Below are 57,671 nucleotides of genomic sequence, written 5' to 3'. Positions count from 1 at the left end.
ACCGGAGCGGTTCGCCAGGGTTGCGAGGCATGATCGAACGATCGGGACACTGTCTGCGTAGCGAATGCCGACCAGTCCTTGTGCCCGTATCCCCGGGCAAGCGCCGACGTCATCTTCGATCGCACAGCATCGGCCGCCGGCAGTTCCAGGCCCTTGCGACGGGCCGCCTCGATGGCCAGGTTTATATCCTTGAGGCCAAGAGACAGTTTGAAACCCGGTTCAAAACGGTTGTTGACGATGTTCTGCCCGTACCGCTGATAACTGGGGCAGGCGAACAGGGTCTGGGTCATGAGGTCGACGAAAACCTGCGGACTCAGTCCGTGGTGTTGAACGAGTTCGGTTGCTTCGCCCAGCGACTGGATGGCTTGAGTGATCATCATGTTGCCCGCGATTTTCGCGATACAGGCCTGTTCAGGTCGAGCGCCCAGGTACCAGGTCTTTTTGCCGAGCAGGTCAAAGATCGGTTGGACCGTCGAGATGGCTTCCCGCGATCCGGCCGCCAGGATATTCAACTCGCCGTTTGCCGCCACGGCAGGCACGCCGAAAACCGGCGCCGCGATCAGTCCGATGCCGATTTCATCGTGCACGCTTTGCAACTCCACCATGAGCGAAGGCGACAAGGTCGACATCACGACATGAACGCAAGCCTTGCCTGCATTTTCCAGAGCTGCGCTGGCCAGCAGCACTTCCCTGACGGCGGCATCATCGGCAAGCATGCTGATGACGACCTCTTGCTGAAATGCCGAGGCGGGAGATTCGAGAATGCTTGCTCCTTCGAGATCCTTGATCGCCGCGTGACTACGGTTCCATGCCGATACGCGGTGGCCTGCCTGGATGAGCAGAGCAATGATCGCTCTGCCCATGCTTCCCACACCGATAAAGCCAATATTCATTTTCCAGTCCCCGGATGGTGTTTCGACGAACGTGTTTGCGGACAAGTATGTCGGGCGCGGGATTGCTACGGCAGTGCCATTGCTGCACTCTCTGCGTTCATTTTTGTACGGGGTAGCGCATGGACTGGAGTGATGTGCGGGTCTTTCTCGCGATTGCCCGCAGCGGGTCGTTGGGCGCTGCCGCCAAGCTGTTGGGAGTAAGCCATCCGACCGTGGGGCGACGCTTGCAGGTGCTTGAGCAGTCCAGCGGCCAGCCCATTTTTCTTCGCACCGCCCAAGGTCTGGTACTGACCGACAGCGGAGAAAAGCTACTCAGCCTGGCGCAGGAGATGGAGCGAAGTGCGTTGGCAATCGAAAGGCGCCTTGCGGGGGACAGCGCACAGCCCGAAGGTGTGTTGCGCATTTCTTCCGCCGACTGGTTCGCCTGTTATGTGTTGGCCCCGGTACTGAATGAACTGGGGCGACGTTACCCGCTGATCGTGCCTGAGGTCATCGCGGGGCATCGGTTGTTTGACCTTGCTCGTCGCGACGCCGATATCGCGTTCCGAATCGTTCCTTTCACCGAGCCGGATATCGTTCACCGCAAGCTGACTACCCTGAACTATGGGTTGTATGCGGCCGTCGGATCTCCCGACCCTGAGCCGCAGGGCGATGGGCTTGGTTTGATCACCATGAGCATCGCCCAGTCTCATTATCCAGATGTGCAGTGGCTGCAGCAGCGTTACCCTCTGGCTCGTACCGTATTCACCAGCAGCAGCCGTACAGTCCAGGCACAGATGTGCGCGCAAGGGCAGGGTGTCGCCGTATTGCCCCGCGTCCTGGGCGACCAGTTAACGGCGCTGCGGCTGATTGATCCGCATGAGCCGCCACCGGGTCGCGATATATGGATGGGGTACCACCAGGACATGCGGCAGATGGACAGCCTCCGTGCCCTTGCAGACCTTGCCTCCCTGATGATCGGCTCGCAGGGAGGCGGTTGATTCACTCTGCTGGGCGCATGGCTGCCGTTTGCAGGCCCGCAGCCGGTTGGCGGGCCAGGCCAAGGCTGAGTGCCGCACCTGCCGCCAGGCATACCGCGATGCACAGTATGGAGACGGTGAAGGCGTGGGTGATGGCCGCCGCGTCCGTATCCGTGCCCAGAAGGGTGTAGAAAATCCCGCCGATGATCGCCACGCTCAATGACGTGCTGATTTGCAGGGTGGAGCTGGTAATGCCCGCAATCATGCCGGAATACGCGGGTGCCACGCGTCCTGTGATCATCCGCATCAATGTTGGAAGGGCCAGTCCTTGTCCGAAACCGATCACAAAAAGAATGACGGCAAGGGGCAGTGCAGTGGGACTGACGGTCATCGGCGTCCGCACCACGAGCCAGGCCAGGAGCACGAACCCCAACACTTCAAGCCCCATTCCGACGGGATTCACGTAAGCACCCAGAAAACGCCTGAAACGATTGGTGGAGAGTGGTCCCAGCAAAAATCCCGCGCCGAAAGGAAGAAAGACGAGACCAGCATCGAGTGGGCTCATATGCAGTGCTCCCTGTAGATAAATGGAAAACAGCAGGAAAAACACGCCGATCGCATAGAAGGTCAGGGCCACGAGCAACGCACGGCCCAGGCCAGGCGTGCGCAGTGCGGCAGGATTGAGCAACGGTGCGCCTTGCGCTTGATGCAGACGGGTTTCGTAGCGCCAGAACAGCCAGGCCAGCAGCGGCACCGCCGCAAGCGAGAGCCAGGCCCACAAAGGCCAGCCCGCTTCGCGCCCTTCGATCAATGGAACGATCAGAGCCCCAAGCGTCACCATGGACAGTGCCGTTCCGCCCAGGTCCAGCTTGCTTGTATGTGGCGCGCGGGTTTCCTTGACCACGGCAATGGCGACCAGAATGATCAGCACCGCGATCGGCAAATTGACCAGAAATATCGCCCGCCACCCCAAGCCCATCAGGTTGAGCGATATCAGGATCCCGCCAAGTGCCTGGCCGACTACCGAAGCCAGGCCAAAGACCGCGCCATAGAGACTCAGCGCCAAGGGTTTTTCCGATTCGGGGAATATAGCCTGCACTGAAGCGAGTGCCTGGGGCGCCATTACGGCCGCTGTTACGCCTTGCAGCGAACGTCCGGCGATCAACACCCAGGGTGAGTCGGCGACGCCGCAGACCAGTGAGGCGACTGCAAAGCCAACCAGGCCAACGAAAAACATCCGCATGCGGCCGTAGATGTCACCAAGCCGTCCACCAGTGATCAGTGTCACGGCATAAAGCGCCGCGTAAGAGGAAATGACCAACTGTTCGGCGGAGGAGGCCGTGCCCAGCGATTCCTGAATCGAGGGCAGTGCCACGTTCACGATAAAAAAATCCAGGGGCGGTAAAAACGCACCGACCAGCAAGATGGCGAACATCAACCAGCGCCGCGGTTCTGCGAGCGCTACTTTTTCCCGAGGCATAGGATCTCCTGTCTGGAACCGTTCGGTTGCAGAGTATTGAATGTCTGAATGTTCGAGCTTCAGTCGAAAAGACGGCCCATGCGCTGAACCAATGAGTGGCAATCTAAACGATTCAACCTTTGCCGACGCCTCACATAATTGAACGACCAATGTTCATTTATGGCAGTGCCAACCAGCACCTGACTCCCCACAAAATGCCCGCACTGTGGTTTCAGTCGATCCACACAACCAGGACCGAGGAGTCAGCTATGTCAGGTAAATTCGCTAATCGGATTGCAGTCGTCACCGGCGCATCCACCGGGATCGGCTTTGCGATTGCGCAGGGTTTGATTGCCGAGGGGGCCAAGCGTGTTTACATCACGGGGCGTTCTGCTGCCACGCTGGAGGCGGCGGTCGCCAAGCTCGGTGATAAAGCGGTTGCGGTAATTTGCGATGTCGCGAGCCAGGCTGATCTCGATAAGCTCAAGGCGACGATTGATGCTCACGACGATCAGTTGGACTCGGTGTTCGCCAACGCGGGTATCTGTGAAAGGAACCCGGTGGGGGAGACCACCGAGGCTGCTTATTTCAACATGTTCGACATTAATGTGAAGGGCGTCTTTTTTACTGTCCAGACGCTGATGCCCTTGTTGAAAAATGGCGCTTCGATCGTGCTGACGGCTTCTATCTGCTCCAGCAATGGGATGGAAGGATTGAGCCTCTATAACGCATCCAAGGCAGCGGTGCGATCTTTTGCAAGGACCTGGGCCAACGAACTCAAAGGTCGCAAGATTCGAACGAATGTCCTGAGCCCAGGCTTCACCCGCACCCCGCTGATGGATAACGGCTTGAAGATGAGTGAAAGCGACATAGCGGCGCTGCGCCAACATGTCGAGCAGATCACGCCGCTGGGGTATATGGCTCAGCCCGAAGAGATCGCCTCATCGGCGCTGTTCCTTGCATCCGCCGATGCGAAATATGTCAACGGTGTGGAACTGATGGTCGACGGCGGCCTGTCGCAGATCTGAACACCCGCTTGACCGTAGCGCAGCCCTCGCCGTGGGTTGCTTTTTTCGCTGTTGCGAAGCCTCAGACAGGAAGTGTCATCATGAACATTGAAGAGCTGACCACTCGACTGGAAGCCTTGGAAAGTCGCGCCGCTATCGAGTCGCTGATCAGCGCCTATGCCAACGCATTCGATCGCATCGACGTGTCGCTCCTGGGCCGAATCTGGCACGAAGAATCGACACTGGACTTACCGGGTTTCGGCAAGGCCGGAAATAGGAACGAAATCCTGGCGATGGCTCAAGACAGTTGGCGCCAGATGCCACATATGCACCACTGGATGGCCAACCCGGTGATCGAAATCGAGGGTGACAGTGCCTTGGGTACGGTGGCAGCGGATTGCCTGTTCCTGGACATTGAAAAAGGTCCAGTTCAAGTCAGCGGGCTGTACCACGATAAGTTTGAACGTCGGCAGGGGAAATGGGCATTTCTGTCACGCCGTTTTGAACTCCATTTCCTGACGCCGTTGAAAGACTGGATACCCTTGGCGGGCGATGAAAAGTACGCCGTGGATGAACATCGGAGCCTGGACTTGCTCCCGACAGGTTGACGTGCTTGCGGGATCTGCGTGAGAGCGCGAACGACAAGTGCTGCCTGTCCTAGTTGTTCAAGTTCCAGGAAACGATAGTGAAAAACGGATAATCCCGGGCTCTGGCCGTTCGACAGGCATGTGGCCTCCATCGGACGCACCTCGAAAAGACCCGGAAAACGACCCTGAAGGGAGCCACGAGGTTCCTGGATCCCAGAAACGACAAAGCCCTGAATAATCAGGGCTTTGTCGCAAGAAGATGGCGGAGGCGATGGGATTCGAACTCATGGACCTGTTACAGTCGACGGTTTTCAAGACCGTTGCCTTAAACCACTCGGCCACACCTCCGTATTGCATTGCGGGCGCCATGATACCCGAATGAAACACACTGTCAAACTCTCCACGTAGCTTGTTACAGAGCGTCTGTTATGATCCTTGCCACTGAATGTTTCAAAACCGGAGGAGTGTCGCCATGCGCGAACAGGATTACGCAGTGAACAACAGCGTGCAGGCCGAGCAGCTAGAGGTTAGCCGTGTCCTGCGCAACACTTATGGCCTGCTGGCACTGACGCTGGCTTTCAGCGGTGTGATGGCCTTTGTCGCCCAACAGATGCGTGTCGGCTACCCGAACATCTTCGTGGTGCTGATCGGCTTCTACGGCCTTTTCTTCCTTACCAACAAGCTTCGCGATTCGGCCTGGGGCCTGGTGTCGGCGTTCGCGCTGACCGGTTTCATGGGCTTCCTGCTCGGCCCGATCCTCAACCGTTACCTGGGAATGCAGGGAGGCGCCGAGGTGGTCAGTTCGGCATTCGCCATGACCGCACTGGTGTTCGGTGGCCTTTCGGCCTACGTGCTGATCTCCCGCAAGGACATGAGTTTCCTGAGCGGTTTCATCACCGCTGGTTTCTTCGTGTTGCTGGGCGCGGTAGTGGCCAGCTTCTTCTTCCAGATCAGCGGCCTGCAGCTGGCGATCAGCGCCGGTTTCGTGCTGTTCTCGTCGGTCTGCATCCTGTACCAGACCAGCGCCATCATTCACGGCGGCGAGCGCAACTACATCATGGCTACCATCAGCCTGTATGTCTCGATCTACAACCTGTTTGTCAGCCTGCTGCAGCTGTTCGGCCTGATGGGCCGCGACGACTGATCACTTCGTGACAACGAAAGCCCGCCTCCTGGCGGGCTTTTTTTCGTCCACGAAATTCCGATCATCCTCAGTTCATCGGTGGCAAGCGTCGCTTGACCGGCGTCTTCTTGACGATGGCGGTACTGGTTTCGGCCAATACGTTGAGCTTGTCCAGCACGGTATCCAACTGCTCCATGGAGCGTACGTGGAGCCGGGCGATGAAACAGTCATCGCCGGTGACCTTGTCGCATTCGGTAAATTCGGCGATGGCCTGGATCTGCCGTTCCACCTCCTGCAGTTGTCCCGGTAACGGGCGGATACGCACGATGGCCTGGAGTTGATAGCCGAAGCACCGTGGATCCACCTCGACGGTGTAACCCTTGAGTACGCCGCGCTCTTCGAGCCTGCGCAGGCGCTCGGCCACGCTGGGTGAAGAAAGGCCACTCAGGTTTGCCAGCGCCTTGAGGGAAAGGCGGGAGTCTTCCATCAAGGCGCTGATGAGGATCTGGTCGATGTCGTCGGTCATTTGGGCTCCGTTAGGCGAATAGTCGATCTTGCCTTGATAAAAAAGGTAGAAACCCAGTTTAGCCTTTTTCCAGCTATGGAGAACGCGGCGGCCGGCTCGGCATACTGTGCCTCACTTGCTGAAGGAGCCTGAAGATGGACAAGACCTTACGTCGCGGTTCGCTGGAAATGACCGCTGCCATGCTGATTTCCGGAACCATAGGTTGGTTCGTGCTGGTATCGGGCCAGCCGGTATTGGACGTGGTGTTCTGGCGCTGTGTATTCGGCGCTGCCACCTTGCTGCTGATCTGCGCCGGCCTTGGTTTCCTGCGCCGGGATATCCTGACCCGGACGACCTTCCTGCTGGCGGTGCTCAGTGGCGTGGCAATCGTCGGCAACTGGGTGTTGCTGTTCGCTTCCTACTCCCGTGCATCGATCGCTATCGGCACGGCGGTGTACAACGTCCAACCGTTCATGCTGGTAGGGCTGGCGGCGCTGTTTTTGGGGGAAAAGATCACCGCGCAGAAGCTGTTCTGGTTGTTGGTGTCGTTTCTCGGGATGCTGGCCATCGTCAGTGCCCACGGTGAACAGGAGCAGGGGGGCGCAAACTACCTGGCGGGCATCGCGCTGGCCCTCGGGGCGGCGTTGCTGTATGCCATTGCCGCGCTGATCATCAAGCGCCTGACCGGTACGCCACCGCACCTGATCGCGCTGATCCAGGTCAGTACCGGTGTCCTGCTGCTGGCGCCCTGGGCGAACTTCTCGGCGTTGCCGCAACAAGCCCAGGCGTGGGCCAGCCTGCTGACCCTCGGCATGGTCCACACCGGCCTGATGTACGTATTGCTGTATAGCGCCATCCAACGGTTGCCCACCGCGATCACCGGGGCACTATCGTTCATCTATCCGATCGCGGCGATCTTCGTCGACTGGTTCGCCTTCGGCCATCGCCTCGAACCGCTGCAATGGCTGGGGGTGGCGGCGATCCTGCTGGCGGCCGCCGGCATGCAGCAGGGCTGGGGCATCAAGGCCCGTCGCCCAGCCCTGTCATGAGACGCCGTGGCGCGAGTCAGAAGATGTAGTCGGTGGTGAGGAAGTTCGAATCCCGCTCCCGGATGATGTCGCTGATCAGCGCTTTGTTGCTGTCCTGGAATTTGGTCGCCACCAGGGTTCTGATCGAAAAGGTACGCAGGGCATCGTGGACGGACAAGGTGCCCTCGGCCGAGTTTTTCCGGCCATTGAAAGGGAAGGTGTCCGGGCCGCGCTGGCATTGCGCGTTGATGTTGATGCGCCCGACCTGGTTGGCGAAGGTATCCACCAGCTTGCCGACTTCGGCTGGGTTGGTGCCGAAAATGCTCAATTGCTGGCCGAAATCGGATTCCAGGACGTAGTCGACCACGGTGTTCAAGTCCCGATAGGGCACGATGGGGACAACCGGACCGAACTGTTCCTCATGGTAGATCCGCATCGCGGTGTTCACCGGATAGAGCACTGCCGGGTAGAAGAATGAACTGCGGGATTCTCCGCCATGGGCATTCACCACCGCGGCGCCTTTGGCAACAGCATCGGCCACGAGCGAATGCAGGTAATCGACCTTGCCCGCCTCGGGCAGCGGAGTCAGTGCCACGCCGTCTTCCCAGGGCATGCCCGGTTTCAGGGCGGCGAGCCTGGCGTTGAATTTTTCGATGAAGGCCGGCGCGACGTCTTCGTGGACGAACAGGATCTTCAATGCCGTGCAGCGCTGGCCGTTGAACGACAGCGAGCCGGTCAACGCTTCGCTGACGGCGTTGTCCAGGTCGACGTCCGGCAGCACCAGCCCGGGATTTTTCGCATCCAGGCCCAGGGCGGCACGCAGGCGGTGCGGGCGCGGATGGAGTTTCTTCAAGTCGCTGGCCGCCTTGTTGGTTCCGATGAAGGCGAAGATGTCGATCTTGCCGCTGGCCATCAACGCACTGACGGTTTCCCGGCCGCTGCCGTAGATCACATTGATCACGCCTGCCGGGAAGCTGTCGCGGAAGGCTTCCAGCAGCGGTCGCACCAGCAGTACACCGAGCTTGGCCGGTTTGAATACCACGGTATTGCCCATGATCAGGGCGGGAATCAAGGTCGTGAAGGTTTCGTTCAATGGGTAGTTGTACGGACCCATGCACAAAGCCACGCCCAGTGGGACGCGACGGATCTGGCCGAGGGTGTCCTGTTCCAGTTCGAAACGGCTGGAGCGGCGGTCCAGTTCCTTGAGGGCGTTGATGGTGTCGACGATATAGTCGCAGGTGCGATCGAATTCCTTCTGGGAGTCCTTGAGGTTCTTGCCGATTTCCCACATCAGCAGTTTCACCACCGCTTCGCGTTGCTCGCGCATGCGTGCAAGGAAGCTTTCCACATGGCGGATCCGTTCGGCAACGCGCATTGTCGGCCATTGGCCCTGGCCGCGATCATAGGCACGGACGGCCGCGTCCAGGGCAGTGAGGGCGGTTTCGGCATCCAGCAACGGAGTGCTGCCCAGTACCACCTGCTCGTCCCCTTGTTCACCCGCCAGGTACACCGGGCTGCGTACCACGGCCAGCGGCCCCTGCCAGGTTTTCAGGACACCATCGACCAGATATTCGCGCTGTTCGATCCGCCCATCGAGACGGTAGGCCTGGGGAATGTCCGCGGCACTGGGAAACAGGTCGGCGAGAAGGTTGGCTGTGGTCATGTCGTTACTCCCTCAATGAAATGAGCCATGAGCTGATGGCAAGTCGTCAATACAGGGTTATACGCCTTAATGGAGGGAGTTTTTAAGGGGGGCAGGGTTCAATTGCAGTGCAGGCGGGGGCTGGCGGTGTGGTTCGGCCACCGGCCCCGGCACGTCGCGCTACCAGCGCATGCGCACACCCAGGCTGGCGATGATGCCATCGAGGTCGTTGTCATCGACGTCACTGCTGTAGTCGGCGCTGACATACAGGCTCACCACGGGCGTGACCCGTGCCACCAGGCCGAGGCCCACTTCGACGGTGGACGATTTGCGGCTGCTGCTGATCTTGTCCACCTTGTCCAGGCTCAGGGTGTCCGCGTTCTGGACGGTGTGCCACAGGTTGGTTCGCACGTAGGGCTCCATGCCCAGGCCGTTGACTTGATAATGACCCTTGAGGCGCGCACCGACGCGACCGCTCCAGGTGCTCAACTCATTGCCGGTACCGTCGCCGGAATTGGGCGCGTCGAGGGTGATGCGTCGATTGATCAACTGCGCCTGGGGTTCGACCACCCAGTTTTCACTGATGCCGATGGGAAAGCCACCTTCGACCGACAACGTGACGGCGTTGCCTTCGGCGGCCTGGCGTTGGCCTTGCTCGTTGCGGCTGTAACCGCTGACCCGGCCGCCGCTGGCACTCAGGTCCACGTGCCAGCCGGCAGGGCCGGTCAGGCTCCAGTAGGCACCCAGGTTCGTCCCTTGCAGGTTCAAGGTGTCCTTGCCCTGTCCGGCCAGGGCGGGTGTCACCAGGGTACCCGTGACGTTGCCTATGACCTGGTGCTGTTCGCTGATCAGCCCCATGCGCTGGGTATGGCCGTTGTCGTTACGCAGCGTGAACAGCGCCGGACTCTTGCTGGAGACCGGGTCGGTGCCGATGAGCGTGGGGGACGGGTTGCCGGATTGTGTTCGGTCATACCAGGCTTGCGCTGATTGCTCGACAGGCCAGGCCAGGACTTCCATGGAGGAGCATAGCAACAGCGACGTCGATACGGTGTGGAAGGTGATGGCGATCTCTTGTGGACGGTGGGAAGTTTTCATGGGGGTCTGCCTTGCAATCGCATGCATTTCTCGCTTGGCGTCTCTCCTACCCCGAATGAGGGGCGACCGAATGGATTGAGGCAAGCCTCGGGCGGCCCGCTGTGGCGGGTTTCAGAGGCCTGCCCCTGACTGTATTTCCGGGGGTAGTACGTTGTAGTCAAGAAGACCGATGCCAGCGCGTCAAGAAACCGAGCGATAAATGGCACTCTGAAATCAGGGTTGATAACTCTCTGATTTTTTTGATGATCGGAGTCGTCTTGCAGGCGTCAAAAAAACTTCCTCGAAGGCGCTGGATGACCCTACCAACTGACCCGCAGCCCCAGGTTCCCCGCCACGCTGCGTTGCTGGTTGCTATCGAGGTTATTGCTGTAATCCGCGCTGGCATAGACGCTGACGGAGGGCGCCAGGCTCACGATGACGCCGACGCCCAGGTCGCCGGTGGATGCGCGCTGCCGGGTCTCGATCCGTTCGGCGTTGTCGAAGGTGACCGAGTCGGTACCGGAAAAGGTGTGCCACAGGTTGGCCCGCAGGTACGGCTCCACAGGCAGGCCGCCGACTTGATAGCGCCCCTTGAGGCGAGCCCCGAGACGGCCCGTCCAGGCGCTGTCCGAGTCGAACTCGACCCTGGAAACCCCGTCATCCTGGGTGTCCAGCGACACTTTCTGGTGGATGAGCTGGACCTGGGGTTCGAATACCCAGTCGCCCGCCACGGCGAAGGGATAACCGGCCTCTGCGGACAGGGTCAGTGCATGCCCGCGATTGTCGATCTTCAGGCCTCTTTCGGAGCGGTTGTCGCCGTTCAGGCGCGTGCCCATCACGACTGCGTCGACATAGCCACCGGTGGGATCGGTAAGCGTCCAATAGAGTCCATAGCTGTCACCGTCCAGCTCGATCTTGCCGGCGCGTCGCCCCTCGAAGCCCAGGTTGAAGCCATCGACGTTGCCGTTCAGTTCGGTATGCCCGACAAAAAAACCGATGCGCTGGGTCTGGCCACCGGACAACGGTGCGGCGTACAGGTCGTTGCCCACCTGGAAGCCTTTGATCGATCCATCGAACCGGGGGCTCACCGTACCGGCCCACGTCTGGTCCAGGTCCTTGCCATAGACCCGGCCCCAACCCGCGCCGAACGCCCCGGTTTCGGTGAGCAGGCGCTGGTCGCCCTGGCGGTCATGGAACGTGCCCAGGGCCATCAGGGTCAGCTGCGCCGCGGCCGGAGGCAAGACCGACCAGGTGGGTACTTCAGGGCGGTACAAAGGAATGGGCGCGGCGCCGGGCGCCGGCACCGGCAAGACAGGCAGGCCGGGGCTGGGCGCCGGTACCGGTCCCGCTATCACAGTGGAGCGCAAGTACCAGCTGTTCCCGTCGCCGGTCACGCCTCCCTTGAACAAGCGATAGTCGAACGCACCGGCCGATACCGAGTTCGCCAGGGAAAACGCGCCACTGTCGCTGACGGCCCCGCCCTGGGCCTGCACCAGTTCGATGCCGTTTTGGGTGGTCAAGGCGCCTGCGCCTCCCAGGTTTGTCACGGCGATGGAGGTACTGCCGGTGAGTGTCCCGCCATCGACCACCAGTTTGTCGCTGGATGAGCCGTCCGCACCCACCTTCGTCTGCAGGCGCAATTGTCCGTTATTGCCCACATAGTTGCCTTGGACGGTCAGCGTGTCGCTGGTGCGGGTATTGCCCTGGGTGAGATCCACCGTCCCGGCGTTGTTGAGTGTCACCCGTTGGCCGGCGGTAAAGGGCGCGATGCTGCCCTGGGAGGAAGTCAGCACGCTGCTGGCATCGATGTCGAGTTTCCCCAGGCCCGTGGCGCTGTCGCCCAATACCAGGGCGTCCTCCAGGTCCAGGCGCGAGCCCTGGGTGAGGTCGACATCTTCCCAGTTGAGGTAGCGCGCGCCGGTGGCGGAGGTCGTGTTCTCGAACGTCAGCACGTCCAGGCCCAGGCCGCCGTCCAGGTTAGGTGTGACCGCGAGCCCTGTTTCATCCAGCCGCCGCAACAGCGCCGTGTCACTGCCATCGCCCATCAGGATGGCCGAGTGAATGAGCCCGCCGCTCCACTCCAGTTGGTCATCGCCGGCACTGGCCCTGACCTGGCCAATGATTTCGCCGCCGCTCACGGTAATGCTGTCGTTGCCGCCGCTGACGCTGACATTGCCACCGATGCGTCCCGCGGACAGGATGATGGTGTCCTGGCCGAAGCCCGTCACCAGGTTGCCAATGATCTGCCCACCCGACATGTCGAAAAGGTTGTCGTCGAGTTTCATGTCGACCCGGCCGATGGTGCCACCGCTCATGCGGGCGATGTCCCCGTCCTCGAATGCATCGACGATGGTGCCCCCGGTCATGGCAAACGTATCGAGGCCGTCGCCCTGGGACAGGGACAGGATGCGCCCGCCGGTCATGAGGAAATCGTCGATTCCCGAGCCTTGGCCCACATCGCCGTCGATCACGCCATTGGCATGGATCTCGACGCGATCTTCACCATCGTCGAACGTGACGTCGCCCTGGATGAGGCCGCTGCCATTGGCAGGCATCGTCAGGCTGTTATTGCCGGTAAGGTCAGTCAGTCCGGGGCTGGTGCCGCTGTCGCAGACATAGTTGTCATTGCCTGCCGTGGGTGTCAGCGTGCAGGCGGCCAGGGCACTGGGGACAGGGAACAGGAAGGGAACCGAAATCCATAGAACGTAGAACAGCCGATTGAATCCATGATCGCGCAGGCTCATGTGCTATCCCTCTGCATCGGCATTCCTGGAATGCCGGTTTCAGCATCGGCTGCACGACAGCTGGCACATGGGCCTGGCAACGCTCGCTGTATGGGATGGCACCCTAGCAACGAATACTCGTCGTCGCTACTGTCAGAACTTACAGGTCGTGAGCCCGCGAATTCCAATGAACAGGGGCACTACAGATGCACTTCCACTGAAAGGGGCAAGTGATCGCTCAGATGCGTCCAGGGCTTGTTGCCCAGGATCTGTGGGGCATGGCTGGTGGCGTTGCGCAGGTAGATGCGGTCCAGGCGCAGCAGAGGGAAGCGGGCGGGATAGGTCCTTGCCGGCCGGCCATGGTGGTGTTCGAAGGCTTCGTGCAGGTACCGGCGGCGGGCGAGGGCGGTATTACCACGTAGCTGCCAGTCGTTGAAGTCCCCCGCGATAATCACCGGGGCGTCCTCGGGCAGCGATTCGAGCAGTTGGCAGAGCAGCTTGAGCTGGAGCTGGCGGTGGCTTTCCAGCAGGCTCAGGTGCACACAGATCCCGTGGACCTCGGCATGGCCCGGCACGTCCAGAACGCAATGCAGCAAGCCGCGCCGCTCCGGACCGGTAATGGAGACATCGAGGTTACGGAACTGGCGGATCGGGTACTTCGACAGCAGCGCATTGCCGTGATGACCATCCGGATACACCGCGTTGCGGCCGTAGGCGAAGTCGTTCCACATGCTGTCGGCCAGGAATTCGTACTGGGAGGTCTGGGGCCAGTTATCGTAGCGCGAGGCATGACGGTCATGTTCGCCCAGCACCTCCTGCAGGAATACCAGGTCGGCGCCGGTGCTGCGTACCGCTTCACGCAGCTCAGGCAGGATGAAGCGACGGTTGAGGGCGGTGAAACCCTTGTGGGTATTGACGGTGAGAACCCGCAGCCGATGGACCGCCACGGGGGTGTCCAACGGCACCGATTCGACAGCCCGCCAGTCGGGATCTCGAGTCACGTTCACTCCTGAATCAGAGGTATCTGTTCATGCGACTGACAGGCGCTGTCGCAGTTCCGGATTTTTCCTGACGAGCGTGGGAGTGTTCCTGTTGCCGCACCGCCTGGCACCGGCCCGCGGGGCGTGACCGTTTCGGCATGCAGGCGCTTCAACCCGCAGCCGATTCAGATGAAGACGATTTCGTACGGCAAACCCATGCGATCCAGGATGACCCGGGGCACCAGGGGGGCGATGCCGCTGGCGGGCTCGCGATTGAGCTGGCTGGCATAGGCATGCATGGCGTGGCGCTTGCGGGCAGTGGTCCACACGTCCAGCCTTAGCTTGCGCGCCCGGTGCCAGGGAATCCTGCCATGTTCGCGGGCCGGCCAGTGCCAGGCCCATACGGGCAGCTCGTTGAAGGTTGCACCGATGCTTTCGGCCGCCACGGCTCCGGCGCGGCCGACCGTGTCGTGGTCGCTGTCGCCGTCCTTGCGCCAGGTGCTGAACACCACGTCGCCGGGGCGCAGGTAATGCCCAATGAAGGCGGTCAGTTGGGCCTCATGGTCGGCTAGGGTCTTTTCCGTGAAGCCCCCGCGTACCCACTGCAAAGCCTGGATCGATACGCCCAGGCGATGCAGGGCGTCCACGCTCTCCTGAGGGTGGGGGCGGTAGATGCGCAGGCGTTCGTCGGTCCACAGTGGTGACCCGGGGTGGCTGAGCTCCCCGTCGGTGACCGAGATCAGCAGCATGGGCATGTCCAGGTTGCTCAGCAACTGGAGCAGCCCGCCGCAGGCGCCGATCTCGTCGCCGGGGTGTGGGGCGAGGATGACGGCGCGGGCGCCTTCGGGAACCAGTGTCTGGGTACTGATGATGGGAATGTCGGCCAGTTGGGAAGCACTGTTCCAGATCTGCGGGTGCTGCCGGCCTTGCAAGCGAGAGGCAAGTTTCATGAGGGGACATCCTTGTTGTGTTCAATCTTTCAGCCATGCATCGCGCTCACTGCGCGATGATGCCGCCGGCTTCGTACGAAAGGTGCCTGCGCGACTTTCGTACAAACCCTGATGGCCTGGCTGCGATTCGCGGTACTCCGAATCCTGGAATCGACCGCATGGGAAGTATTGACCATGACGGCCAATTCGTCGCGTCACTTGTGTATCTGAACTGCAATTTTTCGTTCGAACTGAGCTGCGTGAGCCCGGAGCACCGCGTCCTTGCGGTGCCTGGCCCTGTGTAACCTTTCTTATCGCCGGCGTTATTGCTCCTCTTCCCGCTGCAGCTCGAACAACAGTAGGGAGCGCCCGGTGACGGAGTATTCGGCGCCGAACTCGAAACGCTCCTGGCCACGAATCGTTGGCTGGTTGGTGTCCACCATACAGGTCCAGAAGTCACCTTCGGGTACCTCTGGCAGGCGGAAATTGACGATATCGTGATGAGCGTTGACCACCAGCAACAGCGTCGCGTCGCCACCCTTGCGCCGGATACCGGTTTCCTGGGCACGGCCGTCCATCAGCATGCCCAGGCAGCGGCCATGGCCGTCCTGCCACTGCTCGACGGTCATTTCACTGCCGTCCGGCGCCAGCCAGGTCACGTCCTTGACGCCGATGTCCTCGTTGTAATTGCCCACCAGGAATCGGCCACGGCGCAGGATCGGATAGGCCAGGCGCAGCTTGATCAGGCGCTTGACGAACTTCAGCAGTGCCGCCCCGTCCTCGCTCAGGTCCCAGTTGACCCAGCCGATCTCGCTGTCCTGGCAGTAGGCGTTGTTGTTGCCGTGCTGCGTCCTTGCGAATTCGTCCCCGGCCACGATCATCGGCGTGCCCTGGGCCAGCAGCAGGGTGGCGAAGAAGTTGCGCATCTGGCGATGGCGCAGGGCGTTGATCTCGGGATCGTCGGTCGGGCCTTCGACGCCATGGTTCCAGGACAGGTTGTTGTTGCTGCCGTCCTGGTTGTTTTCATCGTTGGCTTCGTTGTGCTTGTCGTTGTACGACACCAGGTCATGCAGGGTGAACCCGTCATGAGCGGTGACGAAGTTCACCGAGGCATAGGGGCGCCGGCCGCGCTGGTTGAACATCTCCCCCGAAGCGGTCATGCGGCTGGCGAAATCGGCAAGCTGGCCGTCGTCGCCTTTCCAGAACGCCCGCACTGTGTCGCGAAACTTGTCGTTCCACTCGACCCAGCCCGGTGGGAAACGCCCCACCTGGTAGCCGCCGGGGCCGCAGTCCCAGGGCTCGGCGATCAGCTTGACCTGGCGCAGGACCGGATCCTGGCGGCAGGCGACGAGGAAACTGTGACGCTCGTCGAAACCGTCGTGATAGCGGCCCAGGATGGTCGCCAGGTCGAAACGGAATCCGTCCACGTGCATTTCCGTGGCCCAGTAACGCAACGAGTCCGTGACCATCTGCAACACGCAGGGGTGGCTCAGGTCCAGGGTGTTGCCGGTGCCGGAGTCATTGATGTAGAAGCGCTTGTCGTCGGGCATCAGCCGGTAATAGGAGGCGTTGTCGATGCCGCGCATGGACAGTGTGGGGCCCTGCTCGTTGCCTTCGGCGGTATGGTTGTAGACCGCGTCCAGGATGACTTCCAGGTTGGCCTCGTGCATGTGCGCGACCATTTCCTTGAACTCGGCGATCTTGCCGCTGGCCAGGTAGCGCGGATCCGGGGCGAAGAACGCGATGCTGTTGTAGCCCCAGTAGTTGGTCATGCCTTTGTGCAGCAAGTGCTGGTCATTGACGAACGCATGGATGGGCAACAGCTCCACCGACGAAACACCCAGTTTGCGGATGTGGTCGAGCACGTCGTCCACCATCAGCCCGGCGAAGGTGCCGCGCAGGTTTTCCGGCACCGAGGGGTGGCGCATGCTGAAGCCGCGTACATGGGTTTCGTACAGGATGGTCTTGTCCCACGGCACGTTGACGCGATGGTCGTGGCCCCAGGTGTGGGCCGGGTCGATGACCTTGCATTTAGGCACGAACGGGGCACTGTCGCGCTCATCGAAGCTCAGGTCGCCGTCGGGGTGGCCAATGGTGTAGCCGAACAGGGCCTCGGACCACTTGAGTTCGCCCACCAGTTGCTTGGCATAGGGGTCGATGAGCAATTTGTTGGGGTTGAAACGATGACCGTTTTCCGGGTCGTACGGGCCGTATACCCGATAGCCGTAGATCAGTCCCGGATGGGCATCGGGCAGATAGCCGTGATAGATCTCGTCGGTGTATTCAGGCAGTTCGATACGCTCGATCTCGACTTCGCCGGCGGCGTCGAAGATACACAGTTCGACCTTGGTGGCATTGGCGGAAAACAGCGCGAAGTTGACCCCCAGGCCATCCCAGGTCGCGCCAAGGGGGAAAGGCAGCCCTTCGCGAATCCGCGAAGCCTCGATAACGGGCGGCGGGGTGGTTTTCTTTGGACGGGTCATGTTTGCTCCTGCAAAAGGCAGCCAGATTGAGTGAGGCTGTTGACTCGGAATACGTTCATTTCTATTGGGGCCGGGACCTGTGCAGCCAAGGCGAAGGATCACTCCCCGCTAAGGCGCACAGCGGACCTGTGTTGGCGGCTGTCGCGCCATCAGGCGGGGACAGCTGGCCCCGCCATCCGCGCGACGTGAGAAGCCGTGAGCCTGATGATCAGACCGCTGGGGGCTTGCGCGCCGCGCGTGGCTTTTTATCCGCAGCCTTGCTGGCCGGTGGCACCACTGCCGGGCTGGCAGAAGGTTTGGCTGCCGGCTTGGCCTTGGGCGTGGTGCTTTTGGTGGCGGCCTTGGCGGCTGTGCTCTTGGCTGCGGCTGGCTTGGCACCATCGGCCTTCGCCGCAGGCTTGGCGGCGGCCTTGGGCGGCTTGCTCGGTGCCAGCGCTTCGGCCTCGGCAAGCTTGCGCGCCATCTCCCAGTGGCGTTTTTCCTGCCCGGTAGGTTTACCTTCGGATTCCCAGATCTGATAGGCAAACTCTCGGATGCGTTTATCGTCGGTACTCATCGCGATGCTCCTGACTTCACTCAAGATTGGATAAAGATGTTGACCGGGAAATCCCCCAGCGCGGCGCTGACCATCAGCTCCCCTTGGGGTGTGACTGCTGCGCTTGCAAAAAGTCCCTTCAGTTTTCCATCCTCGGCGGCGAACGGTAACGACACCCGGGTATCGCTCCAATCCGATGCAGCCACCTGTGGCTCGGCACTGTTTTCCAGCAACCGGGCCGCATGGATCGGTACCACCACGATCGCCCGCTGTTGTCCGTGCTCGCGCATGAACGCCAGGACCCGGCCGGCATGCTCGCCCACCACCTGCAGCGGTTGATAGCGACCCTCACGGAACAGGTGCGGGTATTCGGCCCGCAGGGCCAGTGTCCTGGCGATCAGGGCCTGTTTGATCCGGCCGTCGCGCCAGTCGCGGACCAGCGTTGCCGCCTGGTCGTCGGCCTGCAGGCCCTCTCGGCGGGCATCGAAGTCCACAGGCCGGCGGTTGTCCGGATCCACCAGGCTGAAATCCCAGAACTCGTTGCCCTGGTACAGGTCGGGTACGCCGGGCACCGTCATGCGCAGCAAGGTTTGCGCCAGACTGTTGAGGGCGCCCGCAGGGGCGACGGCCTGTACCGCATCGGCGATGGCGCTGCGCAGTGGCAACCCTTCGTCCCCGAGCAGCAAGCGTTCGAGGAACATCTGGGTCGCCTGTTCGTAGGCGTCGTTGACGGACGCCCAACTGCTTTGCAGCTTGGCTTCGCGCAGGGCCTTGCGCTGCCATTGCCACAGGCGCTCGTTGTAGTTGGCCAGAGCACTGTGGTCCTGCAGGTCGAGGTCCAGCGGCCAGCTGCCAAGCAGCGCCTGATACAGGATCAGTTCGTCGCCGGCGGAGGGGGCCGCGGGATCGCTGTGCAGGGAAGGAGAGAGGATGCGCCATTGATCCACGCACGCGGTGTACCAGTCGGCGCGTTCGCTGAGCACCGCCAGCCGGGCACGGGTGTCTTCGCCGCGCTTGTGGTCGTGGGTAGCGGTCGTGATCAGGTTGTCGGGGAAATGTTCGAGTCGCTCCAGGCAGGCGTCGTGGAATTCCTGGGGCGGGGCGCTGAACCGCTCGGTGTTGTAGCCCACGTCATTGCGTGACAACAACACTGCCGAACGATACAGCGCCGTATCTTCCACCGCCTTGGCGGCGGCGGGCGAGGTCAGTTGCTGGAAGCGCACACAGGCATGGCGCAGGCGCTTGCGCTGGCTACCCCGTGGACGTTGTCGCCAGGCCATGCCGCCGAGCCAGTTGGCCAGGCAGTCGAGCACCGGCCAGTCGGCTTCGCTGAGGGTTTGCCGGGCGCCTGCCAGCGCCTTCTGGAAAAACATCTCGTCTTCGGCGCTGCGGCCCAGGGCACTGATATAGGTGCGATAGACCGGGAAATGCACGATCAGCTCCTGCAAGGCCCGCCGGATCGCGCCCAGGGTCAGGTCCCGGGTCATCACGTCGTCCCGCGCCACCTGGAGCAGGGCCTGGGCGACGCTCTCGAAGTCACCGGCCAATGAGCCGTTGAGGATCTGCTGGCGAGCCAGGCGGGCTTCTTCGATGAAGTGCGCCGGCCGCTCGCTGTTCCGGCTCCAGAACTCGGCCAGGACATCGGCGCCGGCCGGGTCATGCTGCAGCAGCGACACCTGGTTCATGAACTCATAGCCGGTGCTGCCGTCGACCTTCCAGTCCTGGCGCAGGGTCTCGCCATCGCCAAGGATCTTCTCGATGAAGATCGGCAGGTGTCGCGAAGGCGACAGGCTATCGACACGCCTGCGCAACTTGCGACAGTAGCCGCGTGGGTCCGCCAGGCCGTCGATGTGGTCGATGCGCAGCCCGTCCACCAGGCCCTCGGCGATCAACTCGAAGATCTTCGCATGGGTGGCTTCGAACACGGCGGGGCGTTCGACCCGCAGCCCGCCCAGTTCATTGACATCGAAAAAGCGTCGCCAGTTGATATCGTCCGCGGCGGTGCGCCAACTGGCGAGCCGATAGCTCTGGCGTTCGAGCAACTGATGCAGCAGCTCGAAGCCCTGGGGCTGCGTGGAGTCGTAGCCTTGCAGGCTGACTTCGATGGCGGCCAGGATGCCCGGCTGGGTCGCCAGGTCCCGCAGTTGCGCCTGCAACGGGCGGGCGAGGGTATGGGCGTCGGTCTGGTAGTTCAGCGTGGTGAAGCGTTCGGCCAGGGCCTTGAGGGCTTCGGCTTGCTCGGGTGGCAGGTGTTGCGCAGGCCTGAGCAGTTCGCCGTACTGCATGGGGCAGATGGGGAAATGATGCTCGTAATGCTCGGCATAGAAACTGCCGCGGCTCGGGTCGAAGCGCAGTCGCAGCGTACCCTCCTGCAACGCGACCCCATAATCGCTGCCCAGGAACGGGAGCAGCAACTGGCCTTCCATCAATGGGTCGGGGGAGTGCCACTGGATATCGAAGAACTGGCCGTAGGGGCTCAGGCGTCCCCATTCCAGCAGGTCCAGCCACCAGGGGTTGTCGTTGCCGCCCACGGCCATGTGATTGGACACGATGTCGAGGATCAGGCCCATCCGGTGTTCGCGCAGTGTCGCCACCAGGCGCCTGAGGGCGGCTTCGCCACCAAGCTCCGGGTTGACCAGGGTCGGATCGACCACATCATAGCCGTGCATCGACCCGGCACGGGCCTTCAACAGCGGGGATGCGTAGATATGACTGATCCCCAGCGAGGCGAAGTAGGGCACCTGGGGGATCGCGTCGTCCAGGGTGAAGCCTTTATGGAATTGCAGGCGCAAGGTGGCCTGCAAGGGTTGGATCAACGTCTGTTTCATCGGTCACGCTCGTTCGCCTGAAGTCTCGCGCAGGCGAGTATTTCCAGACGCCGGGCGGCGTCCGGGCCATCCAGCAGCGCCTGGCTCTCGCAAGGCAAGCGTCTGCGCCAATTGGGGTGTGTGTCGATCGTGCCGGGCAGGTTGGCCTGCTCGTCGATGCCCAGGGCATCTTCCAGCGGCAACAGCACCAGCGGTGCCCGAGTGTGGCCGAGGAAACGGACGCTGGCATCCAGCACCTGATCGGTTTCGCGATGTTCTTCGCGGAAGTTCTGCGGGTCCTGGTTCAGTACATGGCGCAAGCCTTCGCGTTCTCGCTCGCGGTGCCTGCGCCAGTCCATCTCGGTGTGGGAATCGATCAGGTTCAGGCGCGCGTTCCAGTCGATATCGTGGCCATGCCACCAACCGTTGAGGGTCGGCAGGTCATGGGTGCTGGTGGTTGCCAGGGCGTTGTCCGGCCAGTCGAGGATCGGCTTGAAGTGGGTGTTGTCCTGCTCGAACAACAGCACGCGCATGCCGAGGATCGCCCGCGCGCTGAGTTTTTCCCGCAGGCCATCGGGCACGGTGCCGAGGTCTTCGCCCAGCACGATGGCCTGGTGGCGATGGGATTCGAGGGCCAGCAGGCGCAGCAAGTCGTCCACCGGGTAATAGAGGTAGGCGCCGTCGGTGGGGGGCGCGCCGTTGGGGATCACCCACAGGCGCTGCAGGCCCATGACATGATCGATGCGCAAGCCGCCGGCATGGGCGAAGTTGGCCCGCAGCATTTCGATGAACGCGCGAAAGCCGTTGCGCACCAGGCCTTCCGGCGAAAACGCCGAGATTCCCCAGCCCTGGCCGGAACGGTTGAGAATGTCCGGTGGCGCCCCCACGGTCAGCGAGGCGAGCAGTTCGTCCTGCCGGCTCCAGGCCTGGCTGCCGGCACCATCGGCCCCTACGGCCAGGTCGGCGATCAGGCCGATGCCCATGCCGCTGGACTTGGCGGCGCTCTGGGCACGCTCCAGGCAGCGGGCGATCAACCATTGGCAGAAGGCGTAGAAGCCGATTTCGTCGGCGTTCTCCTCGGCGAAACGCGCCAGGGTGGGGCTGCGCGGGTTGCGCCACTGCTCGGGCCATTCGCGCCAGTCCAGGCTTTCACCCCGGGCGGCGCGTTCGGCTTGCAGGGCTTCGAAGCGGCAGTGGTTCTCCAGGGCTTCGCCACTGCTGTGGCGGAAGCTGGCGAAGTCTTCGTGCAGCGGGTGTTCGCCCTGGTTGAAACCGTCATACAGGGCGCGCAGGATCTTCTGCTTGGCTTCGGCCGCCACTGGCCAGTCCACCAGGGGCTGGTCTTCCAGATGGCGCAGCTGATTGGTCAGCCCGGTGGCATCGATGGCCGTGCGCAGCGCCCGCTCGCCGAGGATGGTGCCCGGTGCGGCGTACAGGCTGTTGAGGAACAGTCGGCTGGAGGGCGAGTAGGGGCTGTAGCGCCCGGTGTCGCTGCTGAACATCGCATGGATCGGGCTGATTGCCAGGGCGTCGGCCCCGCGTTCGCCGGCCGTACGTGCCAGTTCTTCCAAAGCCTGGGTGTCGCCGAAACCACCGTCCCCAGGGCGACGCAACGCATACAACTGCGCGCTCAGGCCCCAGGCCCTGGGTGTCGGGTCGTCCACCGCATCGGCCACGCTGTAGCAGCGGGCCGGTGCCACGGCCAGGGTGAAATGCTGGTCCTGGATGCTGACATGTTGGTAACCCACCGGGACCATCCCCGGCAACCTGGCGTCGGCATCGAGTTTCAGGTTCAGTGTCGCGCCATCGTCGAGGCGGATTTCACAGGGCGTCGATCCCTCGAAATAGCGACTCAGGTCCACGCTGACGCCGACGTCGGCGGTGATCAGCGGTGGCAGGCGATGGTCTTGCTGGTCTTGCTGCAATTGCAGCAGGCTGGCGTCGATTTCCTGGGCAGTGCCGGCTGGATGGCCGAGGCCTGTCAGGACCGAACGCAACACGGCGGGAGAGACTTTTTGAGCCCGGCCATTGGCGTCGATCCAGTCCACTGCCAGGCCCGCTCGCCCGGCAAGGATCTCCAGTTGTGCATCGCTCATAGGCGCTCTCCAGTGATATTCGGTGACATTACCGCTTGAGTCAGGGTGACCAGCGCGCTGTAAGGCGCAAGTGCACCTTGCTGCAACAGACCCATGGCTTGCGGCGGATGTTCGAAAAGAATGCGCACATCTTCGGGGGCGGTATGTTCGATCGACTGGTCGCCGAGGTTCAGGTCGATACGCAGCACGCTGCCGTCTTCCAGGCGCCAGCGCGCACTGATCGCAGCGTGCCCCAGCACATCGGCGCCCAGGGCCTGGATCGCGGGCAGGCGCGGGACGATTTCCTCGCGACGAATCTTCAGCAGTTGGCGGTAGAAGGTCTCATTGGCCAGTTGCTCCGGTTCAAGGGTTTCCAGGGCCGGACGGGAGGCCTCGAAGGTCTCGATCGCATTGGGGTCGGGGATCCGCTTGCGTTTTTCCGGATCGGCGAAGGCACTGAAAGCCTTGAACTCGTTGCGCCGACCTTCGCGTACCAGTTCCGCCAGCTCACCGTGATGGCTGGTGAAAAACAGGAACGGCTGTTGGGCTTTCACTTCGTCGCCCATGAACAGCAGCGGAATCATCGGCGACAGCAGCAACAGCACCGTTGCCGCTTGCAACGCCTGGGGATTGGCCAGTTGATGCAGGCGCTCGCCCAGGGCCCGGTTGCCGATCTGGTCGTGGTTCTGCAGGAACAGCACGAAGGCGTTGGCCGGCAGGTGGCCGCTGGGTTCGCCCCGGGGTTCTCCATGGCGGTTGATATGGCCCTGGAAGACAAAGCCCTGGCTGAGGCAGCGCGCCAGTTTCTCCGTGGTCTGTTCGGCATAGTCGGCGTAATAGGCGTCGGTCTCGCCGGTCAGCAGGACATGCAGCGCGTTATGGCCGTCGTCGTTCCACTGGGCGTCGTAGCCTTGCTCCAGCAGGCTGGCCTGGTTGTGTTCGTTCTCCACGGTCAGCCAGACATGCCGCGTCGGGTCGACCTGCTGGCGCACCCTGGCGGCCAGTTCCTGGAGAAAGTCCGGGTCTTCGATGGCGTGCACGGCATCCAGGCGCAGACCGTCGAAACGGTACTCCAGCACCCACATCAACGCGTTGTCGATGAAGAAGTCCCGCACCTCGCGGCGGCGGAAATCGATGGCCGCGCCCCAGGGGGTGTGCCGGTCTTCCCGGAAGAAACCCTTGGCATAGCGGTGCAGGTAGTTGCCGTCGGGACCGAAGTGGTTGTAGACCACGTCAAGGATCACTGCCAACCCGTGCCCGTGGGCGCTGTCGATCAAGTGCTTGAGCTGCTCCGGCGTGCCATAGGACGCCTGGGGGGCGTAGGGCAGCACGCCGTCATAGCCCCAGTTGCGATCTCCGGGAAACTGCGCCAGGGGCATCAGTTCGATGGCGGTCACGCCCAGGCCGGCCAGGCGAGCCAACTGCTGCTCGACCCCCTCGAACCCACCGAGGGCGCCAACGTGCAGTTCGTAGATCACCGCCTCGTACCAGGGGCGCCCCGACCAGCCGGTGTGTCGCCATTGGTAAGCGTGGGGATCGACCACTACGCTGTGGCGGTCGATGTCGCCGGCCTGGGCGCGGGAGGCCGGGTCGGGGACCTCCAGTTCGCCGTCGATGTTGAAGCGGTAGCGGGTGCCGGCGGGGCAACGGGTCTGGATCATGAACCAGCCGTTGGCCTGTGGCAGCAGGGGTATTGATTCTCCAGTGTCGAGTTCGACACTGACGTAAAACGCATCCGGGGCCCACAGGGCGAAACGAGTGTGCTCGGTATCAAGCATGATCGCGCCGTGGGTCCAGGTCTCGGGCGTCCTTGTCGGCATCGATCACCTCATTGTCTGGCGGATTTACCCAGGGATTTCGCCACCAGTTGTTCGTAGAGTTCGGCGTAGGGTTCGACCGCCTTGCGCCAGTTGAAAGGCGCCGACATCGCCCGGCAACGCATGGCATTGAGCAGTTCGGGGAAGGCGAAGACCTTGAAGGCCCGGCCCAGCGCTTCCTTGTAGCTCTCGACGGTGGACTCGTTGAACAGGAAACCGGTGACTCCATCCTCGATGGTGTCCGCCAGCCCCCCGGTATTGCGGGCCACCGGCAGCGAGCCGAAGCGCTGCGCATACATCTGGCTCAAGCCGCAGGGTTCATAGCGCGATGGCATCAGCAGGAAGTCGCTGCCGGCGAACATCCGCCGCGCGTCGGTTTCATTGAAGCCGATGCGTACGCCGATCCGTCCTGGAAAGCGCAGGGCCAGCTCGCGCATGGCTTGCTCTTCTTCCGGCTCGCCGCGACCGATAATGGCGATCTGACCGCCAGATTCGACGATGAACTCGGCCACCGCTTCGGTCAGGTCCAGGCCTTTCTGATAGACCAGCCGGGACACCACGGCGAACAGCGGGCCGTTGGACTCGTCGAGGCCGAAGAGCTCGCGTACATGGGCAGCGTTGGCCGCCTTGCCTTCCCAGTCGCCAATGGCGAACCGGCGCTGCAGGTGGGTATCGGTGGCCGAGTCCCAGCTCTCATCGATGCCGTTGGGGATGCCGCTGAGCAGACCCTGCTGTGTCTTGGCCGCGAGGAAACCGTCGAGCCCGCAACCGAACGCCGGGGTGGTGATTTCCTGGGCGTAGGTGGCGCTGACCGTGGTGATGTGGCTGGAGTAGGCCATGCCGGCCTTGAGGAACGACAGCTTGCCGTAGAACTCCATGCCTTCCTGTTGCAGCGCATGTTCGGGGATGCCCAGCTCCGGGCAGGACGCCAGGCTCACCACGCCCTGGTATGCCAGGTTATGGATGGTGAACAGGGTCGGGGTGCGCTGGCCGCGCCAGTGCATATACGCTGGTGCCAGTCCGGCAGGCCAGTCGTGGGCGTGGACCAGGTCCGGGCACCAGTGGATCTGCGCAAGGTTGGCCGCGATATCCGCCGCCGCCAGGCCCAGGCGGGCAAAGCGGATGTGGTTGTCGGGCCAGTCGCGGCCATTGTTGGCGCCGTATGGCGAACCTTCGCGGGCATACAGCTCGGGGCAGATCAGCACGTAGATCACCAGGCCATCGGCCATGTCCATGCGTCCGATCTTGCAGGGCGGCAGCGCGGCGTGGCCGCCCAGTTCGCCGATGATGTGGATCGGATTGCCGCTGTTCATGACCTGGGGATAGCCGGGAATCAGGACCCGGACATCGTGCAGGCCGGCCATGGCCCGGGGCAGGGCGGACGAGACGTCGCCCAGGCCGCCGGTCTTGACCAGGTCGGCGATTTCCGAGGTCACGAACAGGATCTTCTTGCGGTTGGGGTTTTGTCGAACGACGGGGAGCAGTGCCTTGCCTCCGGTAGTCAACACCGGTGCCGTCGGCGATCCTGCCGCCGGTGGCAGTTGTGAGCGGACTTGTTGTGGTTCCAAGGCAGCACTGATCATAAATATCTCCTGTTTTCTCGATCTGTTTCCGGCAAGCGCCAGAGCTGATGTTTCATTGGCCGAATCCTGCGGCCAGGCGCACAAGCGCTACGCAAGGAGAGCAAAGCGCTGCCCAATGCGGCAAAGCGAATCAGATGAAAGAGCTGTGCAAGGACTTGCAAGGACTGCACCAGCCACCGTTGCCCTACCTCTAACCTGACCCGTGGCCGCTGCGAAAAGTTTCGACTTTTTTTCGTCTGGATGACCGGTCGGTTTTTGCCCCGGTTTGGCAGTCTAGGCCAGAACCTAGAGCGCTACGGTGCGCTTCGTCGAATTGTCGGACAATCACGTTTTTTGGCGGCAATGTCTTACACGACAATCGGTGATACGCACCGACGAAGTGCAGGTTTCTGTCACGCAAGAGGAGTAGGAGGCGAGGGGGTGTTTCATCGCCGTGCGCGGTGCAATGGCGTGCTGCACCATCAGGGGGCGTTGAAAATAGAGGCGTTTTGATGGCGCTGTGAGCGCCGCGAAGGGGGAGCGAACTCCCCCGTGCAGTGACTCGGGCGGTCAGCCGGCCGGAATCAACGAGCGGATCGGCGCCCCTGCGGCCCAGGCCCGGATGTCGTCGATCATCAGGGCGTAGAACTGTCGGTAATTCTGTCGGCTGACGTAGCCGATGTGAGGTGTGGCCAGGACGTTGTCCAGCGTCCGGAACGGATGCCCGGGCGGCAAGGGCTCCTCGGCAAAAACGTCGAGGGCGGCGCCAGCCAGGCGCTTGTGGCGCAAGGCATCGATCAGGGCGCCCTCATCGACGATCGGGCCGCGGGCGGTATTGACCAGCAACGCCCCGGGTTTCATCCAGCCCAGGGCCTGGGCGTCCACCAGCCCACGGGTACGCTCGCCAAGGACCAGGTGGATCGAGAGGATGTCGGCCTGCTCGAATAGCTGCTGCTTGCTCACATAGGACACCCCCGCTTCGGCGGCCCGCTCCGGGGTGAGGTTCTGGCTCCAGGCGATCACGTGCATGCCGAACACCTGGCCGAACTGCGCCACGCGCTGGCCGATGCTGCCCAGGCCGAGGATCGCCAGGGTCTTGCCGTGGAGGTCGCCCCCCAATCCTTGCTGCCACAGACCGGCGCGCAAGGCGTTGGCTTCCGGCAGGAGGTTGCGGCTCAGGGCCATGACCAGTGCCCAGGTCAGCTCGGGGGCGGCATGCTTGTAGCTTTCGGTGCCGCAGACCTGGATACCCAGCTCGGCGGCGGCCTTGAGGTCCAGGGCGGCATTGCGCATGCCGCCGGTCAGCAACAGCTTGAGCCTGGGCAGGCGTCGCAGCAGGCCTTCGTCGAATGTCGTGCGTTCACGCATCACGCAGATCACCTCGAAAGGCTCGAGGCGTTCGGCCAGGGTATCGCGGTCGGCGGGGTAGTCATGCAGGAACGTCACCTGGCCGATGTCGTCGAGCACTGACCAGTCCACCACGTCCCGCGCCACGTTTTGCCAATCATCGATGACCGCTATCTGCACCGCCATGGAACACCTCGTCAGGGGATGGGTTTGTTCAGCCAGCTCAACAATGCTTCATGGAACCGGTCCGGCTCTTCCATCTGCGGTGCGTGCCCCAGGTTGGCGAACTCCACCAGCGTCGAGCGCGGGATGAGCTGTGCCACCTGTTTGCCCAGTACGTCATAACGGCCCAGCCTGGCCTTCACGGCGGGTGGCGCTATGTCGCTGCCGATGGCGGTGGTGTCGGACGTGCCGATCAGCAACAGGGTCGGCACCTTAAGGTCCTTGAATTCGTAGTAGACCGGCTGGGTGAAGATCATGTCGTAGATCAGCGCCGAGTTCCACGCGACCTGGGTGTGTCCCGGCCCTTTGTTCAGGCCGGCGAGCATGTCCACCCAGCGGTCGAACTCCGGCTTCCAGCGGCCCCCATAGTAAGTGGTGCGCTCGTAATTGCGAATCCCGTCGGCGTTGAGCTTCAGCTCGCGTTCATACCATTGGTCCACGGTGCGGTAGGGCACGCCAAGGGCCTTCCAGTCTTCGAGGCCGATGGGGTTGACCATCGCCAGGCGCTCTACCTGATCTGGGAATTGCAGGGCGTATCGGGTGGCGAGCATACCGCCCGTGGAGTGGCCCAGGACAATGGCCTTCTGCACGCCGAGGGCCTTGAGCAGGGCCTGGGTATTGGTCGCCAGTTGATGGAAACTGTACTGGTAATAGTCCGGCTTGCTGGACGTGCAGAAGCCGATCTGATCGGGCGCGATCACCCGATACCCGGCTTCGCTGAGGGCCTTGATGGAGTCGCCCCAGGTGGCTGCGCAGAAGTTCTTGCCATGCATCAGCACGACACTGCGGCCGTTGACCTTGCCCTGGGCCGGTACGTCCATGTAACCCATCTGCAACGATTGGCCCTGGGACTGCAGGTTGAAATGCTTGAGGGTATAAGGGTATTCGAAACCCTGTAGCTGCGGCCCGTAGGCCGGGCCTTCGGGGGGATTCGCGGCGTGAGCGAACAGCGGCAGGGTGCTCAGCAGCAGGCTGGGAAGCCAGCGGGCGGTCAAACGCGACATGGTCAATCTCCTTGGGGCAACCGGCCGATCCTGGGGCTACCCGATTATGGCGACATTAACCACAGGCAATCGAACCGCCCGAACGTTCCCGGCCGCCTCCGTCAGTGGGCCGGATAATCCGCCACCACGGTCTGGCTTCCATCCTTTTTCTGACCGATCACCTGGTAGGCATCGCTCATGCCGTCCATTTCCATGCCGGGCGAGCCCATGGGCATGCCAGGCGCGGCCAGGCCAAGCAGGTCGTCGCGCTTGCTCAATGCCAGTACCTGATCCGCCGGTACGTGACCTTCGACGAACTTGCCATTGATTTCGGCGGTGTGGCAGGAACGCAGGTTCGTTGCCACGCCCAGGCGCTGCTTGACCGCGCCCATGTCGGTTTCGACATGGTCGTTGACCTTGAAGCCGTTCTCTTGCAGGTGCGAGATCCATTTCTTGCAGCAACCGCAGTTGGCGTCGCGGTGCACGTCGATGGCCACCGGTTCGGCGGCCTGGGCCAGGGTGGAGATGAACAGGGCGCTCAGGGCGAGCAGATGCAGGGGATTAGCCATGGGAGCGGTCTCGTGTGGAGCGGTTTGCAAAGGAGGATAACAGAGTAGTGCAGAGGAGCTGACAGGCAGCTGAGGAGCAGATGACACAATTGTCAGCTTGTGGTGAATGACATTGTTATTCGAAAGATGACATCATTTTGCCTTCATTGATTGAACTGGATGACAGGGAAGACATGCACATCGAAAATCTCAAGCGGTTCCTGGATGCCGGCACCACGTTTTCCTTCGGCGACCGCGTCACGCCCCATACGGCCAACGATTTCTGGCGATGGGCGTTCTCCAACATGAACGTACCCGTGTTGCGGGGCGTGTTGATCGAATACCTGGTGGCCCAAAAACTCATCGCCCACTGCGACGACATCGTCGGCGATACGGTGAGAGCGTTGACCACCTATACCCCTGGGCCCGGCGACCTGACCCGCAGCATCGAAAAGCACTATCAGGTCCAGCCCCATGGTGATGTGTTCGACCTGCAATTGAGCTGGGGCGTGACGCTGGAAATCAAGAGCACGGCTTCGCCGGCCAACTGGCGCCTGAACAAGACCTGCCGATGGAACATCATCGAAGACAAGAATCTCAAGGAAACGGTATTTCCGGCCCAGTTCTACATTCTCGCCCAGATGGGCCCACAGGTGAGCTTCAGCGACAGTGCCCTGGACCTGGGGGCGATCACCTTTCATGTGCGTACCGGCGAAGAACTCGAACGCCTGGCCGCTGGGCAGCAGTCGCTGGGATTCGCCCGGTTCGTGGGCGACGAGAGTGCTCGTCCCGGCTGCGGATATGACCAATTGACCGCCGTGCTGCTCGATCTGCAGACACAGCGCCTGCAGCGTGTGCGCAAGAAACTCCGGCCAGACTGGAAACTGGTGCCGCGCGATGGCCAGGATGACTTCATGCCGCTGGCCGTGGAACGGGACGGCAAAGTGGAGGCCTGGTGGTATTGGCAAGTTGAGGTGGAGGGTAAATGGACTGCGGTGCCCATCGAACCGATCGAGTCTCCCTGGTTGCCGGACGAGACACCTGGCTGGCGGGATTGGGAGGCGGCGGGGTTTGCCTATGTGCCGGAGGTGGTGGCCATGGCCGAGCCCGAAGAGGCCATCGTCGGCCCCTGAGGCAAGGCCGTTTGCCGAGCTATCGGCTGATCCGTCCCTTCTTTGCGCAGCCTTCGCTGTGCAACTTCTCTGACCCATGAGTCGCCTGCCAGGCACCTGTCTTCGAGGCAGGCGCCCAGGCAGCTTTTTCCTTTCCAGCAACGATAAAAAGCCTCGTTTCGCAAATCCCCGCCGGCCAACACAATCGCTTCGACATCGCTCCAAACACACCGCAGAACAACAAGACAGAACCCGAAGCGGTCGCGATGCAGCTCTGAATCGAACCCACTGCCGGAAGTGCACACATGCCCTTTGAAACGATCCACATCGATACGCTTGTCATTGGCGCCGGCCAGGCCGGCGTGGCCATGAGCGAACATTTGAGCAGGCAAGGCGTGCCTCACCTCGTGGTGGAGCGCAACCGCATTGCCGAAGCCTGGCGCACGGCGCGCTGGGATTCCCTGGTCGCCAACGGTCCGGCCTGGCATGACCGGTTTCCCGGGCTCGAATTCGAGGGGCTCGATCCCGACGCCTTCGCCGGCAAGGACCAGGTGGCCGATTACTTCGTTGCCTATGCCAGCAAGTTCAACGCGCCGATCCGTACCGGGGTGGACGTGAGGAAGGTCCAGCGCAATGTCGGTCGTCCCGGCTTCAGCGTTGAAACGTCGGAGGGGCTGATCGAGGCGATCCATGTGGTGGTCGCCACCGGGCCGTTCCAGCGGGCGGTCATTCCGCCCATCGCACCTGATCTGGCCGGCATCGTCCAGATGCACTCCGCACAGTATCGCAATCCCGGTCAGTTGTCCGAAGGCGCGGTCCTGGTCGTGGGAGCGGGCTCATCGGGTGTGCAGATCGCCGATGAGTTGCTACGTGCCGGCAAGCGCGTCTACCTTTCCGTGGGGGCCCATGACCGTCCACCCCGGTCCTACCGCAACCGGGATTTCTGCTGGTGGCTGGGGGTGCTTGGGGAGTGGGATGCCGAGGCTGTCCGGCCCGGCAAGGAGCACGTGACCATTGCCGTGAGCGGTGCCCGTGGCGGTCATACCGTGGACTTCCGCAGGCTCGCCCATGAAGGCATCACCCTGGTGGGCCTGACGAAAGCGTTCGATGGCGGCCAGGTTCGCTTTGAGCCGAACCTGGCCGAGAACATCGCCCGCGGCGATGAAAACTACCTGGCGCTGCTGGATGCCGCTGATGCCTACATTGCCCGCAACGGGCTGGACCTGCCTCTCGAACCTGAGGCCCGCCAACTGCCGCCCGACCCGCCATGCCTGACCCATCCGATCCTGGCGCTCGATCTGCTGGAGGCTGGCGTCGGTACGATCATCTGGGCCACAGGGTATTCGGTGGACTACAGCTGGCTGAAGGTCGACGTCCTCGATGCCAACGGCAAGCCCCGTCACCAGCGAGGCGTGTCCAGCGAGCCGGGTTTGTATTTTGTCGGCCTGCCTTGGTTGTCGCGGCGCGGGTCGGCGTTCATCTGGGGCGTCTGGCACGACGCCCGGCATATCAGTGACCACATCGTCAAACAGCGCACGTACCTGGCCTATCGTCGCCCGAGCGACAGCCTGGACTCGCCTGCGCCCGCCATCGATCCGCACAACTCGAAAACCAGCCTGATGGGAGTCCGCTGATGCCTACTCACACCCGTATCCGCATGTTCAACACCAAGGACACCTACCCGAACCAGGCCCTGGACAACGACCTGTGCCAGGCCGTACGGGCCGGCAACACGGTCTATGTTCGCGGGCAGGTCGGCACCGACTTCGAGGGGCGGCTGGTGGGGCTCGGCGATCCCAGGGCCCAGGCCGAACAAGCCATGCGCAACGTCAAGCAATTGCTGGAAGAAGCCGGCAGCGACCTGACGCACATCGTCAAGACCACCACCTACCTGACCGATCCGCGCTACCGCGAGCCCGTGTACCAGGAGGTCGGTAAATGGCTCAAGGGTGTGTTTCCGATTTCCACCGGACTGGTGGTCAGTGCTCTTGGCCAGCCCCAGTGGCTGATGGAAATCGACGTGATCGCCGTGATTCCCGAATAAGGACCGAACCATGACTTTTTCCATTGTCGGACGCTGCGCCGAAACCGGCCAGCTGGGCGTCGCCATCAGTTCTTCGAGTATCGCCGTCGGTGCCCGCTGCCCCTGGTTGCGGGCAGGGGTTGGCGCGGTGTCGAGCCAGAACATCACACTGCCGGCGCTGGGCCCGTTGATCCTGGACGAACTCGCCACGGGCCGGGGGGCGCAAGAAGCCGTGGACCGTGTCCTGGCGCGCAATGGCTATAGCGAGTATCGCCAGGTGGCAGTGATCGATGCCCAGGGCAACACGGCGATCTACAGCGGCAGCCGTGCCTTGGGGATTCATCGTGCCTTGGCCGGCGAGCAGTGCGTGGCGGCCGGCAACCTGTTGGCCGACGATATCGTGATCGACGCGATGGTCATGGCCTTCCAGCACAGCGAGGGCAGTCTCGCCGCCCGTCTGATGCGGGCCTTGCGAGCCGGCCAGGAAGCGGGTGGCGAAGCCGGGGCGGTGCACTCGGCGGCGCTGTCGGTGGTGGACGACCTGACCTGGCCCATCGTCGACCTGCGGGTGGACTGGGCGGAGCAGGATCCTGTCGGCGAACTGGAAAAACTCTGGACGGCCTATCAGCCGCAACTGCAGGACTACCTGACCCGCGCCTTGAACCCCACCCTGGCGCCCAGCTATGGAGTGCCGGGCGATGAATGAACTGCGCAGTCGCGCACTGCTGGCCAGGCTGGTGGGTTTCGCCACGGTCAGTCGCGACTCCAACCTGGCGCTGGTCGGATTCGTGCGTCAGTACCTGGCGGACCTGGGGGTTGAATGCGAGCTGATCTACAACTCCGAGCGGACCAAGGCCAACCTGCTGGCCAGCATTGGCCCGCTGGAACCTGGCGGGGTCGTTCTGTCGGGGCACACCGACGTGGTACCGGTAGACGGGCAGGCCTGGACGGTGGATCCGTTCTGCCTGAGCGAAGCCGACGGCAAACTGTTCGGCCGGGGCACGGCGGACATGAAAGGCTACCTGGCCTCGGTGCTGGCAGCGGTGCCAATGTTCCTCGCCAGCCCACTTCGTCGGCCGGTGCATCTGGCGTTCTCCTACGACGAAGAAGTCGGTTGCCTGGGTGTACGCAGCCTGCTGGAAACACTGCCCGAGTCCATTGCCGAGCCTGCGTTGTGCCTGATCGGCGAGCCTACGCAGCTGCAGCCGGTGCTCGGTCACAAGGGCAAGTTGGCGATGCGTTGTCATGTCAGAGGGGCAGCCTGCCACTCGGCCTATGCCCCTCACGGCGTGAACGCCATCGAGCAGGCGGCACGGCTGATCGGCAGGCTGGGAGAGATTGGCGCATGGCTGGCCGATCCGGCACGGCATGACCCGCGCTTCGACCCGGCGTATTCGACGGTGCAGGTCGGGGTGATCCAGGGAGGCACCGCGTTGAACATCGTGCCGGCCGATTGTCGTTTCGATTTTGAAATCCGGGCCTTGCCGGATTTCGCTCCGCAGGGGGTCGTCGCGCAGTTGCAAGGCTTTGCCGAACAGACCCTTCTGCCGGCCATGCAGGCGGTAAATGGCGCCACCGCCATCCGTTTCGAACAGCTGTCTTGCTACCCGGGGCTGGCGACGTCACCCAAGAGCGCCGCCGCGCGCCTGGTCGCGCAGCTGTGCGGCAGCGACGCTTTTGGCACGGTGGCTTTCGGTACCGAAGGTGGCCTGTTCGACCAGGCCGGTATCCCCACCGTGGTGTGCGGCCCCGGCAGCATGGACCAGGGACATAAACCCGATGAATACGTGAGCGTCGAGCAGATGGCGGCCTGTGATCGCATGATGGATCGATTGGCACGCCACCTCAGCGAACCCCACCCTTTCTGGGCCGAGGAGCTTGCGTGAACGACTTCAACGACTGGCGAACCCGGGGCGCGACACTGCGCCTGACGGATACGGTGCCGATGGCGAGCTCCCCGGGTAACAACGAACGGGTCGACAAGACCGGTAATGCTGTAGACCGCACCGCCCGCGCTTACGGTCACCCCTGAGTCCCGCGCTGGCTCGTGCGGGCGAGCCGGCATTTCGAGGAACCGCTTCATGTCCAGATCCTTGCGTTGCAACATTGCGTGCGTCCTGGCTTTGCTGAGTACCAGCGCCTTGGCCGCGCCACAAAGCCTGACCGTGATTTCCTTTGGCGGCGCCACCAAGCAGGCCCAGGACAAGGCCTACTTCCAACCCTTCAATGCCAGCGGTGCAGGAAGCATCGTGGCTGGCGAATACAATGGCGAACTGTCGAAGATCAAGGCCATGGTCACGGCGGGTCACACCAGTTGGGACGTGGTCGAAGTGGAAAGCCCCGAGCTGCTGCGAGGCTGTGAAGAAGGCCTGTTCGAGAAACTCGACCTGACGGCCATGGGCGACCCGGCGAACTACGTACCGGGTGCGCTCAACGAATGCGGCGTCGCCACCTATGTGTGGTCGATGGTCCTGGCCTACGACCAGAGCAAGCTCGGCAAGGCGCCCAGGTCATGGGCGGACTTCTGGAACCTCACCGAGTATCCCGGCAAGCGCGGCCTGCGCAAGGGTGCCAAATACACCCTGGAAATCGCCTTGCTCGCCGACGGCGTCAAGGCAGAGGAGCTGTACAACGTCTTGAACACGCCGGAGGGAGTGTCGCGGGCTTTCGCCAAGCTGGACCAGATCAAGCCGAATATCCAATGGTGGGAAGCCGGCGCCCAACCGGCGCAATGGCTGGTGGCAGGGGATGTGGCGATGAGTGCCGCCTACAACGGGCGCATCGCTTCGGCGCAGAAGGAGGGCATGAAGCTGAGCATCGTCTGGCCGCAAAGCCTGTATGACCCGGAGTACTGGGCCGTGGTCAAGGGCACGCCGAACAAGGCCCTGGCCGAGCGGTTCATCGCGTTCGCCAGCCAGCCCCAGACCCAGAAAGTGTTCTCGGAAAATATCCCTTACGGGCCCGTGCATCGCCAGACGCTGGGTTTGCTGCCCGAGGCCGTGAGGGACCAGTTGCCTACCGCCGAAGCCAATCTGGCCGGGGCTCGGGCCGTGGACTCCGAGTTCTGGGTCGACCATGGCGAGGAGCTGGAGCAGCGTTTCAACGTCTGGGCGGCCCGCTAGGCGAACCAGCCGTGGCGAGGGGACTTTTCCTCGTCACGGCCTGCCTGGCGGGTTCACGGCAACCACTGCCTGAATTGTTCCCGGCAATACTCCACGAACAGCTGTGCCGGTTTGGTCAGGTGCGCGCGCCGCAGCCAGCCCGCCACCAGCGCCGAGCCTGTGACGTCTTCGGTGATACCGACGCAGACCACCTGTTGCCCATCGTAAGTGGTGGTGCAATGGGGGCGTGTCACCAGCACCGCGAACCCGAAACCCTGGCCGACCATGCCGCGTACCATTTCGATGGAGGGCGAGCTGAAGACGATATTCGGCGTCAGGCCCAATTCTTCGAAGATGCTGACGAAATACGTCCGGCTCGGTTGTACATCCAACAGGATCATCGGCTCCAGGGCCAGGTCGCGTAGCGACACCTGGGCCTGGCCGGCGAAGCGATGCCCCACCGGCAACAGGGCGTAGGGGCGCTGCGGCGCCGTCAGGGCCTGGGTCTCGATGGTGCTGTCGAGGTCGTGCTCATAGAAAATCGCCAGGTCGAAACGCCCGCCGGTCAGACCTTGCACCAGCTCCTGCTGCTCGCCGTCCTGCACACGGATCTCCACGCCGGGAAAGCGCTGGCGAAAGCCGGCGATCAGGCGGGGCAGGTAGAGCGGGGCGACGGTCTCGAAGCAACCGATGTCGATCTGGCCGCTTACGACATCATTGTCGGCCAGCGCGTTCTGCTCGAATTCCCGGGCCATGCGCAGCAGCTCCTGGGCCTTGCGGTAGAAACGAGCGCCTCCCGGGGTCAGCGAGACGCCCTGGGCATGATGGCGGATAAGCAACTGCACACCGAAGCTGTCCTCGAGCCCCTTGACGGCGGTGGCGATGGACGGCTGCGCGATGTACAGCTTGCGGGAGGCCTCGGCGACGCTGCCGCATTCAACGGTGGTGACGAAGTACTTCAGCTGACGCAAGGAATAGGACGCCACGACACACCTCTATACGGATGGTTTGGCCTACCTTACCTCGTGCCGCCGGGGTGAAGGGCGGGCCTTGCAACGGATTTTGCTGGGCAATGGCAATATCCAGGCTTGTTTATGGCGGAGCAGGAAAAAGACGCCCGCCTGAAAAGGGTGGGCGGGCGTTCGGGAAGGACCGGCTCGCAAAGGAGAGTGGCGACCGGTCAGGACGAAAGGATCAGGCCACCGGTATCAGTGGGTCGGCCGCTGCCAGGGCGGTTGCGCGATCCGCCGCAGGTGGATAGATCCATACCGTGTTGATCTGGGTCTTGAGCGACTTGGCTTCCTGTCCCACCAGTTTGAGCTGGCGATCCCAGCCCTCGGTGAACACCGCGCCCCAGGCTCCCAGGTCCAGGCATGTGACGTACTTGGGCTGGCTGTAGGCCATCGGTGCTACGCCCAGCAGGTCGGCCGCCACGTTATTGCCGGCATAGCGACCCAGGGCGATGGCGTGCTGGCAGGACATGGCCGCATAGTTGCCCAAGGTGTCGGTTGCGGCATAGGCCACGTCACCAGCGGCGAAAATGTCGTTCTGGCCCAGCACCTTCAGGTTGCCATCGACGTGCAGGCGACCCTGGCGGTCCCGGGTGCCCGGCACTTGTTGAGTCAGCGCACTGGCGCGGAACCCTACGGTCCAGATCACAGTGTTGGACTCGATACGCTGGCCGTCAGACAGTGTGACGCCGCCGGCATCCACCGACTCGACCGAAGCGTTGAGGATCCACTCGATGCCCAGGTGGCCCGAGGCCTCGATGATCGACGGGCGGATACCGTCACCCAGGGACGCGCCGATCTGGGGGCCGCGGTCCACCACGATCACGCGGATTTTTGCCTCGTCCCCCAGCACCGCTCGCAGGCGGGCGGGCATTTCGGTTGCGGTCTCGATACCGGTGAAGCCTCCGCCGGCGACCACCACGGTGTTGCGGGCCGGGCTGTCTGGCAGGTGCTTGAGGGATTTGAGGTGGGCTTCGAGGCGCGTCGCCTGTTCGATCTCATCGACGTCGAAGGCGTGCTCCAGCATGCCTTCAAGGTCCGGACGCACCAGTTGGCTGCCGGTGGCGAGGACCAGGCGATCATAGCTCAGCGTGGCCTGGCTGCCTGAGGCGTCGCGGTAGCCTACTTCCTTGCGATCGGGGTCGATACGGTGGGCCGAGCCCTGTACGAAGTTCACACCCACCGCATCGAACAATCCATGAAGCGGTGCTGCCATGGTATGCACATCGGGCTCGTAGAAACGAGGCCGGATGCGCAGCTCGGCCTGGGGAGCCAGGACCGAAATCTGCACATCGTTGCGCTTGTGCAGGTCGATGAGCCGGGCAGCGCTCAACGCGCTCCAGACCCCGCCGAACCCCGCGCCTACCACCAGAATATGCTGTTTCATGATTTGCTCCCGAAGAAAGATCGATACGTTGAAGGGTTCAGCCCATTCATTGTGGCCACGCCGCGAATGCCCGAAAGTGCTTGGCTCATGCCTTCAGCTTCGGTTCGCCAGAGCAATGTTATTCGCCGGTGGGGGGGCCAGCACTTCTACATAAGGTCAGCGGGAATATGTCTGGGTATGAAGGACCTATACGAAGGTGTGAGTGCCGCAACCGGCACGGCGCGGATCGACCGGAAAAATGCCTGGCCCACAGGCGACGCAGGATAGGCCGTCGCGTTCGCGGGCAAGCCTGTAGGGTTTGCAGTGACGCGCTGATGAGAAGGGCTGGCCTGTCAAACCGTGTGCTTGAGCACCGATTCGATGCAGGCGATCAGTTCCACGCATCCGAACGGCTTGGGGAAAAGCGCCACGGGCTCGGCCACGCCGGGCTTGACCCGAGGCGGTGGGCCGGGGTGGCCGCTGATGATAATGACGGGAATCCGGATGTTCCGCGCAGCCAGTTCGTTGCACAGCTCGATGCCGCTCATGCCGGGCATCCTGATGTCCGATAGCAGGCAATCGGTCTGTTCGGGGCCGCCGCCGGAAAGGAACTCCAGGGCGCTGGCGTAAGTGTGTACTGTGTACCCGCTGGAACGCAGCAGGCCGTCCAGTGCTTTTCGAACGGATTCGTCGTCATCGACAACTGAAATGATTGCGGTGTTTGACATTGAGAGACCCGGCAGCGATATCAGGTCGCCATAACGGCGCCGTCTTCACTGCAAGATACCCTGTCCATGACCCGCGCCTAGTATACGTGGGTATGAAGATTCAGCCGGGCATATCCAGCGCCTGGCCCATGCGTACCAGATCGGCGAAGGAGCGGGCGCACATCTTGCGCATGGCCTGGCCGCGGTGGATCTTGACGGTAATCTCGCTCAGGCCGATTTCCCCGGCGATCTGCTTGTTCATCAGGCCCGAGATGGCCAGCGCCATGACCTGCCTTTCCCTGGGCGTCAGTGCCGCATAGCGAGCTTCCAGCGCCTGGCGGGCGCGGTCGGACTCGCGGCGCAAGCGGTCTCGCTGATGAGCGGCAGATACCGCATCGATCAGGTCCTGCTCCCGGAACGGCTTGCTCAGGAAATCCACCGCCCCGGCTTTCATGGCCCGGACCGTCATGGGGATATCGCCGTGGCCGGTCATGAACACTATCGGCAGGTTGATGTTGGCCGCCGCCAGTTCCTGCTGGAAATCCAGGCCGCTGGTGCCCCGCAGGCGTACATCCAGCACCAGGCAACTGGGGACGGCGGGGCGGGGGAATTGCATGAACTGCGCTACCGAGCCGAATAGCTCCACCTGCAGGTCGATGGAGCGCAACAGGCTGCCAAGGGCCTCGCGCAGTGGCGCATCGTCGTCGACGATGTAGACGATCGGTTCCTGGAGATTGGCCTGGCGAGCGGCGTGATCGAAAGTCATGGGCGTGTCCGAGGCGGTCATGGGTCAAGGGATAAGCGGCAATGCGAACCTGAACGAAGTCCCTCGACCGGCTTCGCTGGTGGCCCAGATCCTGCCGTCGTGGAATTCGATGATGGAGCGACAGATGGCCAGGCCCATGCCGAGGCCGTTCTCTCTCGTGGTGAAGAACGGGGTGAACAGCGAAGGCAGGACATCCTGCGCGATGCCCGTGCCCTGGTCAGTCACCTCCAGGACGGCCTCGTTGTCCTCTATCCAGGTGCGTATCTGCAGGAGCCGGTCGCTGACCGCAACGGCGTCCATGGCATGACAGGCATTGATGACCAGGTTGATGATCACCTGCTGCAATTGCACCCGGTCGGCGCTGACATGGCCTGCGCAGGTCGCCAGGTCCACTTTCGCCGTGACCTTGTGCAGCACCAGTTGCTGCTGGACCAGGTTCAGGGTCTCGTTGACCACTTCGTCCAGCGACTCGGCCTGACGCCGTGGATCGCATTTGCGCGACAGCGACCGGATACGGTCGATGACTTCGCTGGCGCGGCTCGAGCTGGCGACGATCCGCTCGAGGGAATCGAGGGCTTCCTCCAGGTCGGGCTGCGGACGCTCCAGCCAGCGTCGACAGGCCTGGGCACTGCTGGTGATGGCGGTGAGCGGCTGGTTGACTTCATGGGCAATGGAGGCGGCCATTTCCCCCAGCGAGGTCAGGCGGGTGACATGGGCCAGTTGAGCCTGGGCGCGGAACAGCGCTTCCTCGGCCTGCTTGCTGGCCGTCATGTCCATCAAGGCCCCCAGGTACTGGAAACGACCCTGTGCGGAAGGCAGGAGGCTGGCGATCAGATGGATATGCTTGATGCGCCCGTCAGGCATCAGCAGCCGCAGCTCGACCTCGATCTGGGGGGCGCGACGGGCGGCCTGGCCGAACATATCCAGCACCCGTTCGAGGTCTTCGGGGTGGGTGCGTTCCAGCACCATCGAAACCGTCGGCGTCTTGCCGCTGGGGTATTCGAAGATCCGCGCCGACTCCTCCGACCAGGACAGGTCCGAACGATCGCCGCGAAAGCCGAAGCTGCCGGTCTGGCTCAGGCGTTGGGCTCCGACCAGATAGGCCTCGTTGTGGCGCAGGCTGTCGGACGCCTGCTTGCTGCGCAGCGCCAGGAACGCGATGGCGGACAGGGCCGTCAGGCAGCGAAAGAAGCCGGTGGTGGAGTCCCAGCGATGATAACCGCCGTTGTACAGGAACATCGCCGTGAGCAGGAGCATGCACATCAGCGCGACGGTGATGACCAGGTTGATGGAGAACAGGTTGGCCGCCATCAACAGCAAGGTAATGTAGAGCAGGGTGGGGGCCAGGTCGGATCGGGTCTCGGAATTGATGATGACAATGCCGCAGGCCACCACCAGCCCGACCGCCCAGCCCAGGGCGTTCACCAGCGGATGGGGACTGATCCCCATCGAAGGTCGCGAGGCGATCTGACAGGGGGCGTACCGGAGGCTGTCATGGATGCTTTTGAACATCGTGGCGGGTGTGGGCACGCTGGCGGACCTTTTGTATTTTTTGAGGGGCCGGCTCCGGGGCGTCGCAAGGACAGAGCTTCGGTCTCGTATCTTAAAAGTGCCGCGTTTTCGCCGGTAGGACAGAAAACCCTGAAATCCTGCCAGCATCGGATCTGGCAGGCCGGGGTCAGCGGGAAAACCGTTGACGGTAGTCCCGTGGGGAAATCGAAAGGTGGCGCTGGAAGGTGAGGCGCATCCGCTCCTCGTCACCGAAGCCGCACGACCGGGCAATCTGGTCGATGTTGCGCTGGGAGTCTTCCAGCAGCCGTCGCGCGGCTTCCAGGCGGAACATCTCCACGGCCTTGGCCGGGGTATGTCCCGTGCGACGCTTGTAGACCCGGGCGAAATTGCGCGGACTCATCCGGGCCTGGCGAGCCAGTTGTTCGATGGTCAGGTCATCGTCCAGGTGCTGGCTGATCCAGACGTGCAGCTCGTCGAATCCGGCGCTGTCCCGGGTCTGCAATTGCAGCAGTTGGCTGAACTGCGCCTGTCCGCCGGGCCGCTTGAGAAACACCACCAGCTCCCGGGCCACTTGCAGCGCGACTTCGCGACCGCAGTCGGCTTCGACCAGGGCCAGGGCCATGTCGATGCCAGCACTGACGCCCGCCGAGGTCCATATCCGGTCCTGCTGGATGAAAATCGCGTCCAGGTCGACTTCGACCGCCGGGAAACCGTTCCTGAGCATCTCGCACATGGCCCAATGGGTGGCGGCCCGGCGCCCGTCGAGCAGGCCTGCCTGGGCCATCAGGAACGTGCCGCTGCATACCGATGCGGTGCGCCTGGCCTTGACCGAGGCGGCCCGCAGCCAATCCACCAGATCGACGCAGTCGATCATGGCCTGGCGGATATCGGGGGCGCCGGGCACGATCAAGGTATCGATAGGCGCCTCGTCGAAGCGATGCAGGGCGCAGGTGTCCACGGCGAGGCCTTCGGCGGTTCGCATCAACCCGCCGTCGAGGCTCGCCGTGTGCACTGCGTAGCCGGGCAGGCCACGTTCAGTCATGGCCTTGGTAGCCGCCCAGAAGACGGTCTGGGCACCGGTCAGGTCCAGCAAGCCCATCTGCGGGTAGGCCAGGAAGACCAGGGTACGGGGCTGGCAGATCGAATCGCTGGCGACGACGTCATGGTTCATCTGGTTCATGCTGGCTTCGCAGTCCGTGATTGCCCAAGGGAAGGACAAGGTATCGAACGGCACGATACCGGATCGCCCCAATGCTCGTCGATTGCCCGTATCCGGCAGCCTTGCTTGAGGGACAGGCCCGCGGTGCTGGCGTTATCAAGGCACTTTCAGTTCATTGCCTAACCCTCTGACCTGCAAGCTTTTGAGTGGCACTCAACGGCAAATCAAGACACCATAGCGCCCATGGTTCTGTACACCGGAGTTTTTCAGCGTGGCGCAACACTCTCCCGATCTTCCTCCCGAACTTCTACCCGTGGCCCAGATGCCGCTGCTCAAGCGCCTGGCCGCGCGCTTGTTCGGCCACGGCCTGACGCGGCTGCGAGCCCAGCACCGGGCATCGTGGTTGCACGGTCAGGCGGATGGTTTTCGTAGTGGTCATACCGCCGGTTTCGATTACGGATATCAGGAAGGCCGGGCCGAGGGGCTGGAAGAGGGGCGCCAGGTCCTGTTGATCCGTGACGCTCGCAGCACCGAGCACCCGGCGCCGAGAGTCGATGATCTGTTGTTCGATGACTGGCGCTTGCCCTTGACCGCTGAACTGAAGAAACGCATCAAGGCGGATGTGGCCCGATTGCTGCCCGCCCACGCGCAGCCCAGTGCCGCGCAATGGAAGATGATTTTCAGCGACACACCGTCCACCTCGGTGGTGGCGGGGGCCGGTGCGGGCAAGTCCACGACCCTGGTGCTGCGTATCGTGCTGCTGTCCCAATACCTGGGGTTCGAACTGGATTCGATGACCGTGGTGACCTTCACCCGCGAGTCACGCAAGGATTTCATCCAGAAACTGATCGAGGTTTTCGCCTTGTGGGGGCGTACGGTCAGTCTCAAGGAAGCGCGAGACCTGGTGCGGACCTTCCATTCGAGAATTCTGCCCATGGTGCGCAGCCTGCCGGGATTCGAACGGCTCCAGGCTTTCGAGACCCTGAGCCATCGCGCGGTGGCGGGCGATGACGATGAGGGCAATCCCTTTGACTTGCGCATCAATGATGCTCAACGCCAGCAGCTAAACGCCTGCTATCACCACCTTTACCAGCGCGATGAACGATTCCGTGAGCTGATCGGCTCGCTGTCCCGGCACGCCCTGCAACTCAAGGCCTTGGAGCGCGACCACCCCGATGTACAGAAACGCGTCGCCGTCACCGAACTTGCCGCCCAGCGTGACGAAGAGTTGTGCGATGCCATCGAGGACCTGTGGTTCCGCGCCGGGGCGTGGCCCATCAAGGGCATCGAGCCCAGGCGCCAGACCTTCCAGATCAACGGCTCGACATTCCACTGCCATGGCTACATTGCCTCGCTGGATGCCTGGGTAATGCTGGGCTTCGACCCGCAGGAGGATGCCCGGCTCAGCCGACCGGGGGCACGCCTGGGCATCCGGGCGGAATGGGCTGTAAAGCGCACCCTGTTTCAAGCTTTCTGTCGTAAGCCATTGATATGGATAGAAAGTTACGAATCGTCAAGACGTGTTTTGAGTGCGTTGGCTGGGGATGCCAGCGCCGGCCCAGGGTTCGACTATAAGGTCAAGGGCGAACTGGGGGCGGCACCGCTGCTGGATTGTTTCGTGGCCGCCGCCAGTTTCATCGAGAACCTTGGCCTGGACGTTCCGGATGCGGTAGGACAGATGTGCTTCGCACAGGACGACCCGGACCGATACTTTTTCGAGGCACTGAGTCGTTTCTGGCGAGCCTTCGAAGACCATCTGCTCGACCAGTCGCCACCTGTGATGACCTACAACCGGATGTTCGCGCTGTTCAGCGAGCATTCACCGGAAAACTTCAGATTGCTGGGCGATGAGCAACTACGGCCCTTGTCGCACCTGATGATCGACGAGTTCCAGGACGTCTCGCCGCAGATCGTCTCCTGGCTTCGCGCCTGTCTTCGAGAAGTGCGCAGTCGTGGAGCGGCCATGCACGTGGGGCGCGCCGCGCAACGTTCGTCATTGCTGTGCGTGGGGGACGACTGGCAATCCATCTACGGCTGGCGCGGCAGCTCACCCAGTTACTTCATGGCGTTCACCAAGCAGTTTCCGTCGCCGGCGAACACCCGGGTCATGCTCACGGACAACTACCGCAGCCATCAATACATCATCGATGCGGCCGAGCACATCGTGCGGGCCGCCGCCGCCATCCCCGGCAAGAAAGCCAAGGCCAGCGGCAAGCCTTCGGTACCCAGCCCGGTCGCGGTGCTCGACCGCGACGACGAGGGCATGGCCCGCAAGCTGGAAGAACATTATCGCAAGGGCGATTCAATCTTGATGTTGTATCGAAAAACAAGCGATAAGCTTTTGATAGAAAAGCATATTCAGCCAATAGTTAATGTGGATTCTAGCTTGCCGCATCCGGCTCGCCGCTTGCGCCAGATGACCTATCACAGTGCTAAAGGGCTACAGGCGGATGCGGTATTCCTGCTTGGTGACTGCCAGCACCTGAGCAGCTCGCCCTACAAGAATCAGGTCTACCGAATGGCCGGGCTGGGACAGGACGGGGATGCCGAACCGTACGATACGGCGCAGAAAGACGAGATCCTGCGCCTGGCCTACGTGGGGATCACACGAGCAGTGCAGCACTGCTACTGGTACGTCGACGGGCAGGAAGGCCAGGCCGCCAACGCGCCCAGGGCCTCGGATCGCATCGGAACGGGCAAGGCCTTCTTTGCCGACCAGCGTCGCGCCCGGGGTGGGTGACGGTTCGCCAGGGTGTGAAACCGTCGCCCACAAAAAAGCCCACTGGCGTGGGCTTTTTTCGTCAGGATGCAAATCGCCTCAAGCCAACGGGAGGCACAAAGGCTTCCAGCTCCGCTTCCACCGCCTCGATGATTCGCTCCACATCGGGAGCGTTCATCACGGTCGCGCAGGGAATGCCCGCAATCGCGATCATGGTTTCGCCGCTGGCGCGGTCGAACAGACGGGCCACCATGCTGCCCGGGGCGTCCATACTGGCCTCGAAACCCATGGGATGGAAATGCCAACGCATCAACTGGCAGGCGTTGGGAAACGTAACCTTGCCGGACGATCCTCTATTCATCTGTTGCCCGCCCTCTTCATCAAGCGCTTCCTTTTGCTCATGTCAGGAAGGAAGAACCATCATGGCTCTACCAGTGAGACCTAAAAATAGCACCTGAAAATGAATGTCATGTGGCTTTTTTCAGTCCATTTTGCGATTGGTTCACTTTTTTTTGATCTGCATCATGACTTGGGCATTGGAAATCATATTGCCATCATTGGCGGGGTGGGGACGCTTCAACCTCCCGAAACGGCTCTGGGACGCAGCTTCGCAAGGCAATGCCCAAAGCCAGGACCAGCAATAATGAAGCGACGGCGAAGGTGAAATTCAGGCCGTTGGTGACCGCTTGGGCAGTGGCCGCGCCGATACCGTTCGTCGGCAGCGCGGCGGCGAAGACCGCGCCGAGCACCGAAGCGCCGGTGAAGAACCCCAGATTGCGCGACAGGTTGAGCAGCGCGGAGATGACGCCACGCCTGCTGGCGGGGATTTCGGCCATCACCGCTGTGTTGTTGGCGGTCTGACACAGTGCGTAGCCCACGGTGGTCACCATGATCGTCGCGATGTAGCCGGTCGTTCCCAAAGACGCTGACAACAGCGTCAGCCCGACGCAGCCGAGCAGCATGATCGCCAGCCCGATCAACCGTATCGTGCCCGCGCCGAACCGGTCCACCAGCCGCCCGGCAGGCACCCCGCTCAACGCGGTTGTGGCGGGTCCGACGGCCAGGGCCAGCCCCACCTGGGTCGCCGGTAGGCCAAGGGCGATGGCCAGGTAGAACGGCCCCACCAGCAGGGTCGCCATCATCACCGTCGCCACCAGGGCGTTGGTGGCCAGGCCACCGACCATGGGGCGATCACGCAACAGCCCCAGGGGAATCAATGGCGATATGGCTTGCTTCTGGACCCGGATGAACAACCCCACGCACAGGGCGGCCAGCGCCAGCAAGGCGGCATGAGTCCCGTCGAAATGCCCGCGACCCTGGGTCATGGCCAGCGCGTAGGCGCCCAGGGCCATCGCCAGCAACACCGTGCCGGGGATATCGAAGCGGATGCTGTCGGTGCTGGTCGCGCTGGCGCGTGCAGGCAGGAAGCGCCAGGCGAGCAGCAGCGTCAGCAGCCCCAAGGGGACGTTCAGCAGGAAGATCGCCTGCCAGCCGAACCCCTCGATCAGCGTGCCCCCCAGGGAAGGGCCAAGGGCCGTACCCACCGCCGACAGGGTGCCCAGCAGCCCCATGGCGCTGCCGGTCCGGTCCTTGTCGACCAATTCGCCCACCAGGGCCAGGGTCAACGTCATCATGATGGCCGCCCCCAGGCCTTGAAAGGCTCGTCCCGCGACCAGCCACCCCAGGGACGGTGCGAGGCCGCACACGGCTGAGGCCAGGGTAAACAGCAGGATCCCGGCCAGCAGCAGTCTGCGTCGCCCCAGCAAGTCCCCCAGGCGCCCGACGCTGACGATCAAGGTGGTGATCGCCAGCAGATAAGCCAGCACCACCCATTGCACCGCCTGAAACGATGCATTCAGCCCGTGGGCCAGCGCCGGCAAGGCCACTGCAGCGACACTGGCGCCGAGAGAAGCCAGGAGCGTCGCCAGCGCAAGGCTGGACAGCGCCCAGCGTGGCCAGGCCGTGGTCCGAGGAGATGTGTCGAGTGGCGGGCACTGTTGCGTATTGACTGGCTTCATCGCGGTTCCTCTGTCTGCGGCTTTCCTGAAATGGAGCTGTCAGAACGGTACGCCCAGGCTTAACATGGCGGAAGACGCAGCATTTGCACTTTATAGCTGCATACGACGCCATCTCTCAGTACAGGGCCGTGCGAATGTCCGTTCCAGACCTCAACCTGCTGATCACCCTCGATGCATTGCTGTCGGAGGGCAGTGTGGCCCGTGCCGCCAAGCGGCTGCGGCTCAGCCCGTCGGCGATGAGCCGGGCACTGGCACGGTTGCGGGACACCTTGGCAGACCCGCTGCTGGTGCGGGCCGGGCGAGGGTTGGTCCCCACGCCACGGGCGCTGGCGTTGCGCGAGCAGGTCGCACAGTTGGTACAGGATGCCCAGGCTGTGCTGCGCCCCGTGCAGATTCCGGACCTGCGACGGTTGAGCCGGACCTTCACCTTGCGCACCCGTGAAGGGTTCGTGGAAAACTTCGCGGCGGACCTCATCGCCCGCATCGCCGAGCAGGCGCCTGGCGTGCGGTTGCGCTTCGTGGACAAGGCCAACAAGGACAGCACGGCCCTGCGCGAGGGCAGCGTGGACCTGGAAACCGCTGTCGTGGACCAGGACACCGGCCCCGAATTGAGAACCCAGGCGTTGTTCACAGACCGTTTCGTCGGGGTGGTGCGCGTGGGGCATCCGCTGAGCCTGGCCCAGGTCAGCGTCGCCGACTACGTGGCGGGCGGGCATATCGGGGTTTCCCTGCGCGACCTCGATCACGGCCCCATCGACCGCGCGCTGGCAGCGTCGAACCTGTCGCGAGACATCGCTATCACGGTCCCCGGGTTTTCCACGGCCCTGGGGCTTGCCGGTGCCAGCGACCTGATCGCCACCGTGCCCGAACGCTACACCGAGCGGCTTCGCGTCGGCTTGCACAGTTTTGCGCTGCCGTTTGCGGTGCCGTCCTTCACGATAGCCATGCTCTGGCACCCACGGATGGAGGCCGACCCCGGGCATCGTTGGCTTCGAGGTTGCCTGCGAGAAGTCTGCGCGGCGAAAGTCGGTGAACACGAAAAGCCTTGATGCTCCTTACATGCGTTGAAAACCGCCTCGCCTGACCTTCGTCCCAAGAGTTTTCGTAGAGTGCTTGGTAGATATTGATTAATAGCGTTTCGCTGGCACTTAGTTGTTGAAACTGCGACGGGTTTCGCCAAGTCGTGTTTATCGATATTTAATATTTAAATAGGATTTTGTCCGACAATCCTAAACGAAATTCGATAAGCGCCCGTATTAACGGGGACAGCGCCGCGTACCCGGCTTAGTTGCTTGAACGGGTGCTTTGCGGATTCGAAAAAAATTCGCTAGACGTTTGATTTCGAATTGTGTCAGTTTTCGTGCGTCCTCAATTGGGCGAGTGATTGGACGATCTCGCCAGAGATTGTCTGTCTGACAAAAACTGTTCCATTGCAAACAAGGAAGTGTGTTTATGTCGAAAATCAAAACCAGCGCCATTGATTCTGCCGATCAACTCCTGTGGGCTCCGCAGCCCTTGGCCGCCCCCAGTACCGCATTCAACCAGATCAATAATTTCAGCCATCAATATGACCGGGGTGGGGACCTGACCATCAACGGCAAGCCTTCGTATTCCGTGGATGAAGCCGCCACCCAGTTGCTGCGTGATGGCGCGGCCTACCAGGATCGGGACGGCAGCGGCAAGATCGAGCTGACCTATACCTTTCTGACCTCTGCCTCCTCGAGCACCATGAACAAGCACGGGATCAGCGGTTTCAGCCAGTTCAGCGCCCAGCAGAAAGGCCAGGCGGTCCTGGCCATGCAGTCCTGGGCGGATGTTGCCAACGTCACGTTTACCGAAAGGGCCAGCGGCGGCGACGGCCACATGACCTTCGGCAACTACAGCAGCGGCCAGGACGGTGCGGCGGCCTTCGCCTACCTCCCTGGTACCGGCGCGGGGTATGACGGGACGTCCTGGTACCTGATCAACAGCAGCTACACCCAGAACAAGAACCCGGACCTCAACAACTACGGTCGCCAGACCCTGACCCACGAGATCGGCCACACCCTTGGCCTGGCCCACCCCGGCGACTACAACGCCGGTGAAGGCAGCCCGTCCTACGATGATGCCACGTATGCCGAGGACACCCGCGGCTACAGCCTCATGAGCTACTGGAGCGAAAGCAATACCGACCAGAACTTCAGCAAGGGCGGGGTCGAGGCCTATGCTTCCGGACCGTTGATGGACGACATCGCCGCCATCCAGAAACTCTACGGGGCCAACACCAGCACCCGTACCGGCGATACGACCTACGGCTTCAATTCCAATACCGGTCGCGATTTCCTCAGCGCTTCGTCATCGTCGGACAAGGTGGTGTTTTCGGTATGGGACGCGGGCGGACGCGATACGCTGGACTTCTCCGGCTTCACCCAGAACCAGAAGATCAATCTCAACGATGCCTCGTTCTCTGACGTTGGCGGCATGGTCGGCAACGTGTCCATCGCCCAGGGCGCAACCATCGAAAACGCCATTGGCGGCTCGGGCAGCGACCTGCTGATCGGCAATGAAGTGGCCAACGAGCTCAAGGGTGGTGCCGGCAGCGACATCCTGTGGGGCGCGGGCGGCGCGGACAAGCTGTGGGGCGGTTCGGGCTCGGACACCTTCGTGTTCGCGGCCAGTTCCGACTCGCGTCCGGGCGCCACGGACCAGATCCTCGATTTCGTCAGTGGCCTGGACAAGATCGACCTGACGGGCATCACCAACGGCGCAGGCCTGCATTTCGTCAATGCCTTCACCGGTGCGGCGGGCGATGCGGTGCTCTCGACCTCGGGTGGCAATAGCGTACTGGCGGTGGACTTCTCCGGCCATGGCGTGGCTGACTTCCTGGTCAGCACCGTCGGCCAGGCAGCCGTCTCGGACATCGTGGCCTGATATCGCTACCCTGGGGCGCTGGCGCTGGTCGTGTTGAAGACGCACGGCTGGCGCCAGCCCCCAGGGGCAGCGTTGGAATCAAGAAATGAGTAGAAATTCCATGCACCGTAGCGCCCCGGCAATCGCCTGGCTACTCGCTACCTCGCTATCGCTTTTTGGAGAAGTCGCCATGGCACGCAGCTTGTTGCTAGCAGAACCCTCACAGTTGGCTGGTGTCTGGCGGGCCGTCTTGTCTGGCCCCCAGGAAAATGCGCCGGCCCAGGCATTGCAGGACAAACCGTCCAACACTTGCACGATCGAGCTCAACGCGGACCAGAGCCTGGGCGGCCAGACCGATTGCCTGGGTCACTGGCTCGGAGATGAACCGGTGCATTGGTTCCCCGAACCCGATGGGCTTTCGCTGATCGGCAAACACAATGCCCGGACACATCTGGGATTGCGCCAGACGGACCATTACCAGGTGACGCTTAAATCCGGATTGAAAATCCTGCTTGAACGCGATATCCCGCAAAGCGCGCGTTAAATCGTTCGTACAATATCGCCGATTTGCACTCGCTTGTTTGAACAGGTGCGAACAGGGGTGTGTGCCACTTGAATGAGTAGGGGTTGCACGAAAAATTGCCGAGGGACGATCAGGCACTTTTCGTACAAAGCCTGGAAGATTGGCAAGTTGCAGAGTTATCAACTCACTGGCAAAGCCAACAGCAAGGAAGATCGATGAACATGGCAAGGAGCGCTGCCGCGCTGCCGCTGATTAAAGCGCTGGGCGATTATAAGAATATTCTGTTGAGTGTCGGTTGTTTTACTGCGCTGATTAATGTCCTGATGCTGGCACCTTCGATATATATGCTTCAGGTGTACGATCGCGGGCTGTCTTCGCAAAACGAAACCACATTGGTGATGTTGTCGTTGATGGTGGTGGGGTTTTTCGTGTTCATCGGGCTGTTGGAAATGGTCCGCAGTTTCATCGTCATCCGCATTGGCAGCCAACTGGAGCGGCGCTTCAACCTACAGGTCTACAAGGCCGCGTTCGAGCGCAACCTGTTCCAGGGCGAAGGCAACGCCGGCCAATCCCTGGGCGACCTGACCCATATTCGCCAGTTTGTCACCGGGCCGGCGCTGTTCGCCTTCTTCGATGCACCGTGGTTCCCGATCTATCTACTGGTGATCTACCTGTTCAATGTCTGGCTCGGCGTGTTCGCCACCGTCGGCACTTTGTTGCTTATCGGCCTGGCCTGCCTGAACGAAATCATGACCAGCAAGCCGTTGGGGCAGGCCAGCGGTTATTCGCAGCAGTCCAGCCAATTGGCCACCAGCCACCTGCACAACGCCGAATCCATCCAGGCCATGGGCATGCTCGACGCCTTGCGCAATCGTTGGTTTGCTGTGCACTCGCGTTTTCTCGGCCTGCAGAACCAGGCCAGCGATACTGGCGCGGTGATCAGCGCCTTCAGCAAGACCCTGCGCCTGTGCCTGCAATCCCTGGCACTGGGATTGGGCGCGGTGCTGGTGATCAAGGGCGACATGACCGCCGGCATGATGATCGCCGGCTCGATCCTGATGGGCCGGGTGCTGAGCCCCATCGATCAGTTGATTGCAGTATGGAAGCAGTGGAGCGGTGCCAAATTGGCTTATCGCCGTCTGGATGCGTTGTTGCGCGCCTATCCGCCTCAGGACGACACGATGCCATTGCCACCGCCCAAGGGCCAGGTGAGCTTCGAACAGGTCAGCGCCGGGCCTCCCGGACGACGCCAGGCGACCTTGCATCACGTCAGCTTCGGTCTCGCCGCCGGGGAAGTGCTCGGGGTGCTGGGCGCCTCGGGGTCCGGCAAGTCCACCCTGGCCCGGGCGCTGGTGGGGGTATGGCCGCTCCTGGGGGGCACGGTGCGGCTCGACGGGGCCGATATCCATCGCTGGAACCGCGACCAGCTGGGCCCGTACATCGGCTACCTGCCCCAGGACATCGAGCTGTTCAGCGGCACCATCGCCGAGAATATCGCCCGGTTTCGCGAGGCCGATCCGCAGAAGGTCGTTGCCGCCGCGCAGCAGGCCGGCGTGCATGAGCTGATCCTGCGCATGCCCCAAGGCTACGACACGCTGCTTGGAGAGGACGGCGGCGGCTTGTCGGGTGGCCAGAAACAACGGGTGGCCCTGGCCCGGGCGATGTACGACCGGCCGAGCCTGGTGGTGCTCGACGAGCCCAACTCCAACCTCGACACCGTCGGCGAGGCCGCCCTGGCCAGCGCCATTGCCCTGATGAAAGCCCAGGGCACCAGTGTCGTCCTGGTGACCCATCGCTCTTCGGCCCTGGCCCAGGCCGACAAGCTACTGGTGCTCAACGAAGGCCGGCTCCAGGCCTTCGGTCCGAGCCAGGACGTGCTGCGAGAGCTGTCCGGACAAACCCAGGCTCCACGGGATAAGCCCCCGGCAGCGCCCAGCGGAGTGAGCATGAGCCGCCAGTATCACGCCAACCGCCAGCCCGGCAGCGTATGAACAAGGATCGCGATATGAGCCTCGAACATTCTTCGCGCTCGGGACAACACCTCGAGCGTCCCGAACGCGACGCCCGTTTTTTTACCCGCATGGGCTGGGCATTGGCGCTCATCGGCGCGGGCAGTTTTTTCACCTGGGCCAGCCTGGCGCCCCTGGACCAGGGCATCGCCGTGCAAGGCACCGTGGTGGTCTCAGGCAAGCGCAAGGCCGTGCAGTCGATGAGCAGCGGCGTGGTGAGCCGGATCCTGGTGCGTGAAGGCGAGGCGGTCAGGCAGGGCCAGGCGCTGTTCCGGCTTGACCAGACCCAGGCCGCTGCCGATGTGCAATCGCTGCAGGCCCAGTACCGCATGGCCCGGGCCAGCCTGGCGCGCTGGCAAAGCGAGCGGGACAACCTGGGCCAGGTGAGCTTCCCGTCAGAGTTGGGCGATGACCTTGATCCCCGCCTGGCGTTGGTGCTCGAAGGCCAGCGCCAGCTGTTCAGCAGCCGCCGCGAGGCCTTTGCCCGGGAGCAGGCCGCGTTGCGCGCCAGCATCGATGGCGCCACGGCGCAACTGGCGGGCATGCGTCGGGCTCGCAGCGACTTGAGCGCCCAGGCCAATTCACTGCGTTCGCAACTGAGTAACCTGCAACCTCTGGCGGACAATGGTTACATCCCGCGCAATCGCTTGCTGGAGTACCAGCGGCAATTGTCGCAGGTACAGCAGGAGCTGGCCCAGAACGCCGGTGAAAGCGGCCGGGTGGAGCAGGGCATCGTCGAGTCGCGCCTGAAGCTGCAACAGCATGGCGAGGAATACCAGAAGGAAGTGCGCAGCCAGTTGGCCGATGCCCAGCTCAAGAGCGAGACCCTGCAACAGCAATTGAAATCCGCCGGCTTCGAGCTGCAACACAGCGAGATCCTTGCCACCGCCGACGGCATCGCCGTCAACCTCGGGGTGCACACCGAAGGGGCGGTGGTGCGCCAGGGCGATACCTTGCTGGAAATCGTGCCCCAGGGCACGCGGCTGGAGGTGGAAGGGCATCTGCCGGTCAACCTGGTCGACAAGGTGGGGCTTCATCTGCCGGTGGACATCCTCTTCACCGCCTTCAACCAGAACCGCACCCCCAGGGTCGCGGGCGAAGTCAGCCTGGTCTCGGCCGACCAGATGCTCGATGAGAAGACCGGCGAGCCGTATTACGTGCTGCGCAGCAATGTCGGCGAGCAGGCGCTGGAAAAGCTCAATGGCCTGGTGATCAAGCCTGGCATGCCGGCGCAGATGTTCGTGCGCACCGGCGAGCGCTCGCTGCTCAACTACCTGTTCAAACCGCTGCTCGACCGAGCCGGCTCTGCGTTGACCGAAGAATAAGGATGTCCGGTGGCATGAAGTATTTCCAGTGGTTGGCGGTGCTGGCTGTTTCCGCCTGCGGCAACGTCTGGGCCATGGGGCCATTCGAGATCTATGAGCAGGCCCTGCGCAACGACCCGGTCTACCTCGGGGCTATCAAGGAACGCGACGCGGGCCTGGAGAACCGCGCCATCGGCCGTGCGGGGCTGCTGCCTCACCTGGGTTACAGCTATAACAAGGGGCGTAACCGATCCAAGGTGACCTATCTCAATGACCACGGCGCCAGTCAGCATGACAATCGCAACTACAGCAGCTACGGCTCCAGCCTGACCTTGCAACAGCCGCTGCTGGACTACGAGGCCTACGCGGCCTATCGCAAGGGTGTGGCGCAGGCATTGTTCGCCGATGAAAATTTCCGCAGCAAGAGCCAGGAGCTCCTGGTGCGGGTGCTGAGCCATTACACCCAGGCGCTGTTCGCCCAGGATCAGATCGACATCGCCCAGGCCAAGAAACGGGCGTTCGAACAGCAGTTCCGGCAGAACGAACACATGTTTCGCCAGGGCGAAGGCACGCGCACCGACATCCTCGAGGCCGAGTCGCGATACGAGCTGGCCATTGCCGAAGAAATCGAAGCCCGCGACGAGCAGGATGCCGCCTTGCGTGAGCTTGGCGCGCTGATCGGTGTGCCGGCGCTGGACATCGGCGACCTGGCGCCACTGAACGAGACCTTCCAGGTGTTCACCCTGCAACCGGCCAGTTTCGACAGCTGGCATGGCCTGGCGGTGAGCAACAACCCGACCCTGGCTTCCCAGCGCCAGGCGGTAGATGTGGCCCGCTTTGAAGTGGAACGCAACCGCGCCGGACACCTGCCCACCATCAGCGCCTATGCAACGATGCGCCAGAACGAGTCCGAAAGCGGCAACACCTATAACCAGCGCTACGACACCAACACCATCGGCCTGGAAGTCAGCGTGCCGTTGTATGCCGGCGGCGGGGTCTCGGCGTCGACCCGCCAGGCCAGCCGCAACATGGAACAGGCCGAATACGAGCTGGATGCCAAGACCCGCGAAACCCTGATCGAGCTGCGCCGCCAGTTCAGCGCCTGTGTGTCGGGGGCGAACAAGCTGCGGGCCTACCAGAAAGCCCTGAGTTCCGCCGAAGCGCTGGTGGTGTCCACCCGGCAGAGCATCCTGGGCGGCGAACGGGTCAACCTCGATGCGCTCAATGCCGAACAGCAGCTCTACACCACACGCCGCGACCTGGCCGAGGCCCGCTATGACTACCTCATGGCCTGGACCAAGTTGCACTACTACGCCGGCACCCTGGGGGAACAGGACCTGGCGAAAGTGGACGAGGCCTTCGTGACACGGGGGCAATAGCCGACCAAGGCAACCCAAGGATTCTTGCAACAACTAAGGATGGTTCGTGATGAAGACCGATAACAAGAAATACCCCTCGCTACCGGGGCGCCTGTTCCTGCCCAGGACGCTCAACCGCGCCATGCTCTGCGCCCTGGCTACCCTGGGCACGGCCCAGGCGGCGCCCTACGTCGAGGGTGGCCGGCCCGGGGATCCGGCCAGTTGGCGCAGCGCCGAATTCGATGCGCAGTGGGGGCTTGGGGCGATCAATGCACAGCAGGCCTACGCCGCCGGCTACACTGGCAAGGGCGTCAAGCTGGGTATCTTCGATCAACCGGTCTATGCCGCCCACCCGGAATTCTCCGGCACCGACAAGGTGGTGACCCTGGTCACCAGCGGCATTCGCGAATACACCGACCCGTACATTCCGGTGAAGGCCGGCGACCCGTTCCGCTATGACGGCTCTCCCACGGTGGGCTCCGATGGCAAGCTCGGCTCCCATGGTACCCACGTCGGCGGGATCGCTGCCGGCAGCCGCGATGGCGGGTCGATGCACGGCGTGGCGTTCGATGCGCAGATCATCAGCGCCGATAACGGCGACCCGGGGCCTGAAGACGGCATTATCCGGGGCAACGATGGCGCGGTGTACAAGGCCGGTTGGGATGCGCTGATTGCCAGCGGGGCTCGGATCATCAACAACAGCTGGGGCATCGGCATCACTGACCGCTTCGACCAGGGCGGCCGTGACCCGGCATTTGCGCATTTCACCGTGCAGGATGCGCAGTTGCAGTTCGACCAGATCGAACCGCTGCTGGGTACCCGGGCCGGGGGCGCCTACGAAGGGGCCATCGCCGCGGCCCGCAGCGGGATCGTCACCATCTTCGCCGCCGGCAACGACTACAACCTCAACAACCCCGACGCCATCGCGGGCCTGGCGTACTTCGTGCCGGACATCGCCCCCAACTGGCTGACGGTGGCGGCCCTGCAGATCAACCCTGACACCAGCAGTGCCGACCCGTACACCATCAGCACCTTCTCTTCGCGCTGTGGCTATACCGCCAGTTTCTGCGTCTCGGCACCGGGCACCCGGGTCTACAGCGCCGTGATCGGCGGCACCAGCCTGGACGACCTGACCGTGGGCTACGCCAACAAGAGCGGTACGTCCATGGCCGCGCCCCATGTGGCCGGCAGCGTGGCGGTGCTGATGGAGCGTTTCCCCTACATGACCGGTGCCCAGGTGGCCAGCGTCTTGCGCACCACGGCCACGGACATGGGCGCGCCGGGTGTCGACGCGCTGTACGGCTGGGGCATGATCAACCTGGGCAAGGCCATCGACGGGCCGTCGATGCTGGTGACCGCGCAGGATATACCCCAAGCGTTTCGGGTCGATGGCGCCTATGGCTCCGGCCAGTTCGTCGCGAATCTGCCGGGGATCGGCGCGGTCATCGATGCAGGCCTGCCCACCCAGCGAGTGTGCAGTGGCATACAGTGCGGCCTGGATGTCTGGCGCAACGATATTTCCGGGCACGGCGGCCTGACCAAGGAAGGCATCGGCACCCTGGTGCTCACCGGTAACAACACTTACAGCGGACCGACCCTGGTCAACGAAGGGCGGCTGGCGGTCACCGGCTCCCTGGCCTCGGCCGTGACCGTGAACGAGGGCGGTATCCTCGGCGGCAACGGTCGCATCGCCAGCCTGACGGCGAAACGCGGCGCCAGCGTGGCACCGGGCAACTCCATCGGCACCTTGCAGGTGGCCGCAGACGTGACCTTCGAGCCCGGCTCGAATTACGCGGTAGAGGTGTCTCCTGTCTCCAGCGACCTGATCGTTGCCGGCGGCAAGGCCATCATCGACGGGGCGACGGTATCCCTGTCTCTGGAAAACAGCCCGACACTGCTCACCGCCGGTGAAGTGAAAAGCCTGCTGGGCCGGCAATTAAACATCCTGCAGGCGGCCGGCGGCATTGAAGGGCGCTTCGATCAGGTGTTGCCCGACTATGCGTTCCTGGGCGGCGACCTGGCGTACTCCGCCAGTGGCATCCAGTTGGCGGTGGCGCGCAACGCGACCTCCTTCAGCAGCCTTGGCCTGACGCCCAACCAGCGCGCCGTGGCGAGCGCAGCCGAGCAATTGGGGGCGGGCAACGCCTTGTATGAAGCGTTGTTGCTGTCCCCCAGCGCCGCGGTGGCGCAACAGGCATTCCAACAGCTGTCCGGCGAGATCCACCCGGCCATCGGCACGTTGCTGATCAATGACAGCCGTCATCTGCGCGACGCGGTGACCGACCGGTTGCGTCAGGACGCGCTGTACGACGCCGCCGCGCCGACCGATGCCGGCAGCAATGCCTGGGTCAAGGTCCTGGGAGCCTGGGGCAAAAGCGACGGCGGCAACGAAAACGCCAGTTCCACCAGCTCCATTGGCGGTCTGCTGGCCGGTGTGGATGGCCTGGTCGCCGACGGGACGCGGCTGGGCTTCGTCACCGGGTACAGCGACAGTTCGTTGAGCATGGGGGATGGCACCCACTCGTCAGCCAAGGCAGACAGCTATCACCTGGGGGCGTACCTGGGGCATGAGATCGATGCCCTGCGCCTGACGGTGGGTGGTGCCTACGCCTGGCATCGCATCGATGTCCAGCGCGACCTGCAATTCAACGAGGTGAACGGCCGGGAGAAAACCAAGCGTGATGCCCGCACCGCCCAGTTCTTCACCGAGGCGGCGTATCGCCTTGATCTTGAACCCGTGGCCCTGGAGCCGTTCGCCAACCTGGCCTATGTGCACCTGGACAGCGACAGCTTCCATGAGAAGGGCG

At 62.8% G+C, this 57,671-nt stretch carries 45 protein-coding genes and 1 tRNA gene (2 of these 46 running past the window's edge); 20 read left to right on the top strand and 26 right to left on the bottom strand.

What is annotated here, in order from left to right; genetic code table 11:
• Window positions 1-893: the beginning of an NAD(P)-binding domain-containing protein gene (locus AC1M7R_RS26205; protein WP_490610122.1), read on the bottom strand. 970 nt of this gene lie to the left of the window's left edge; 893 of the gene's 1,863 nt are visible here — the first part of the coding sequence; the start codon lies at window positions 891-893; the stop codon falls past the left edge of the window.
• Window positions 894-1,012: 119 nt separating this feature from the next.
• On the opposite strand from AC1M7R_RS26205, the gene AC1M7R_RS26200 reads away from it, so the two are divergent.
• Window positions 1,013-1,873: a LysR family transcriptional regulator gene (locus AC1M7R_RS26200; RefSeq protein ID WP_076406936.1), complete on the top strand. Its 861-nt coding sequence runs from the start codon at window positions 1,013-1,015 to the stop codon at window positions 1,871-1,873.
• 1 nt (window position 1,874) lies between these two features.
• On the opposite strand, the gene AC1M7R_RS26195 is transcribed toward AC1M7R_RS26200, so the two are convergent.
• Window positions 1,875-3,332: an MFS transporter gene (locus AC1M7R_RS26195; RefSeq protein WP_490610121.1), complete on the bottom strand. Its 1,458-nt coding sequence runs from the start codon at window positions 3,330-3,332 to the stop codon at window positions 1,875-1,877.
• Between the two features lie 248 nt (window positions 3,333-3,580).
• Here AC1M7R_RS26195 and AC1M7R_RS26190 point away from each other — a divergent pair, with 248 nt between their 5' ends.
• The gene (locus AC1M7R_RS26190; RefSeq protein WP_072459354.1) at window positions 3,581-4,339 is read left to right on the top strand and encodes an SDR family oxidoreductase; all 759 of its coding nucleotides are present in this window, start codon (window positions 3,581-3,583) and stop codon (window positions 4,337-4,339) included.
• Window positions 4,340-4,419: 80 nt separating this feature from the next.
• Window positions 4,420-4,926, top strand: coding sequence for a nuclear transport factor 2 family protein (locus AC1M7R_RS26185; RefSeq protein WP_072431162.1), 507 nt, complete (start codon window positions 4,420-4,422; stop codon window positions 4,924-4,926).
• A 239-nt stretch (window positions 4,927-5,165) separates the two neighbouring features.
• On the opposite strand, the gene AC1M7R_RS26180 is transcribed toward AC1M7R_RS26185, so the two are convergent.
• Window positions 5,166-5,253: transfer RNA gene (locus AC1M7R_RS26180), tRNA-Ser, on the bottom strand.
• A 124-nt stretch (window positions 5,254-5,377) separates the two neighbouring features.
• Here AC1M7R_RS26180 and AC1M7R_RS26175 point away from each other — a divergent pair.
• The gene (locus tag AC1M7R_RS26175) at window positions 5,378-6,049 is read left to right on the top strand and encodes a Bax inhibitor-1/YccA family protein (protein ID WP_039588756.1); all 672 of its coding nucleotides are present in this window, start codon (window positions 5,378-5,380) and stop codon (window positions 6,047-6,049) included.
• A 67-nt stretch (window positions 6,050-6,116) separates the two neighbouring features.
• Here the strand turns inward: AC1M7R_RS26175 and AC1M7R_RS26170 are convergent, their stop codons facing one another.
• Window positions 6,117-6,554, bottom strand: coding sequence for an Lrp/AsnC family transcriptional regulator (locus AC1M7R_RS26170; RefSeq protein WP_072398427.1), 438 nt, complete (start codon window positions 6,552-6,554; stop codon window positions 6,117-6,119).
• Window positions 6,555-6,688: 134 nt separating this feature from the next.
• Between AC1M7R_RS26170 and AC1M7R_RS26165 the strand changes: the two genes are divergently transcribed.
• Window positions 6,689-7,582, top strand: coding sequence for a DMT family transporter (locus tag AC1M7R_RS26165; RefSeq protein WP_072431164.1), 894 nt, complete (start codon window positions 6,689-6,691; stop codon window positions 7,580-7,582).
• A gap of 16 nt (window positions 7,583-7,598) precedes the next feature.
• On the opposite strand, the gene AC1M7R_RS26160 is transcribed toward AC1M7R_RS26165, so the two are convergent.
• From AC1M7R_RS26160 to AC1M7R_RS26095, 14 genes are all read right to left on the bottom strand, one after another.
• Window positions 7,599-9,224: an NADP-dependent glyceraldehyde-3-phosphate dehydrogenase gene (locus AC1M7R_RS26160; protein ID WP_072398429.1), complete on the bottom strand. Its 1,626-nt coding sequence runs from the start codon at window positions 9,222-9,224 to the stop codon at window positions 7,599-7,601.
• Between the two features lie 159 nt (window positions 9,225-9,383).
• Window positions 9,384-10,298, bottom strand: coding sequence for an autotransporter domain-containing protein (locus AC1M7R_RS26155; protein WP_072459335.1), 915 nt, complete (start codon window positions 10,296-10,298; stop codon window positions 9,384-9,386).
• A 299-nt stretch (window positions 10,299-10,597) separates the two neighbouring features.
• Complete coding sequence (locus AC1M7R_RS26150; RefSeq protein WP_072398431.1) at window positions 10,598-13,021, bottom strand: autotransporter family protein; 2,424 nt, start codon at window positions 13,019-13,021, stop codon at window positions 10,598-10,600.
• A 179-nt stretch (window positions 13,022-13,200) separates the two neighbouring features.
• Window positions 13,201-14,001, bottom strand: coding sequence for an endonuclease/exonuclease/phosphatase family protein (locus AC1M7R_RS26145; RefSeq protein WP_072398432.1), 801 nt, complete (start codon window positions 13,999-14,001; stop codon window positions 13,201-13,203).
• A gap of 164 nt (window positions 14,002-14,165) precedes the next feature.
• Entirely contained in the window at window positions 14,166-14,930 is a 765-nt protein-coding gene (locus tag AC1M7R_RS26140) for a PIG-L deacetylase family protein (RefSeq protein WP_072398433.1), read from the bottom strand.
• A 302-nt stretch (window positions 14,931-15,232) separates the two neighbouring features.
• On the bottom strand, window positions 15,233-17,392 hold the full coding sequence (gene glgX / locus AC1M7R_RS26135) for a glycogen debranching protein GlgX (protein ID WP_490610120.1): 2,160 nt from the start codon (window positions 17,390-17,392) through the stop codon (window positions 15,233-15,235).
• 208 nt (window positions 17,393-17,600) lie between these two features.
• Complete coding sequence (locus AC1M7R_RS26130; RefSeq protein WP_072398435.1) at window positions 17,601-17,948, bottom strand: DUF2934 domain-containing protein; 348 nt, start codon at window positions 17,946-17,948, stop codon at window positions 17,601-17,603.
• 20 nt (window positions 17,949-17,968) lie between these two features.
• Window positions 17,969-20,755 carry a malto-oligosyltrehalose synthase gene (locus AC1M7R_RS26125; RefSeq protein ID WP_072398436.1) on the bottom strand — a complete coding sequence of 929 codons (2,787 nt, stop codon included), beginning with the start codon at window positions 20,753-20,755 and terminating at the stop codon, window positions 17,969-17,971.
• Entirely contained in the window at window positions 20,752-22,830 is a 2,079-nt protein-coding gene (gene malQ / locus AC1M7R_RS26120) for a 4-alpha-glucanotransferase (RefSeq protein ID WP_076406939.1), read from the bottom strand. The genes AC1M7R_RS26125 and malQ overlap by 4 nt, the downstream gene beginning before the upstream one ends.
• The gene (gene treZ / locus AC1M7R_RS26115; protein WP_072398438.1) at window positions 22,827-24,629 is read right to left on the bottom strand and encodes a malto-oligosyltrehalose trehalohydrolase; all 1,803 of its coding nucleotides are present in this window, start codon (window positions 24,627-24,629) and stop codon (window positions 22,827-22,829) included. The genes malQ and treZ overlap by 4 nt, the downstream gene beginning before the upstream one ends.
• An 8-nt stretch (window positions 24,630-24,637) precedes the next feature.
• Window positions 24,638-26,209, bottom strand: coding sequence for a glycogen synthase GlgA (glgA, locus tag AC1M7R_RS26110; protein ID WP_072398439.1), 1,572 nt, complete (start codon window positions 26,207-26,209; stop codon window positions 24,638-24,640).
• 549 nt (window positions 26,210-26,758) lie between these two features.
• The gene (locus tag AC1M7R_RS26105; RefSeq protein WP_076406941.1) at window positions 26,759-27,721 is read right to left on the bottom strand and encodes a D-2-hydroxyacid dehydrogenase family protein; all 963 of its coding nucleotides are present in this window, start codon (window positions 27,719-27,721) and stop codon (window positions 26,759-26,761) included.
• An 11-nt stretch (window positions 27,722-27,732) separates the two neighbouring features.
• The gene (locus AC1M7R_RS26100) at window positions 27,733-28,761 is read right to left on the bottom strand and encodes an alpha/beta fold hydrolase (protein ID WP_072398441.1); all 1,029 of its coding nucleotides are present in this window, start codon (window positions 28,759-28,761) and stop codon (window positions 27,733-27,735) included.
• Between the two features lie 101 nt (window positions 28,762-28,862).
• Window positions 28,863-29,309, bottom strand: coding sequence for a DUF411 domain-containing protein (locus AC1M7R_RS26095; RefSeq protein ID WP_072398442.1), 447 nt, complete (start codon window positions 29,307-29,309; stop codon window positions 28,863-28,865).
• A 137-nt stretch (window positions 29,310-29,446) separates the two neighbouring features.
• On the opposite strand from AC1M7R_RS26095, the gene AC1M7R_RS26090 reads away from it, so the two are divergent.
• The 7 genes from AC1M7R_RS26090 (at window position 29,447) to AC1M7R_RS26060 (ending at window position 35,545) form a co-directional block, all read left to right on the top strand.
• A complete protein-coding gene (locus AC1M7R_RS26090) occupies window positions 29,447-30,421 on the top strand; it encodes a hypothetical protein (protein ID WP_490610119.1) in 975 nt (324 codons plus the stop codon).
• Between the two features lie 284 nt (window positions 30,422-30,705).
• A complete protein-coding gene (locus AC1M7R_RS26085; protein ID WP_072459341.1) occupies window positions 30,706-32,034 on the top strand; it encodes a flavin-containing monooxygenase in 1,329 nt (442 codons plus the stop codon).
• Window positions 32,034-32,444 (top strand): RidA family protein, encoded by a 411-nt coding sequence (locus AC1M7R_RS26080; RefSeq protein WP_072398444.1) that lies wholly within the window; start codon window positions 32,034-32,036, stop codon window positions 32,442-32,444. Before AC1M7R_RS26085 ends, AC1M7R_RS26080 begins: the two co-directional genes overlap by 1 nt.
• A gap of 10 nt (window positions 32,445-32,454) precedes the next feature.
• Window positions 32,455-33,129 (top strand): DUF1028 domain-containing protein, encoded by a 675-nt coding sequence (locus AC1M7R_RS26075; protein ID WP_072398445.1) that lies wholly within the window; start codon window positions 32,455-32,457, stop codon window positions 33,127-33,129.
• Window positions 33,122-34,309 carry an acetylornithine deacetylase gene (argE, locus tag AC1M7R_RS26070; RefSeq protein WP_072398446.1) on the top strand — a complete coding sequence of 396 codons (1,188 nt, stop codon included), beginning with the start codon at window positions 33,122-33,124 and terminating at the stop codon, window positions 34,307-34,309. Before AC1M7R_RS26075 ends, argE begins: the two co-directional genes overlap by 8 nt.
• Window positions 34,306-34,455 (top strand): hypothetical protein, encoded by a 150-nt coding sequence (locus tag AC1M7R_RS26065; RefSeq protein WP_156682196.1) that lies wholly within the window; start codon window positions 34,306-34,308, stop codon window positions 34,453-34,455. Before argE ends, AC1M7R_RS26065 begins: the two co-directional genes overlap by 4 nt.
• Window positions 34,456-34,504: 49 nt before the next feature.
• Entirely contained in the window at window positions 34,505-35,545 is a 1,041-nt protein-coding gene (locus AC1M7R_RS26060) for an ABC transporter substrate-binding protein (protein ID WP_490610118.1), read from the top strand.
• 53 nt (window positions 35,546-35,598) lie between these two features.
• Here the strand turns inward: AC1M7R_RS26060 and AC1M7R_RS26055 are convergent, their stop codons facing one another.
• The 6 genes from AC1M7R_RS26055 to AC1M7R_RS26030 form a co-directional block, all read right to left on the bottom strand.
• Window positions 35,599-36,510, bottom strand: a complete 912-nt coding sequence (locus AC1M7R_RS26055) for a LysR family transcriptional regulator (protein WP_072398448.1) — start codon at window positions 36,508-36,510, stop codon at window positions 35,599-35,601.
• A 208-nt stretch (window positions 36,511-36,718) separates the two neighbouring features.
• On the bottom strand, window positions 36,719-37,921 hold the full coding sequence (locus AC1M7R_RS26050; protein ID WP_072398449.1) for an NAD(P)/FAD-dependent oxidoreductase: 1,203 nt from the start codon (window positions 37,919-37,921) through the stop codon (window positions 36,719-36,721).
• 332 nt (window positions 37,922-38,253) lie between these two features.
• The gene (locus AC1M7R_RS26045) at window positions 38,254-38,628 is read right to left on the bottom strand and encodes a response regulator transcription factor (RefSeq protein ID WP_072398450.1); all 375 of its coding nucleotides are present in this window, start codon (window positions 38,626-38,628) and stop codon (window positions 38,254-38,256) included.
• Window positions 38,629-38,728: 100 nt separating this feature from the next.
• Window positions 38,729-39,373, bottom strand: coding sequence for a response regulator transcription factor (locus AC1M7R_RS26040; protein WP_072398451.1), 645 nt, complete (start codon window positions 39,371-39,373; stop codon window positions 38,729-38,731).
• A gap of 24 nt (window positions 39,374-39,397) precedes the next feature.
• Window positions 39,398-40,822 carry a sensor histidine kinase gene (locus tag AC1M7R_RS26035; protein WP_072398494.1) on the bottom strand — a complete coding sequence of 475 codons (1,425 nt, stop codon included), beginning with the start codon at window positions 40,820-40,822 and terminating at the stop codon, window positions 39,398-39,400.
• Window positions 40,823-41,051: 229 nt separating this feature from the next.
• Window positions 41,052-42,056, bottom strand: a complete 1,005-nt coding sequence (locus tag AC1M7R_RS26030) for a GlxA family transcriptional regulator (protein ID WP_092181767.1) — start codon at window positions 42,054-42,056, stop codon at window positions 41,052-41,054.
• A gap of 259 nt (window positions 42,057-42,315) precedes the next feature.
• Between AC1M7R_RS26030 and AC1M7R_RS26025 the strand changes: the two genes are divergently transcribed.
• Entirely contained in the window at window positions 42,316-44,784 is a 2,469-nt protein-coding gene (locus AC1M7R_RS26025; RefSeq protein ID WP_072459343.1) for a UvrD-helicase domain-containing protein, read from the top strand.
• Window positions 44,785-44,845: 61 nt separating this feature from the next.
• Here AC1M7R_RS26025 and AC1M7R_RS26020 read toward each other — a convergent pair whose 3' ends face one another.
• Window positions 44,846-45,124: a DUF1652 domain-containing protein gene (locus AC1M7R_RS26020; protein ID WP_072398453.1), complete on the bottom strand. Its 279-nt coding sequence runs from the start codon at window positions 45,122-45,124 to the stop codon at window positions 44,846-44,848.
• A 193-nt stretch (window positions 45,125-45,317) separates the two neighbouring features.
• Window positions 45,318-46,781 carry an MFS transporter gene (locus AC1M7R_RS26015; protein ID WP_490610117.1) on the bottom strand — a complete coding sequence of 488 codons (1,464 nt, stop codon included), beginning with the start codon at window positions 46,779-46,781 and terminating at the stop codon, window positions 45,318-45,320.
• A gap of 134 nt (window positions 46,782-46,915) precedes the next feature.
• On the opposite strand from AC1M7R_RS26015, the gene AC1M7R_RS26010 reads away from it, so the two are divergent.
• From AC1M7R_RS26010 to AC1M7R_RS25980, 7 genes are all read left to right on the top strand, one after another.
• A complete protein-coding gene (locus AC1M7R_RS26010; RefSeq protein ID WP_072398455.1) occupies window positions 46,916-47,830 on the top strand; it encodes a LysR family transcriptional regulator in 915 nt (304 codons plus the stop codon).
• A gap of 403 nt (window positions 47,831-48,233) precedes the next feature.
• Window positions 48,234-49,691 (top strand): serralysin family metalloprotease, encoded by a 1,458-nt coding sequence (locus tag AC1M7R_RS26005; protein WP_072398456.1) that lies wholly within the window; start codon window positions 48,234-48,236, stop codon window positions 49,689-49,691.
• Between the two features lie 100 nt (window positions 49,692-49,791).
• A complete protein-coding gene (locus tag AC1M7R_RS26000; RefSeq protein ID WP_083568891.1) occupies window positions 49,792-50,214 on the top strand; it encodes an AprI/Inh family metalloprotease inhibitor in 423 nt (140 codons plus the stop codon).
• Between the two features lie 194 nt (window positions 50,215-50,408).
• Entirely contained in the window at window positions 50,409-52,184 is a 1,776-nt protein-coding gene (locus AC1M7R_RS25995; RefSeq protein ID WP_072398458.1) for a type I secretion system permease/ATPase, read from the top strand.
• On the top strand, window positions 52,181-53,527 hold the full coding sequence (locus AC1M7R_RS25990; RefSeq protein ID WP_072398459.1) for an HlyD family type I secretion periplasmic adaptor subunit: 1,347 nt from the start codon (window positions 52,181-52,183) through the stop codon (window positions 53,525-53,527). Before AC1M7R_RS25995 ends, AC1M7R_RS25990 begins: the two co-directional genes overlap by 4 nt.
• Window positions 53,528-53,541: 14 nt before the next feature.
• Window positions 53,542-54,885, top strand: a complete 1,344-nt coding sequence (locus tag AC1M7R_RS25985) for a TolC family outer membrane protein (protein WP_072398460.1) — start codon at window positions 53,542-53,544, stop codon at window positions 54,883-54,885.
• Window positions 54,886-55,006: 121 nt separating this feature from the next.
• Window positions 55,007-57,671, top strand: the 5' portion of a protein-coding gene (locus tag AC1M7R_RS25980) for an autotransporter domain-containing protein (protein ID WP_490610500.1). The gene runs 356 nt beyond the window's last position; 2,665 of the gene's 3,021 nt are visible here — the first part of the coding sequence; its start codon is at window positions 55,007-55,009; its stop codon lies off the right edge, out of view.

The sequence above is a fragment of the Pseudomonas sp. MS01C9 genome, from assembly GCF_058202755.1.
Note: the sequence above shows the minus strand (reverse complement) of the source record. Positions and strands in the feature narration are given on the sequence as shown.

What these genes read in the sequence shown, in the direction of transcription:
- AC1M7R_RS26050 (WP_072398449.1), bottom strand. Translation starts at nt 37,921, where the DNA reads ATGAAACAGCATATTCTGGTGGTAGGCGCGGGGTTCGGCGGGGTCTGG.
- AC1M7R_RS26155 (WP_072459335.1), bottom strand. Translation starts at nt 10,298, where the DNA reads ATGAAAACTTCCCACCGTCCACAAGAGATCGCCATCACCTTCCACACC.
- AC1M7R_RS26030 (WP_092181767.1), bottom strand. Translation starts at nt 42,056, where the DNA reads ATGAACCATGACGTCGTCGCCAGCGATTCGATCTGCCAGCCCCGTACC.
- glgA (WP_072398439.1), bottom strand. Translation starts at nt 26,209, where the DNA reads ATGATCAGTGCTGCCTTGGAACCACAACAAGTCCGCTCACAACTGCCA.
- AC1M7R_RS26000 (WP_083568891.1), top strand. Translation starts at nt 49,792, where the DNA reads ATGCACCGTAGCGCCCCGGCAATCGCCTGGCTACTCGCTACCTCGCTA.
- argE (WP_072398446.1), top strand. Translation starts at nt 33,122, where the DNA reads ATGAATGAACTGCGCAGTCGCGCACTGCTGGCCAGGCTGGTGGGTTTC.
- AC1M7R_RS26080 (WP_072398444.1), top strand. Translation starts at nt 32,034, where the DNA reads ATGCCTACTCACACCCGTATCCGCATGTTCAACACCAAGGACACCTAC.
- AC1M7R_RS26150 (WP_072398431.1), bottom strand. Translation starts at nt 13,021, where the DNA reads ATGAGCCTGCGCGATCATGGATTCAATCGGCTGTTCTACGTTCTATGG.
- AC1M7R_RS25990 (WP_072398459.1), top strand. Translation starts at nt 52,181, where the DNA reads ATGAACAAGGATCGCGATATGAGCCTCGAACATTCTTCGCGCTCGGGA.
- AC1M7R_RS26040 (WP_072398451.1), bottom strand. Translation starts at nt 39,373, where the DNA reads ATGACTTTCGATCACGCCGCTCGCCAGGCCAATCTCCAGGAACCGATC.
- AC1M7R_RS26140 (WP_072398433.1), bottom strand. Translation starts at nt 14,930, where the DNA reads ATGAAACTTGCCTCTCGCTTGCAAGGCCGGCAGCACCCGCAGATCTGG.
- AC1M7R_RS26100 (WP_072398441.1), bottom strand. Translation starts at nt 28,761, where the DNA reads ATGTCGCGTTTGACCGCCCGCTGGCTTCCCAGCCTGCTGCTGAGCACC.
- AC1M7R_RS26160 (WP_072398429.1), bottom strand. Translation starts at nt 9,224, where the DNA reads ATGACCACAGCCAACCTTCTCGCCGACCTGTTTCCCAGTGCCGCGGAC.
- AC1M7R_RS26170 (WP_072398427.1), bottom strand. Translation starts at nt 6,554, where the DNA reads ATGACCGACGACATCGACCAGATCCTCATCAGCGCCTTGATGGAAGAC.
- AC1M7R_RS25995 (WP_072398458.1), top strand. Translation starts at nt 50,409, where the DNA reads ATGAACATGGCAAGGAGCGCTGCCGCGCTGCCGCTGATTAAAGCGCTG.
- AC1M7R_RS26085 (WP_072459341.1), top strand. Translation starts at nt 30,706, where the DNA reads ATGCCCTTTGAAACGATCCACATCGATACGCTTGTCATTGGCGCCGGC.
- AC1M7R_RS26165 (WP_072431164.1), top strand. Translation starts at nt 6,689, where the DNA reads ATGGACAAGACCTTACGTCGCGGTTCGCTGGAAATGACCGCTGCCATG.
- AC1M7R_RS26195 (WP_490610121.1), bottom strand. Translation starts at nt 3,332, where the DNA reads ATGCCTCGGGAAAAAGTAGCGCTCGCAGAACCGCGGCGCTGGTTGATG.
- AC1M7R_RS26015 (WP_490610117.1), bottom strand. Translation starts at nt 46,781, where the DNA reads ATGAAGCCAGTCAATACGCAACAGTGCCCGCCACTCGACACATCTCCT.
- AC1M7R_RS26035 (WP_072398494.1), bottom strand. Translation starts at nt 40,822, where the DNA reads ATGGGGATCAGTCCCCATCCGCTGGTGAACGCCCTGGGCTGGGCGGTC.
- AC1M7R_RS26010 (WP_072398455.1), top strand. Translation starts at nt 46,916, where the DNA reads ATGTCCGTTCCAGACCTCAACCTGCTGATCACCCTCGATGCATTGCTG.
- AC1M7R_RS26125 (WP_072398436.1), bottom strand. Translation starts at nt 20,755, where the DNA reads ATGAAACAGACGTTGATCCAACCCTTGCAGGCCACCTTGCGCCTGCAA.
- AC1M7R_RS26045 (WP_072398450.1), bottom strand. Translation starts at nt 38,628, where the DNA reads ATGTCAAACACCGCAATCATTTCAGTTGTCGATGACGACGAATCCGTT.
- AC1M7R_RS26185 (WP_072431162.1), top strand. Translation starts at nt 4,420, where the DNA reads ATGAACATTGAAGAGCTGACCACTCGACTGGAAGCCTTGGAAAGTCGC.
- AC1M7R_RS26095 (WP_072398442.1), bottom strand. Translation starts at nt 29,309, where the DNA reads ATGGCTAATCCCCTGCATCTGCTCGCCCTGAGCGCCCTGTTCATCTCC.
- AC1M7R_RS26005 (WP_072398456.1), top strand. Translation starts at nt 48,234, where the DNA reads ATGTCGAAAATCAAAACCAGCGCCATTGATTCTGCCGATCAACTCCTG.
- AC1M7R_RS26130 (WP_072398435.1), bottom strand. Translation starts at nt 17,948, where the DNA reads ATGAGTACCGACGATAAACGCATCCGAGAGTTTGCCTATCAGATCTGG.
- AC1M7R_RS26175 (WP_039588756.1), top strand. Translation starts at nt 5,378, where the DNA reads ATGCGCGAACAGGATTACGCAGTGAACAACAGCGTGCAGGCCGAGCAG.
- AC1M7R_RS26105 (WP_076406941.1), bottom strand. Translation starts at nt 27,721, where the DNA reads ATGGCGGTGCAGATAGCGGTCATCGATGATTGGCAAAACGTGGCGCGG.
- AC1M7R_RS25985 (WP_072398460.1), top strand. Translation starts at nt 53,542, where the DNA reads ATGAAGTATTTCCAGTGGTTGGCGGTGCTGGCTGTTTCCGCCTGCGGC.
- AC1M7R_RS26190 (WP_072459354.1), top strand. Translation starts at nt 3,581, where the DNA reads ATGTCAGGTAAATTCGCTAATCGGATTGCAGTCGTCACCGGCGCATCC.
- AC1M7R_RS26075 (WP_072398445.1), top strand. Translation starts at nt 32,455, where the DNA reads ATGACTTTTTCCATTGTCGGACGCTGCGCCGAAACCGGCCAGCTGGGC.
- malQ (WP_076406939.1), bottom strand. Translation starts at nt 22,830, where the DNA reads ATGAGCGATGCACAACTGGAGATCCTTGCCGGGCGAGCGGGCCTGGCA.
- glgX (WP_490610120.1), bottom strand. Translation starts at nt 17,392, where the DNA reads ATGACCCGTCCAAAGAAAACCACCCCGCCGCCCGTTATCGAGGCTTCG.
- treZ (WP_072398438.1), bottom strand. Translation starts at nt 24,629, where the DNA reads ATGCCGACAAGGACGCCCGAGACCTGGACCCACGGCGCGATCATGCTT.
- AC1M7R_RS26200 (WP_076406936.1), top strand. Translation starts at nt 1,013, where the DNA reads ATGGACTGGAGTGATGTGCGGGTCTTTCTCGCGATTGCCCGCAGCGGG.
- AC1M7R_RS26060 (WP_490610118.1), top strand. Translation starts at nt 34,505, where the DNA reads ATGTCCAGATCCTTGCGTTGCAACATTGCGTGCGTCCTGGCTTTGCTG.
- AC1M7R_RS26020 (WP_072398453.1), bottom strand. Translation starts at nt 45,124, where the DNA reads ATGAATAGAGGATCGTCCGGCAAGGTTACGTTTCCCAACGCCTGCCAG.